Raw genomic sequence first — 57,671 nt, 5'->3', positions numbered from 1 at the left:
CGGCATCGTCGTCGTGTGCGCCGACCAGCATCGACACGATGTCATGGCGGGGATCGGTGCGCTTGCGCTGTATGAGGTCGCCGAAGTAGGCCTGCACCCTGGCGCTGGCCGCGTCCGCCGCGGCGAGCTGGGGATCGCTGGCGTGCGGGCCCAGGCCTTCCACAATGGCGCCGATGCCGGCGGCGAGCCCGAACATGTCGTCCTGGGGCAGGCCGAACAGTTCGGCGAAGGCCAGCATGGGCAAGGCCAGCGCGAATTCCCGATGCAGGTCCACCACCTCCCGTCGCTCCAGCGCGGGCGCCATGCCGTCCAGGCGCGCTGCGACGATGCGCGCGATGCTCGGCCGCAGGTTGTCGATCTGGCGCATGGTGAAATCGGGCGAGATCAGCCGGCGCAGACGCGTATGCGTCGGTGGGTCCTTCATCGCTATCGTGGACGCCATCAGATTGAGCGACAGGCTGGTCGCCGCACGCGGGAAATAGCGCGCCAGTTCGCCCGGCGCCGGTCCCCGAAACGCATCGCCCGTGGCCTTGAGCGCCCAGTAGATGTCGGCGTGGCGGCTCAACAGAAAGAGGCCCGACGCCGCGCGATGCACCGGATCGTGCTCGCGCAACCACCGCATGAACGGATACGGGTCGTGGATGCACGCTGGCGACGCCAGTTCGGCGAAGGCGTCCCGGCATGCTGCAGTGGTTTCTTGCACGTCCATCTTGGTTACCTGTTGGCTGGCTGATCTGACCGGCGCGCGCCAGGCGCGCCGGCAAATTGCGGAGAAGATCGCGATTACCGGCGGCGTCCGCGCATCACAGAGCACCGGGAACTCCTCGAACCCGCCAGTGATGATCACTGTCTAGGCATACCGCGCGGCGAGATGCAGAACTTTATCCTGCGCCTTCGAGTTCAGGATAAGGCGAGTGTGGTGGGCCTTTGAGTCGCAGCCGGCCATCAAGATTTCCTGCGCAAGGGTGGCGGTTTCGCCGAGGCCCCCTTCCCATAGAATGCTATCTGATGCGGATTTGACATTTTGCTTTTCTTTCTTCGTTCCATCGATCGCGGTGTCATCCACGAAATGAAGGTCGGTCGGCGGCTCCCGGCTCGCAACGAAGGAGTTTCAAAACTCGTGCCAATTTGGCCGACCCAGCAGAAGAAAAACATTGTGATTGCTTTTCAGCGGATTAGCCTGAGGCCAGACAAGAGCTCGGCGAAATAGGCCGGTGTCGCGGACCCAACAAAGGCGACAGAACAGTGTCGGATAGTACGGTCGTCAGACCGGCGACACTTCTTTATCAGTTGTCCTGTCCTGGAATGATGGCAGGCCACCTGACCGTATTGACCCATAGGGGAGGCCTCCTGGTTGGCTCAGGGGTTCACGTTCTTGCTACGTGCCTCGTTATCGGAGAGCATGAGGAACTGTGGGGCGGTTGTTGGCGGAGGCTCTCTGAACGGGCCTGAACCGCGCCACAGAAAGTGCCCGTTTGGTCGGCCGCAACGTTACTGCCCCACAGTTCCTCATGCTCCCCGAGATCACACCTTATCCCTGTCGAGACGCCGGCCAATCCGATCTTGAAGCTGACTGACATTGCGGCGACCATCGCCGTTGGAGGAATTATTCCTGCCGTATGGATCGGTTTTAGCTCACCAACAACTGGTGTCTGCTATGTCGGTCACCTTGGCTTTTGTGGCGTCACCCGTAAGTCCAACTGCTTGTACCGATCGCCGTCGCGCAAGCATCGGATGCGCCGCGCCGACGGCTGGTCGGACCAATCCAGAGCGGCATTATCGTCTGTATTCTTGTCTTCTCAGCTGCTGACCTCATGGTGACCGGCGGTCTTGGTTGGCAAGAATTCTCCATCCAGAACGCGGCTCTGATTGCCGAACTGGCATCGGTGCTTGCCAAATGGCACTTATCCACAGAGAGATTTTGTTGGTATCGATGTTGGTATCGGGCAGACTTGGTGCCTTTCTAACTAATTGATAAGTATGTATAATTTTCTATGCTTCGTTTCCGCCTCTGGGCACCATAAAATCCCCAATAAAATCAATGCCTTGCGAGGCGGCAAACTTGGCCACCCCAGCTCGTTCATGTCGCGCCATGTTGCAAACTGCTACCGTTGATTTCCAAGGGTTTCCTTCGACTATCGGCAGCTCCACGCGACATGAACGCGACATGGGAGGGGGAAGATGAACCTGCCGCGAGGGCTCCTCCGAATTTGCTGCATCAGTGATCTGGATCGGAGTCGTTGCCACACGGGGGTATACAGAGGTGCGGCCCCTCCTCGAGCATGGCGGTATCGGCTGCGCCGCCGGGTCGTGTCGATGGCCAGGGCGGTCGAAGAGCGAGGTGCTGATAGGGATTTTGTGTCGCCGGATGATGCGAGGGCCTCGGTGCAGGTCGGTGTCGCAACCAGCCGGATTTCCGCATTTTGCCTAAAGTTTCTCAGACATAAATTAGCTCTTCGTCATATTTGGTGGTTATATTGATTTTTCGAAGGTGCGATTCAAAAAGGAGGAATCATGACATCCCGAAAGACTCTTTTCGCCGCGTTTGCCGTGTTCGCGCTTCTGGCATCTCCGGCGCTGGCCGGGGCAGGCGGTAACGGCCATGGTGGCGGTAACGGCCATGGTGGCGGCAACGGCCATGGTGGCGGCAACGGTAACGGCGGCGGCAACGGTAACGGCGGCAACGGCAATGCTGGCGGCAATTCCGGCAATAGCGGTTCGCATGGCAAGTCGGCGTCAGCCAAGGGGCAGGTGGCCAAGGCCAAAACGGAGACTGCTGTTGACGACTCTGAGCAGACCGCCTCCGTGTCCAAGGAAAAGAATATCCATGCCAAGCTCGGCCGGTTGAACTCGCTGCAACGCAACGTCAACGCCTATATGAACTCCAAGAGCAAGAAGTTCGCTGCCGTACAGGCTTTTGTGGTGGCGTCCGCGAACGCCCAGATCGCACAGGCCGCAGCTGACAAGGCGGCCGCGGCGGCGGCCGACGCTCAGGCCCAATTGGATGCCCTGAACGCGCAGCTCGACACGTTGAACGCGCTTACGCCTGACCAGATTGCTGCCATGACGCCCGAGGAACAGGCGGCCCTGCCGGGACAGATCGCGGATCTGGAAGCGCAGGTCGCGGCTCAGGAAACCACGGTCTCGGATGCCGATGCAGCGGCTGCCGCGGCCCAGACGGCTGCCGACCAGGCCGCTGTCGGCACCGACGATGCATCGCTCGACGCGGCACTGGCCGACATGGCCAACAAGCCCGTCGACGCCGAGGTCACGGACTGGGCCAAGGGTGTGCTTGCCGACAAGATCGACCAGGTGGCCGCCAAGCTGGCTCCGGCGCCGTAAAGCCGATAGCGGCTGAAACGACCCAGTCGAACGATCAAGCCGCCGGGTTTCGCCTCGGCGGCTTTTCTTGGCCAGCGCGAGGGAAGAGGGGCGCTGTCCCGCCAGCGCCAAAAGGTTCCTGTGAGCGTCACCTGCCCTGGAGTCGGCCGTCACCACGCACTGAGGGCTTTGGTGGCGGCGATCTTCAGCGTGTCAGCCCTGCTCAATCGGCACCATCGTCGAACAGGCCCTTTCCGACTCGGAAAACCCGGCTTCAAGAACTTGACGTTGCGGACGCGAACAGCCCAACCGACCCGGCGCAGGAGTTGCTCGCGGACAAGCACCATTACCGAAGGAGCCTGCCCTACGGATGAAAGACATGTTTTCATCCGAGCCAGACCCTATTGCAGAAGAAATCGTTGCGCTGCTCAGGCGCGTTTCCCGATCCCAAATTGCGGATAGCCGCCGACGCGGATGTTGTCGTGTTTTGTACCCGGCTTCCCTCTGACGCGGAACTAGGGTTAGATTCGACAATGACAGCAGCATTGCCGCTACCGCGAACCCCGATGATGGGTCGTTACGTTACCAACGAGATGTTGATCCCGAAGACGCACGGCCCGCAGCTTTGGGAGGCATTAGGCGGCACCGAATTGAATGACTATGTGGGATTCATGAACTGGCCGATCATCTCGTCGGAGAGCGAGTTCGTCGGGCACTTGAACCAGATGACGAAGTCTGGCGGAAAACGGTCTCTGATCGACAGATTGCTCTCCCGCCCGGCCACATCGGATATCTATGCGATCGTGCGGGATGGCAGAGCGCTCGGCATCCGCGCTTACCGCTCGATCGATCTGAACCACCGAACGGTAGAATCCGGCCGCGTCATCAAATCCCGATCACTTGCCGGGACACTCGCTTCGCTGGAGTCAACCTACCTCGCCATGGTCCGCGCCTTCGACGAATGCGGCTTTCGCCGCTGGGAATCCGAAACGTCCGCGGAAAACATCGCCGCGAGGCGGTCGATGGAAAAATCCGGACTCACTCTGGAGGGCATCGCCAGGAGCGCGAGACAGGTCCACGGAAGAGACTGCGACCTCGCACGATATGCGATAACGGCCGACGACTGGCCAAAGGCGAAAGCCGCCATGGAGCGCAAGCTCTACCAGGGTCCAGCGATGGACAGTCCCGCATTGGCTGAACACTGAATGAAACCACTGCGGCGCACCGCATTGGGAAAGCGCGAACGGTCTTACGTGATCACACCACTGTCACACTTTGTCGTGCATGTTATGTTTTCCTGCGGCGGACCTGATTTCCGCTAGGCCGGCGCCGATCAGGCAACCTACCCCAACGCCCCCCCAAAAGTGGCGCCGGCCACCCTTCTCCGCCAAAGGCGTCAGCCTGCCTTGGGCGGCTTGCGTGCGATCGTCGTCAGGTCCGATAGGAAGCTGTGCGTCCTCTGCCGAGCACAGGCGAACCGTGATCGAGCAATCCTTGTCGCCGGCACTTGGCGCGCTCAAAGCCCCTGCGTTTAATGATGATGATGCACCGCGAACGCCGCCTGCACCGCTCGGTTGACCGTGACCGGCAGGATGGACATATGGTTTTCGCCGGCATGCAGTTCGAAACTGGCGCTCAGGCCGGGAATGGCGCCAAGGCGCTCTGCCATCAGGCGCGCGAATTCGTCGGTGCGCGTCAGCTTCTTGTGCTCCAGGCGTTGCGCCTCGTCCCGCAGCGCCGATCTGGAAGGGCGCAAGCTTTTCCGTCTCGTATTCGCCGGCCGACAGGATCACCTGCATTCGCAAGCCATCCGGTACGGCGGCTTCGAACGCGTGGAGAAAGTGGTCGATGGCGCGATCCTCCCAGTAGATGGCCGGGCTGGCCGCCACCCAGGTGCGGAAAGCGAGAGGGCGAGTGAACAGGGCATAGAGCGCGAACAGGCCGCCGAAGGAGTGGCCGTATAATGCCTGCCGGCCGATATCGATCCTGGCGCGGCCCGCCACCCACGGCTTCAGCTCGCCCTCGATGAAGGCGAGGAAATCTTCCGCCCCGCCGGTCCGAACCTCCGGGCCGCCATCATGGAATGGCGGGTAGGTCTTGCCCGGCGGCGGGCCGAGATCCCATGAGCGCCTGAGCGGGTCGTAGGCGCCCGCCAGGGGATAGCCGATGGCGACGATGACACCATCCTCGACATTGGTGCCGAGCGGATAACCCGCCTGCGCGCGCACGGCATCGACGGCGGTGCCGATCACGTCGTTGCCATCGGTCATATAGAGAACCGGCCAGCCGGCCTGCGGCGCTGGCTTTGCCGGCACGTGCAGAAATATCCGGTAGGGTTCGCCACCATGCGCCGGAGCAAGATCGTGGACCGTGGTGTCGGCGATCAAAGCGGGCGTCGAAATCAGTTCGGCCATGGGCATCTCTTGCACTGGAATGAGGGCGTCAGCGGCGGCGCAGCAACCACATCAGCACCGGGCCGCCGATCAGCGTGGCGACGAGCCCGGCCGGAATCTGAAGCGGGAAGATGACGGTGCGGCCGATCCAGTCGGCGGCGACCATGATCAGCGCCCCGGCCAGTACCGCGCCGGCGGCTTGCGGCAGCGCGCGGGCCAGCCCAAGGCGGCGGGCGAGATGCGGCGCCATCAGGCCGATGAAAGTCAGCGGCCCGACGATCAGCGTCGACGCGGCCGTCAGCGCAGCGACCATCAGCAGCACGAGAAGCCGGGTTTTGGGCACATCGATGCCAAGGGCCTGAACGGCGGAGGACCCGAGCGGCAGCATCTCCAGCCAGCGCATGAAAAAAAGAGCGAAAAGCAGCAGGCAAAAGGCGATGGCTCCGGTCAGAAGCGCGGCACCGGCATCGACGCCATAGGTCGAGCCGGTGAGCCAGTTGAGGAGCTTCACGGCGCGCGGGTCGCCGGTGGCGGTCAGCACCAGGATCAGCGCGTCGAACAGCGCCGTCAAAGCCACGCCGGCCAGCAGCAGGCGCTCTGGCGCATAGGCGGCGCGCCGCCCGTTGGCCAGCGTCACCAGCAGAGCGGCGAAGGCGCCGACGGTCGCCGCCGCGGTCTGGGTCGGGCGGCCCGCATCGGAGAGCGCGAACAGCGCCATCATCATGCCGAACGCCGCCCCGGCGCTGATGCCGAGCACCTCGGGGCTTGCCATCGGATTGCCGGTCAGCCGCTGCATCATCAGCCCGGCAAGCGCCAGCATCGCGCCGGCGGCAAACGCGGCGGACACGCGGGGCCACCGCCATGCCAGCAAGGGCTGCAGTTGATCGCCGAAGGCGATTGTCCAGCCATGCGGCCCCGGCCCATAGAGCAAGGCAAGCCCGAGCAGCAGAAGCAGGGACAGACCGATTGCCGCCAGCACGAGGCCGGGCCGGCCTATTCTGGGCAGGCGCGCCGCGGTGAGCGCCGGGACCTCCAGGCCAAGGGCAAGGCGGGGCAGCAGCCACAGCAGCAATGGCGCGCCGAGAAGTGCTGTGATCGCGCCGGTCGGCAGCAGGTCGCCCTGCGGCCCGGTCGCCAATTGCACCGCCTGGTCGGCGGCCCACAGAAGCGCTGCACCGATGAGCGGCGCCATGACCAGCCGCTGGCTCAGCCGGCGCGCGCCGCCGATGCGGGCAAGGGACGCGGCCGCCAGACCGACGAAGCCGATCACGCCGACAGCGGCAACGACGAAGGCGATGAGCGCGACGGAAGCAGCCAGCCCGGCGAAGCGATACACGCCAAGCGGAACGCCGAGGCTGCGCGCGCCTTCATCGTCGAGGCCAAGCAGGGTCAGCGGACGGACCATCAGGCCGATCGCCAAAGCCGCAGCGCCGATGCGCGGCAACAGCCAAAGCGTCGTTGTCCAGTCCTGCTGGCCGAGCGAACCGGCACCCCAGATGAACAGGCTGGCCAGCCATTCGTGCTGCAGCACGATGAGGGCCGCCCCGATCGCGCCGGCATAGAGGCTGACGACCAGCCCTGCCAGCACGACGGAAAGCGGCGACAGGCCCTTGTGCCAGGACAGGGCGAAGACGGCCGATATGGCGACGAGGGCACCGGCCAGCGCCACCCATTCGCGGCCGAAGGCGAGCAAGGAGGGTGCCAAGAGCGTCGCCAAGGCCAGCGCCAGATGGGCGCCGGCCGAGACACCGACGGTTTCCGGCGACGCCAGCGGGTTGCGCAGAACCTGCTGCAGGACGGTTCCGGCAAGCCCAAGCGCGGCACCACACAAAAGGCTGACCGCAAGCCTGGGCAGGAAGGCATAGTGGACGAGAACCTGCCGCATGTCCTCGATGTCGGGGGCAGTGAGCGATTGCAGCCAAAGTGCCGACGGCAGCTGCACAGTGAGATTGGAGATCGTTGCCGCCGCCGCTGCCGCCGATAGTACAGCACAGAGCAGGATCGCGCCCACCGGCTGATTGCCGAACATGCCGCGCGGCCATGTCCGCCCGGCCAGCTTGCCGTCCGCCGCCAAGGCCGCACCGTCCTCAGTCACGGGCGGCTTCCCCGGTCATCGCCTTGGCCAGGACGCGGGCGAAACGGGTGGCGGACGGAAGCGCGCCGAACATCAGGACGGCGGGAAGACGCATGATCGAACGGTTGCGCACGAAGGGCATGGCGTTCCAGACCGGGCTTTCGGTCAGCGTGCCGCCGGCACCCTCGGGCAAGGGTTCGAGATAGGCAAGGCGTGCGTCGCTCGATGTCGCCAGGCCATCGATGCCGACGGTCGAAAACCCCCAATAGTTGGTCTCGCCCGTCCAGGCGTTGCGCAGCCCGATGCGATCGAACACCTCCTGAAACAGGCTTTTTTTGCCATAGACGCGCACATTGCGCGGATCCATGAAGCTGACGACATAGATCGGCCGCGCCGAAAGTGGCGCCAGCTCCTGGCGAATCTCTGAAAAACACGCATCCGTCGCCGCGATCAGCGCTTCGCCTTCCCTTTCCTTACCGACAAGCCCAGCCAGTTGGCGGGTTGCCTCGACGGCGCGCTTATAGGGCTGTCCCGCTTCGGTATAGAGCCCGATCGTCGTCACCGGCGCGACGCGTTCGAGCAGCGGCTTGATGCCGTCGAGATACGGCATGGCCAGGATGATGTCCGGGGCAAGCTGCTGCAGCAGTTCGAGATTGGGTTCCAGCAAGGTGCCGACATCGGCGATCTCCGGCGGCAGCGGCGGTTCGACCACCCAGTTCTCCCAGACGTCGCGACCGGCAATGGCCACTGGGTTGACGCCGAGCATCAGCAAGGTCTCGGCCAGCCCGTCATCCAGGCAGACGATGCGCAGCGGCTTCGCCTCGGCCGTCGAGGACGCAATGCCGGTGAAGGGCAGCGCGAAAAGTCCGAGCGCCCCGCGCCGGGTCATTCGGATGGCCGTCTGGATGTGAGTCTTGGTCACGGTCCTAGATTTCTCTCCAGCTCATTGCACCCGTGTTTCCAGAATCTGGTTATCGCCGCCGATGCCCGGTTGACTATGAAACATGACTTAATAGTCAACATTGAAGATGACTAAAAGAGTCAACATTTGTTGCGCCGACTGAAATGGCACTGTGCGCAGGCATTGAGGGGTATCGAGATGAAGTCGAATGCATATCGTGCAGCGCGAAACGGGGCCATAGGCCAGGGCAGCGCAAGCTTCGGCGACAATGCGAACGCAGTCAGCGTGCCCGGCCATACGCTGGTCGACGCAGCGCTCCGCTACAAGAAGAATGGCTGGCAGGCCGCGCTCAATGTCTCCAACCTGTTCGACAAGACCTACTACTCGACCTGTTTTCCCGGTTCCGGCTGCATCTATGGCGAAGGCCGCGTCGTCAAGGGCAGCCTCAGTATGAAGTTCTAGGGGCAGCGGTTCGAATCCGCCTCCAGAGCGGCGGACTTTCAAGCCGAATCATACAGGCTGGCGATTCCAGTCGGTCGCCTGGAGCGAAAGGACGATCCGGATAAATCCAAAAAACGATGGTAAGCCGCCGCCAGAAAGTGTTGAAGACCGTGCCTATCGCATTGAACGCGGCGCGATCCGGTTGCGCTCGGCAAGGCTTGATGATTTGTTGCCGCTTCAAGGAGAATGAATGATGCGCGAGCCTGTCGGTCAAGACGAGTATGGGTCGGCCAACCCGTTCGACCCGGACGACCTGTCGACGTTGAACGTGATGGGTCCGGCTGTGGGCAGCAACGACTTCGAGAAATACGCGGTCGCCGTGATCATCGTGTTCGGCGCCCTCGTCATTGGCGGCCTGATGGCCGCATCCCTGACCTTTGGGCATCGTAACGGCTTCCTCTACGCGCTTGGCGGCGCCACCGCGGCGTGGATATCGGGAAATGCGCTCCTGCTCGACCGGCCGCGTATCTATGCCTTGTTCGTCGGCATCGCGGCCGTGATGCTGATTGCGTCCACGATCACCTTGGTCATCTGACGGGTCTGCCGATATTCAGGTGGTGTCGGCATCACCTGAATCTCAACAGACCCGGAGCGCACGAAATCTAATATCCGATAGCCTTGCCGGATGCGGCGCGGCTGTCGATGGCGCCGTTGTAGCGGGCGCCGCCGCCCTTCTCGATGTCGGCCAGGCTCTGGCCGCCGACCAGGATGCCGGCCGCCTGGCCCCAGGTCGCATCGGCGACATCGAGGTGGTAGCCCATGCCGGCAAGCAGTTTTTCGGTGTCCGGCGACAGGCCGAACGGTTCGATATAGACCGTGTCGGGCAGCCACTGGTGATGGATGCGCGGTGCGTCGATCGCCTCCTGGATGTTCATGCCGTGATCGACGACATTGACGATCGCTTCCAGTGTGATGGTGATGATGCGTGAGCCGCCGGGGCTGCCGATGACCATGAACGGCTTGCCGTCCTTGGCGACGATGGTCGGGCTCATCGACGACAACGGCGTCTTCCCCGGCTCGATCGCATTCGCCTCGCCCTGGACGAGGCCGTAGAGATTGGGCACGCCCGGTTTCTGGGTGAAATCGTCCATCTCGTTGTTGAGCAGGATGCCGGTGCCGTCGGCGACGACGGCGGCGCCGAACGAACCGTTCAGCGTATAGGTCACCGCGACGGCGTTGCCGTCATTGTCGACGATCGAATAATGCGTCGTCTCCTGGCTCTCGCCAAAACCCTTCGGCATCAATTCCTGCGACACGCCGGCCCGGAACGGATCGATCTTTTCGCGGATTTCCTTCGCATAATTCTTGTCGAGCAGCTTTTCGACCGGGTTGTCGACGAAGTCGGGATCGCCGAGCGCCGAGTTGCGGTCGACATAGGCATGGCGCATCGCCTCGACCATGATTCGAACGGTTTCGGCGGAACCCGCGCCGAGATAGGACAGCGGGTAGCCCTCCAGCACGTTGAGGATCTCGCAGATGATGACGCCACCGGAGCTCGGCGGCGGCGAGGAGGTGATCTCATAGCCACGGTAGTTGCAGGTCACCGGCTCGAGTTCGCGGACCGCATAGGTCTCGAAATCCGCCTTGGCTAGAATACCGCCCTTTTCCGCGCTCGCCTTGACGATGCCGTCGGCGATGGTCCCCTTGTAGAAGGCATCGCGACCTTGTTCCGAAATGGCCGAGAGCGCGGCGGCGAGATCGGCCTGAACAAGGCGCTCTCCGATGGCATAAGGCTTGCCGTCCGGCTTCAGGAAGATGGCCGCCGCGGCCGGGTCCTTGGCCAGCCGCTCGGTGCCGCCTTCGAGCGAGGCGACGTCGCCCTGCTCCAGCATGAAACCGTCCTTGGCATAGCGGATCGCCGGCGCCATCAAGTCCTGCCGCGTCAGCGTGCCGTATTTTTCCCGTGCGGTCTCGAAGCCGGCCACCGAGCCCGGCACGCCGACCGCGAGATAGCCGTCGAGGCTGGCGCCCTTCACCGGCTTGCCGTCCTTGTCGAGATACATGGTTTTCGTCGAGGCGAGCGGCGCGCGCTCGCGGAAATCGAGGAAGGTCGAGCGACCATCCTTGAAGCGGATGGTCATGAAGCCGCCACCGCCGATATTGCCGGCGTTCGGATAGACCACAGCCAGCGCATAGCCGACGGCGACCGCCGCATCGACGGCATTGCCGCCCTTCTTCAGCACCTCGGCGCCGACTTCCGACGCAAGATGCTGGGCGGTCACCACCATGCCGTGCTCGCCCTTCGCCGGCTGCGGCGAGGCGGCGAATACGGCCGCCAGCGGCACAAAGGTCAAGGTGAGGGAAAGACTGACGGCGATTAGGGTGCGGCGGTGCATGGGCGTTCTCCGAGGCGTTGGACGCGCCTAGGAAAGCCGCTTGGAGAGGTTGAGTCTACTGACATTAATGGGAAGATTCGGCGAGGCTTGCACCTTCTACCAAGACCTGGGTTCCTCGCCCACCGCGAAGCGGGGGAGAGGTGGCCGCCCACGCGTCTTACCTACGGCAAGCCCGAGGACAGGCTCCGCGGCCGGAGAGGGGGCATTCGTAGAGCGCGGTTCCCCTTCTCCGTCTCGGCTTCGCCGAGCCACCTCTCCCCCACTTCGTGGGGCGAGGAACCCAGAGCTCAATGAAGCCGCTACCCAACGCTGAAGGCAGGCGACTTTGTTCTTGCTTTGTGCCGTCAGTTATGCATTTGGGTATGGTGCTAATTCGCGCCAACGGCCCGCCTCAGGCGGGTTTTTCGTTTCAGGCCGACATCAAACGATCCCGCCGCCGCCGCTCGCAACCGCCGGCCGTTCCGCCGCGACCTTGGCCCGGTAGCCGGCGGCGCGGTAGGCGGCGACCGGATCTATGGCGCCGCCGGTGTTCAGCCGCGCCATGGCGAGGATCGGCTCGACATCGGTGCGATAGGCGGCTTTCAGCGCCTGCGTCGCCATCAAGGCGTCATTGGCGTCCTGGTAGCTTTCCAGCGCCCTGCGGTCGACCAGCAGCGCCTGCGCATAGGCGCGCTGCACCTCGACCGCCGACAGCATCAAGCTTTCGATCGGATCGGTGACGTTGTGGCTCTGGTCGAGCATGTGGGCCGGATCGAAACCTTCGGCACCGGCAAGCTCCGCATCGACCAGTTCGTTGAAGACCAGGAACAGCCGGTAAGGATCGATCGAGCCGGCATCGAGGTCGTCGTCGCCATATTTGGAATCGTTGAAATGGAAGCCGCCGAGCTTCTTGAACTGGATCAGCCGCGACACGATCATCTCGATGTTGACGTTGGGCGCATGATGGCCGAGGTCGACCAGGCAGAAGGCCTTGTCGCCGAGCTCGGTGGCGATCATGTAGTTGGTGCCCCAATCCTGCACGACGGTCGAATAGAAGGCCGGCTCGTACATCTTGTGCTCGGTGAACAGCTTCCAGTCGTCCGGCAGTCCGGCGTAGATCTCCTTCATCGCATCGAGATAGCGCTCGAACGCCTTGGCGAAATTGACCTGGCCGGGAAAATTCGAGCCGTCGCCGATCCACACCGTCAGCGCCTTGGAACCCAGCGTCCTGCCGATCTCGATGCATTCCAGATTGTGCTCGATCGCCTGCCGGCGCGTTGCGGCATCGGCATGTGACAGCGAGCCGAACTTGTAGGAAAGCGTCTGGTCCTTGGCGTCGGAGAAGGTGTTGGAGTTCATGGCGTCGAAGCCGAGGCCGAAGCGCGACGCCGCCTGTTTCAGCCGGCTTGGGTCGGCCTTGTCCCACGGTATATGCAGCGAGACGGTGGGTGTGGCCTGCGTCAGCTGCCGGATGACGGCGCAATCCTCGATCTTGTCAAAAATGTCGCGCGGCTCACCGGCGCCGGGAAAGCGGGCAAAGCGGGTGCCGCCGGTGCCGACGCCCCAGGACGGGATCGCTACGGCGAATTTTTCGACCTTGCCGCGAATAGTGTCGATGGCAATGCCGCGACGGTCGAGGCGCTCGCCGAGCGAGTCGTAATCGCGCGTGAGGTCGGCCTCGCGCGCGGCGTTGTCTTTCTGGACGACATCGGTGGAGATGATGGTTTCGGACACTGCGTTTCCTCCCAAGTGCGTTCGGTCGGCGCTGCCCCTCATCCGCCTGCCGGCACCTTTTCCCCGTATAGTGACGGAGAAGGGTTCCGGCGTTGGCGACCCCCTCTCCCCGTCCTTACGGGGAGAGGGTAAGGGTGAGGGGCAGCGCCGCCTTCAAGCTATTATCGCGTAAAACTCTGGGCGTTGCCCGCGTCGACATTGACGATGTTGCCGGTCGACTTGGCCGACATGTCGGAGGCGAAGAAATAGATCGCCTCGGCGATGTCTTCGGGGAACACCGAACGCTTCAGCATCGAGCGCGAACGGTAATGCTCTTCCAGATCGTCGGTCGACATATTGTAGGCGGCGGCGCGCTGTTCCTTCCACTCGCCGGCCCAGATCTTCGAGCCGCGCAGCACGGCGTCGGGATTGACGACATTGACCCTGATTTGCGCCTCGGCGCCCTCCAGCGCCAGGCAGCGCGCCAGATGGATCTCGGCGGCCTTGGCCGTGCAGTAGGCTGCGGCATTGGGCGATGCGGCAAGACCGTTCTTGGAGGCGACGAAGACGACGTTGCCGCCGATCTTTTGCGCCCGGAACAACCGGAATGCTTCCCGCGAAACCAGGAAATAGCCGGTCGACAGGATGTCCATGTTCTTGTTCCACAGCGCCAGCGTGGTTTCCTCGATCGGCGCCGAGGTTGCCAGGCCGGCATTGGACACCAGGATGTCGATGCCGCCGAACTCGACCGCCGTCTCGGCGAAGCCTGATATCACCTGGTCCTCGGCGGTGACATTGATGACCACCGGCCGCACGAAATCCTTGCCATAGGCTTTGGCAAGCTCGTCATTGGCGCTGGCAAGGGCCGTCTCGTCGATGTCGGCCAGCACGACGCAGGCGCCTTCGCGCAGCAGCCGGTTGGCCGTCGCCCGGCCGATGCCGCCGGCGCCGCCAGTGACCAGCGCGATCTGGCCGGCCAATGCTTTCGGTTTCGGCAACCGCTGCAGCTTTGCCTCCTCGAGCAGCCAGTACTCGATATCGAAGGCTTCCTGCTCGGGCAGGCCGACATAGGTCGACACCGTCGAGGCGCCGCGCATGACATTGATGGCGTTGACGTAGAATTCGCCCGATATGCGCGCCGTCGCCCTGTCGCCGGCGAAGGTGAACATGCCGACGCCGGGCATCAGATAGACCACGGCGTTCGGATCGCGCACATCAGGCGAATCCGCGTGCTTGCAACGGTCGTAATACGCCTGATAGCCAACGCGATAGTCCGCAATGTCGTCGGCGAGACGGGCAATGACGGCATCGACATCGGGATTCTCGGGATCGAACTCGATGACCAGCGGCCGGATCTTGGTGCGCAGGAAATGGTCGGGGCAGGAGGTGCCGAGCGCTGCCAGCGGGCGCAAATCCTTCGAATTGACGAATTCGAGCACGGCGGGCGAATCGTCGAAATGACCGAGCTTGTGGCTCTTCTCCGAAATCAGGCCGCGGATCCTTGGCATCAGTTTCGCCGCCACCGCTCGACGCGCCGGCGCGTCGAGCGACTTGACCGCCTCGCCGCCGAAAATCGGCAAACCTTCGGACCGGCGCTCGAACCACTCGATCGCCTGGTTGATCACCGAAATCGTCGTCTCGTAGCATTCCTTCGGCGTGTCGCCCCAGCTGAACAGGCCATGGCTTGCCAGCACGACACCCTTGGCCTCAGGGTTTTCAACGCAGAATTTTTCGAGCCACAGGCCGAGCTCGAAGCCCGGACGCTTCCATGGCAGCCAGCCGATCGTGTCACCAAAAATCTCCTTGGTCAGCGCCTTGGAATCCTTGGCAGCGGCAATGGCGATGATGGCGTCGGGATGCATGTGGTCGACATAGGGCTTCGGCACGAAGGCGTGCAGCGGCGTGTCGATCGAGGCCGCGCGTGGGTTGAGATTAAATGTGCAATGGGGCAGATAGCCGACCATCTCGTCCTCGTGATCGAGGCCGCGATAGAGACCCTTCAGCGCGCGCAGCTTGTCCATGTAGAGCGTGGCGAAACCGTCTGTTTTAATCGAGGCGCTGTCACCGCCCGAGCCTTTCACCCACAGCACCTCCACGCTCTCGCCGGTGAGCGGATCCTTTTGCCAGATCTTGGAAGAGGTGTTGCCGCCGCCATAGTTGGTGACGCGCTTGTCGGAGCCAAGAACATTCGAACGATAGACGAGACGTTCCGGCTCGCTCATCCCCTGGGCTTTTGCCTCATCCCAAAGATTGGCGAGGCGCGTGCCGGAGCGCTTGTCGAGCATGGGTAATCCTCCCGTGAGATGAGACGCGCAAAACAATGCGGTCAATTTTGGTCGACTGTCCACGGAAGCGAGGGCATTGTCAATCATAAACGATCAATACTGATCATATTGCGCTGCACAATGAAATTATGTGATCGGAAATGATTGACACTGCGCGTTTTGGGTGCCTAGATGTGCAGGCAGGGAGGAACCATGCACGAGAAAGAGCGCCACAGGATCATTTTGTCCGCCGTCCAGGAAAAGCCTGTGGTGACGGTGCAGGAAATGGTCGACCTGACAGACTCGTCAGAGGCGACGATCCGGCGCGACATCGCCGCCTTGCATGTGCAAAAGCGCTTGCGCCGCGTGCGGGGCGGCGCCGAGGCGATCACCCCACCCCAGTTCATCGGCCTTGCCGGCCGGCCCTTTTCCGTCAACGAGACGATCAACGCTTCGCAGAAGCGGGCGATCGCGCGGGAAGCCGTGGAACTCTGCACGGATGGCGAGCCAATCATCGTCAATGGCGGCACCACCACCTTCCAGATGGTGCATTTCTTGACCGGCCGCCGCATGCCGATCTTCACCAATTCCTTCCCGATCGCCGAGCACCTGCTCAAGCATTCCAAGAACACGGTCATGCTGTCGGGCGGCACCATCTACCGCGAGCAGAACATCATCCTGTCGCCCTTCGACAACGACGTGACACGCAATTTCTATGCGCGCCGCATGTTCATGGGCGCGCAGGGGCTCGGGCCGTTGGGCCTGATGGAAGGCGATCCGCTGCTGATCCAGGCGGAGCAGAAACTGATCGACCAGGCCGACGAGCTGGTGGTGCTGGTCGACTCGTCGAAGTTCCGCAAACGCTCGAGCCTGATCCTGTGCGGTCTGTCGCGCATCGCCACGGTCATCACCGACGATGGCATCGAGGATCGCGAGGCCAAGATGCTCGAGACCGCTGGTGTGACGCTGATCGTCGCCCGCACAACGCTAGGCAATAAGGAAGAATCTTCGCTGCAGGCCTGAGACGAACTCACGCCGCAGCGGCGATGGAATGCAACGCTCAAGGGAGGATATTCGAATGAGCATTTTGAAGAAATTGATGGTGACGGCAGCGTTGTCGGCCGCCATGTTCGTGAATGCCGCCTATGCCGAGAACGTCAAGATCGCGCTGGTGGTCAAGTCGCTCGGCAACGGCTTCTTCGACGCCGCCAACAAGGGCGCCGAAGAGGCGGCCAAGGAACTCGGCGATGTCGACATCATCTACACCGGCCCGACCAAGGCCACCGCCGAAGCGCAGATCGAAGTGATCAATTCGCTGATCGCCCAGAAGGTCAACGCCATCGCCATTTCGGCCAATGACGCCGATGCTCTGGTTCCGGCGCTGAAGAAGGCGATGGATCGCGGCATCACCGTCATCTCGTGGGATTCGGGCGTCGCGCCGGAAGGCCGCCAGCTTCACCTCAATCCGTCCGACACCAATCTGATCGGCGAGACCATCATCAAGCTTGCCGCCGACTATCTGCCGGAAGGCGGCGACGTCGCCATCCTGTCGGCTTCGTCCACCGCGACCAACCAGAATGCCTGGATCGACGCGGCCAAGAAGGTTCTGCCGGAGAAATTCCCGAAGATCAAACTCGTCGCCACCGTTTATGGCGATGACGATTCGGCCAAGAGCACCGACGAGGCCAAGGGCCTGCTGAAATCCTATCCGAACCTCAAGGCGATCATCGCACCGACCACGGTGGGCGTCGTTGCCGCCGCCCAGGTGGTGACCGACGAGAACCTGATCGGCAAGGTCAACGTCACCGGCCTGGCGCTGCCGTCCGAGTTCAAGAAGTTCATCGACAACGGCGCCAGCCAGGCCGTTGCGCTGTGGAACCCGATCGACCTCGGCTACTCGGCCGTCTACCTCGCCCATGACCTGGCGGTGAAGAAGGAAGAAGCCAAGCCCGGCGCGACGCTGTCGATCGGCCGCGTCGGCAAGATCACGCTCGACGACACCAACTCGGCTGCGATGGCTCCGCCCTTCCAGTTCGACAAGACCAACATCGAAGAGTTCTCCAAGATCTATTGATCCTGGAGCTTCAACCTTGCGCGGCGGGACCTGAGGTCCCGCCGCGGCCTCAAACGGACCTTGCTTCAGGGCTTGATACGACTATGGACACGACAGCCCAACTCAACCCGACGACTGAGCAGCCTTTGGCTCCGGCTCCGCGCCTGACGCTGTCCGGCATCTCGAAGAGTTTTCCCGGCGTGCGCGCGCTGCATGATGTCAGCCTGTCGCTCTACCCCGGCCAGGTGACCGCGCTGGTCGGCGAGAACGGCGCCGGCAAGTCGACGCTGGTCAAGATCATGACCGGTATCTACCAGCCCGACGCGGGCACCATCAGCATAGATGGCCAGCCCGTCACACTGCCCAGCGCACATGCCGCTTTCGGGCACGGCATCACCGCCATCCATCAGGAAACCGTGCTGTTCGACGACCTGACAGTGGCCGAGAACATCTTTCTCGGCCATGCGCCGCGGTCGCGCTTCGGCACCATCGACTGGCGCACCATGCGCAAACAAGCCCGTGAGGTGCTGGACACGATGCGTGCCGGCCATATCGACGCCGACGCGCGGCTGAAGGATCTCGGCATCGCCAACAAGCACCTCGTTGCCGTCGCCCGCGCCATGTCGATCGATGCGCAGATCGTCATCATGGACGAGCCGACCGCGGCGCTTTCGCTGAAGGAGATCGAGGAGCTTTTCCTGCTGGTCGAATTCCTGAAAAGCGAAGGCAAGGCGATCCTCTTCATCAGCCACAAGTTCGACGAGATCTACCGCATCGCCGACCGTTACACGGTGTTCCGCGATGGCGAGATGGTCGGCGAGGGACTGATCAAGGATGCCGGCCAGAGCCAGATCGTGCGCATGATGGTCGGCCGCGCCGTCGATCACATCTTTCCGCAGCGCAAGGCCGAGATCGGCGCGCCGGTGCTTACTGTCTCCGGCCTGTCGCACCCGACCGAGTTCGACGATATCGGCTTCGAGTTGCACAGAGGCGAAATCCTCGGCTTCTACGGGCTTGTCGGCGCCGGGCGCAGCGAAGTGATGCAGGCGATATCAGGCATCACCCGCACCAGCAGCGGCACGATCACGCTGGAAGGCAAGGCGATCATGCCGAAATCGGCGGCGGATTCGATCGACGCCGGCATCGTCTACGTGCCCGAAGAACGCGGCAAGCAAGGCGTGGTGATCGGCCTGCCGATCTTCCAGAACATCTCGCTGCCTTCGCTCAAGCGCACGTCCAAGTCAGGCATGCTGCGGCTGGCGGAGGAGTTCGCGCTGGCCCGTTCCTATACCGAGCGGCTCGATTTGCGCGCCTCCTCGCTCAGCCAGGACGTCGGCACGCTATCCGGCGGCAACCAGCAGAAGATCGTCATCGCCAAATGGCTGGCGACCGCGCCAAAGGTGATCATCCTCGACGAGCCGACCAAGGGCATCGACATCGGCTCGAAAGCCGCCGTGCATGGCTTCATGGCCGAGCTCGTCGCGCAAGGCCTGTCGGTGATCATGGTGTCGTCCGAACTGCCCGAGATCCTCGGCATGTCCGACCGCGTCGTTGTCATGCGCGAAGGCCGCATCGCCTCGGTCTACGACAACAAGGGGCTTGACGCCGAAACGCTGGTCAGGACGGCAGCGGGGATCGCGGCATGAAGGCTCTTCTCAAGTATCGCGAAGTCTGGCTGCTCGCGGCAATCGTCGTGCTGATCGGGCTGATCTCGATGCGCTTTCCGGGCTTTGCCGCCCCGGGCAATCTGCGCCAGCTGTTCAACGACACCTCGATCCTGATGATCCTGGCGCTGGGGCAGATGGTGGTGATCCTGACCCGCTCGATCGACCTGTCGATGGCATCCAACCTCTGCTTCACCGGCATGGTGGTGGCGATGCTGAACGCAGCACATCCGGCAATCCCGATCCCGTTGCTGATCGTCATCGCGCTTCTGGTCGGACTGGTGCTCGGCGCGATCAACGGCCTGCTGGTGTGGCGGCTGAACATCCCGTCGATCGTGGTGACACTCGGCACGCTCACCATCTATCGCGGCGCCACCTTCGTCATATCCGGCGGCGCCTGGGTCAATGCCGACCAGATGAGCCCTGATTTCATCGGCCTGCAGCGCGCGGCGTTCCTCGGCATCCCGGTGCTGTCGTGGATTGCCATACTGGTCATCGCGCTGTTCTTCCTGTTGATGACGCGCACCGCACTCGGCCGCTCGATCTACGCCATCGGCGTCAACCCGACGGCATCGGTCTATGCCGGCATCGATGTCGGCCGGACCAAGTTCATCGTCTTTTGCATTTCGGGGATGGCTGCCGGTCTCTGCGGCTATCTCTGGATCTCGCGCTACGTCATCGCCTCGGTCGAGGTCGCCAATGGCTACGAGCTCAACATCATCGCCGCCTGCGTCATCGGCGGCATCTCGATCGCCGGTGGCATCGGCTCGGTCGGCGGCGCAGTGCTCGGCGCGCTCTTCCTCGGCATCATCTCCAACGCATTGCCGGTCATCAACATCTCGCCGTTCTGGCAGATGGCGATTTCGGGCAGCGCCATCATCCTGGCGGTGGTGCTCAATGCGCGCGGCGAACGCCGGCAGGGCCGCATCATCCTCAAAAAGGCGGAAGCGGCATGACCGACACCCCTGCCCCACGCCACATTCCCGACCGGCTCGACAAGCCATTCAACTCGGCGATCTTCTCATGGGAGGCGCTGCTGGTTGCCGTGGCGGTCGCCATCTTTGCCGTCAACAGTTTCGCCTCGCCCTATTTCCTCGACGCGTGGTCGCTGTCGGACCTGACCTTCAACTTCACCGAAAAGGCGCTGATCGCGCTCGCCATGGCGCTGCTGATCATTTCCGGCGAGATCGACCTGTCGGTCGCCGCAATCATTGCGCTGGCTTCGACGGTGATGGGCATGGCGGTGCAGGCCGGCGCCGGCACGCCGGTGCTGGTGGCGATCGGCATCCTGGTCGGGCTGGGCTGCGGCGCCTTCAACGGGCTGCTCGTCACCAGGCTGGGATTGCCGTCGATCGTCGTCACCATCGGCACGATGAGCCTGTTTCGCGGCATCGCCTTCATCATCCTCGGCGACCAGGCCTACAAGGGCTATCCCCCGAGCTTCGCCTTCTTCGGCCAGGGCTATGTCTGGTGGGTGGTGTCGTTCGAACTGGCGCTCTTCCTCGTCGCGGCCGCCATCTACTGGTTCCTTCTGCACCGGACGAGCTTCGGCCGCCGCGTCTTCGCCATCGGCAACAATCCGGTCGCCGCGCAATTTTCCGGCGTGCGCGTCGGCCGCATCAAATTCATCCTGTTCTGCCTGACCGGACTAATGGCGGGCATCGCCTCGGTGCTGATCACCTCGCGGCTCGGCTCGACCCGGCCGTCGATCGCTCAAGGCTACGAGCTCGAAGTCATCACCATGGTGGTGCTCGGCGGCGTCAGCATTCTCGGCGGTGCCGGCAGCATTCTGGGCGTCGTGCTGGCGGCCTTCATCATGGGGCTGGTAACCTTCGGCCTCGGCCTGCTCAACGTGCCCGGCATCGTCATGTCGATCTTCATCGGCCTGCTGCTGATCATCGTCATCGCGCTGCCGATCCTGTGGCGGCGCGTGCGGCGGGAGCGCTTCACCTGATGCCCGAGAAATACGCGTTCAAGATGAAGCTCAATCCCGGCATGAAGGCCGAATACAAAAGGCGCCACGACGCCATCTGGCCGTCGCTGGTGGCGCTGCTCAAACAGGCCGGCGTTTCCGACTATTCGATCCATCTCGACGAGGAGACCAACACCTTGTTCGGCGTGCTGTGGCGGCGCGACGGCCATGGCATGGACGAATTGCCGAAGCACCCGGTGATGCAGTGCTGGTGGGCCGAGATGGCCGACGTCATGGAAACGAAGCCTAACAATGAGCCGGTGGCGGTGCCGCTGGAAACAATGTTCCATATGGAATGACCCGCCACGTCGCCGTCATCGATATCGGCAAGACCAACGCCAAGGTCGCGCTGGTCGATCTCGCCGATATGCGCGAAGTCACGCTGCGCCGCGTTGCGAACGCGCCCGTTGCCGACGGCTGCTACCCACACCATGATGTCGAGCTTCTATGGACCTTCATCCTCGACAGCCTCGCCGGGATCAACCAGAGGCAGCGCATCGATGCGATATCGATCACCACGCATGGCGCGACAGGCGTGCTGGTGGACGCCGCCGGCGAACTGGCGCTGCCGGTGCTCGACTATGAATTCGACGGGCCTGACGCCTTTGCCCAGGACTATGACGCGATCCGTCCGGCCTTCACCGAGACGGGCACGCCGCGCCTGCCGGTTGGCCTCAACCTCGGCGCACAGCTCTTCTGGCAGCAGAAGCGGTTCCCGACGGATTTCGCCAAGGCCGCCGCGATCCTTATGTACCCGCAATACTGGGCGCTGCGCCTGACCGGCGTCGCCGCCAACGAAGTGACCTCGCTCGGCTGCCACACTGATCTGTGGAACCCGTGGAAGGCGAATTTCTCGTCACTGGTCGACAGGATGCAATGGCGCCGGCTGATGGCGCCGGTGCGGCCGGCGAAGGACCGCCTCGGCCCAATCCTGCCAGCCCTTGCCATGCGAACCGGGCTCGATCCGCAGACGCCAGTATTGTGCGGCCTGCACGATTCCAACGCCTCGCTGCTGCCGCATCTCCTGTCCGACGCGCCGCCTTTCGCCGTCGTCTCGACCGGCACCTGGGTGGTGTCGATGGCGGTCGGCGGCAACAAGGTCCCACTCGACCCGGCGCGCGACACGCTGGTCAATGTCAACGCGCTCGGCTATCCGGTGCCGTCGGCGCGCTTCATGGGCGGCCGCGAGTTTTCGCTGCTGACGGAAGGCCAATCGGAAGACTGGGCAGCACAGGATGTCGAGGCGGTGTTCGCCAGGACAGCCCTGCTGCTGCCTTCGACCCAACAGGGTTCGGGGCCGTTTCCGCATCATGCGGCCGCATGGCTCAACGCCGACGGGATCAGCAATGGCCAGCGCTTTGCCGCCATCTCTTTCTACCTGGCGCTGATGACGGCAACCTGCCTCGATCTGATCGGTGCCGACGGCCCTGCCATCGTCGAGGGCCCGTTCGCCCGCAACCCGCTTTTCACGCAGATGCTCGCAGCGGCCACGACGCGTGCCGTCATTGCGTCCGAGGCCGCGACCGGCACCAGCATCGGCGCTGCCTTGCTGGCGTCGGACCAAAGAATGGTCCTGGGCAAAGGCGAAAGGATCGAGCCACCGGCTGATCCAGCCTGGGCGGATTGTGCGCGCTCATGGCGCGCGGCGGTCGAGGCGCAGAGCTGACATTTCTTGAGCATGATCTTTTCCGAAAACCGGTGTCCACTTTTCGGGATCATGCTTAGAGAATCCGCTTGCCGAAAGCCGACATGACGAAATTCACCGTTTCGGCCGCCAACCGCGGTTCGAGATCGGACGTCAACCCGGAGACGTCCATCGACAACAGCCGACCCGATAGTGCGATCGCCTCCATCGCCTGATGCGTTTCGCGCACGGTGAGACCGCCGGACCCGGCCGCCCAGCCGGCGAATTCGGTGACATCAGGGGAATAGCTGACATGGAAGCCTTGCGTGCCGGAGGTGGCGATGCGGATCGCCTCGTGCATGAGGTCGCGCATGCCCATGGCGTCGATATCGGCCATGGTGAAGGCGGAGACGCGCGAATCCTTCAGCACCCGGGCCTCGGCTGGATCGGCATGGCGCAACCCGACGATGACGACGTTTTCCGGCGACAGCTGCGGCAGCAAGGCACCGGGCTTGTGGTCGAGGCCAAGCGCACGCGCCAGCACCGAACGCTCCGGCAGGTCGATGCTGTCTTCGCCTTCCGGCATGAGTGCTGCGATGGAATCGATCCAGATCAGGCCGAAGGAGTGCGTCGCCCGCGCGGTCGCTGTCAGGGCCTTGTGGGCGATGCGCCGGTCGCTCCCGGCGGCGAGCCGGATCAAGCCGGACGGTGGCCGTTCGATATCGGCCAGTTCGACGACATCGAAATTCATCGCCTCCAGCCGCGCGCCGGTCGCTTCCCTGGCGAGGATGCCGGCGGCCGCCGGTTCGGCCGATATCGACACCATCTTGCGACCGGAAAAGTCCTCGACGTCGTGCATCGGGGCCTTTTCGACATATTCCGAGGTCATCGCCAGCAGCATGGCGCCATAGCTCATGCGGAAGGCGACGCGGTCGCCGACGGCGGGCGGCGGATCGGCGTCATGCACGTCGAGCAGCAAGTGGTCGCTGGAAGCGCCGAGCACGCGAACGCCCTTGGCGATCGGAGTGAGCCCTTCGACCAGCACGTCCTCGCGGCCGATATTGGCGATGGCGCGCAGCCTGTCGCCCTGGTCTGGAAACACCGGCTGGTTGCCGAAAGCGTCGTAGCCGGATTGGCCGATCGGTCGCGACGGCTTGAGCTTGACCTCGATGAGTTCGCTGGTCAGCCGGCAGGCGTCGGGTTCGAGTTCGGCCCACGGCGTCTCACGGAAAGTTTCGACGCCACCCTGCAGGATCGCCTCGCCGACGCGCAGATTGTTGATGCCGGCAGGCAGCCTGCCTTCGAGCAGCAGCGTCAGCGACGACGAGGCTCCGCCCGAGATCCAGTCGAGGCTTTTGCCGGAGAGCCGCTCGGTCTTGTAGGCATGGGCGAGGAGTTGCCCGAGATTCTCTTCCGTCGGCATGATGGCGCCGAAGCAGCCGAGATTGGTGCCTATGCCGGCGATGCGCACGCCCTTGAGTGCCAGGATCTGCTCGACCGTGGGCACGAGATCGTTCGGCCAGATGCCTTCCCTGAGATCGCCGAGATCGATCATCAGCATGATGTCGTGGACGCGGCCCATGCGTTCGGCGATGCGCGATAGCTCGCGGATGGTGGCGAGTTCGGACTGCAGGCTGATGTCGACGGTGCGTACCACCTCCTCGATGCGCGCCATCGGCGGGCTGCGCAGCAGCATGATCGGCGCGGTGATGCCGCTGTCGCGCAGCCGGCGGATGTTTTCGAAGCGCGATTCGGCGATGCCGGCGACGCCGCCGCGCAGCATGGCGCGCGCCACTTGCGGCATGCCGCAGGTGCCCTTGGTGACGCCGAAGACCTTGATGCCTGACAGGGCGCAGCGCTCGACGATCGTGCGCGCATTGCGCTCGATACGGCCAAGGTCGATGGCGACTTGCGGTCCCGACATTTTAGCCCCTGTAGACCAGTCCTTGCGGATCGATGTCCGGCTTGCGGCCGGCGACCAGATCGGCCAGGAATTTTCCCGAACCGCAGGCCATGGTCCAGCCGACATGACCATGGCCGGTGTCGAGATAGAGGTTTTTGTACCGCGCCCGGCCGATGACCGGCACCGAGTTCGGCATCATCGGCCTTAAGCCGGCCCAAAGCTCGGCCTTCTTCTCGTCGAAGGCACCCGGGAAAAGTTCCTTGCCGGTCCTAAACATGGCGGCGAAATCGCTCGGCTTGTGGGTGCGGTCGAAGCCGGTGAACTCGGCGGTCGAGGCGAGCCGCAGCCGGTTGCCGAGCCTGGAATAGGCGATCAGCTGATCCTCGTCGGCGCCGCCCATGGTCGGGCCCTTGCTTTCGTCCTCCAGCGGCACGGTCGCGGTGTAGCCCTTGACCGGATAGACCGGCAGGTCGATGCCATAGCGGCGACCGAGCAGGCCGCTTTCCGGCCCTATCGAGATGACCACGGCATCACCGGCTATCGGGCCGGCCGAGGTCATCACCGCGCGCACCCGGTCGCCTTCGATGTCGAGGCCTTCAACTGATGTGTCGTAGAGAAAGCGGACACCGAGCTTCTCGGCCGCATGGGCAGCGAGGTTCCGGGTGAATTGGCTGGAGTCGCCGGTCTGGTCGATCGGCGAATAGACGCCGCCGGCTATTTTGTCCTTCGCCCCGGCAAGGCCGGGCTCGAGCTCGACCAGCCGATCGCGGCCGACGATCTCGATCGGCAGACCGTGCTCAGCGAGATAGCGGTAATTGTCGGTGCCGGTATCAAGACTCTGCTGCGAGCGGAAGAAATAGAGAATGCCTTTCTTGCGCTCGTCATAGTGAATGCCGGTGTCGGCGGAGATGGCGTTGATGCAGTCGCGCGAGTAGAGCGCCAGGCGCAGCTTGATGTCGGTGTTGGCGCGCAGGCGCGCATGCGTGCACTGGCGCAGGAAGCGCAGGCTCCAGGCGAAGAAATAAGGATCGAAGCGCAGCCGCACCTTGATGCCGAGATCGTGGTTATAGAGCGCGCGCAGGAATGTCCGCAATGCGGCAGGCGAGGCCCAGGCGGTGGCGTCGCCGGGCGACACCAGGCCGGCATTCGACCGGCTGGTGCCGCGCGCCGCTGCCGGATGGCGCTCGATCACCGTGACCTCGTGGCCATCGCCGGCCAGATAATAGGCGGCCGCCGTGCCGACGACACCGGCTCCGAGCACCAATATTCTCATGCCGCCCCCCAAAGGTCACACGCGGCCAAATGCGTCCACGCTTGCCGCGCAGCTCCTTCAATAGCGCTTCTGCGTGGGGGTTTCGAGCCTAAGAGACTCAGCCCCGCGCCGAATTCTTGCCGGTCAGGATGCGCTCCCAGGCCAGCGCATCGGCGACGATCAGGTCGAGGTCGTCGCGCTGCGGGATCCAGCCGAGCTCGCGGCGCGCCAGCTCCGAATTGGCAACCACCGCCGCGGCGTCGCCCGGACGGCGTTCGCCCATCCGCACCTCGAAATCATCGCCGAAGACGCGACGCACGCTGTCGATCACCTCGAGCACCGAATAGCCGTGGCTGTAGCCGCAATTGGCGACGAGGCTTGTTCCGCCGGCGCGCAGCCGCTCCAGCGCCAGCCGATGCGCCGCCGCCAGGTCGCTGACATGGATGTAGTCGCGCATGCAGGTGCCGTCGGGTGTCGGATAGTCGGTGCCGAACACCTGCATGAAGGGGCGCTTGCCGAGCGCCGTCTCGCTGGCGACCTTGATTAGATGCGTAGCGCCTGGCGTCGACTGGCCGGTACGGCCCTTCGGGTCGGCGCCGGCGACGTTGAAGTAGCGCAACGCCGTGTAACGCAAGCCATAGGCGATTGCGGCGTCGCGCAGCATCCATTCGCTCATCAGCTTGGACAGGCCGTAGGGCGATTCCGGTGCAAGGCGGGCATCCTCGCGCACCGGCTCCAGCCCGGCGCCGCCGTAGACGGCGGCGGTCGAGGAAAAGATGAAATTAGGCACGCCTTCGCGCACCGCTGTCTCGATCAGCGTGCGCGTCTTGCAGGTGTTGTTCTCGTAGTAGCCGAGCGGGTCGGCGACCGATTCGGGAACGACGATGGAGCCGGCGAAATGGATGATCGCGTCGACATGATTGTCCCGGATGATCGAACCGACCAGCTCCTTGTCGGCGATATCGCCGACGACCAGCTTCGCCTCCGGCGCCACCGCCCATTCGAAACCGGTCGAAAGCCGGTCGAGAACGACGACACTGTCGCCGGCATCCAGGAGCTCCCAGACCATGTGACTGCCGATATAGCCGGCACCGCCTGTCACCAAAACCGTCATCCGCGTCCTCGCTGCTCAAGATTTATCGGAAACTGTCTCAACACCCGCCTTACTGGAAAGCCTGCCGCTAGGCCATTAGTACATGCCCATTGGTATCTGCGGTAACCAGTCTCATCGGCGCATGGCATCGTCCTGAAACAAAATTGATCCACATCAAGGGAATAGGCCATGATCCGTGGTCGTTAGGAACAGGCTTGGGGCGTGGCATTTTGACCAAAAAGCCCAGGTGGACGTCGAATAGGGCAGTGATTATGATCCCACGCAAAAATTGGGAAGCCGAAATGAACTATCAGCGGTTCTTCGAGGACGCGATCGACCAGATCCATGCAGAGCGTCGCTACCGCATCTTCGCCGACCTCGAGCGCATCGTAGGGAAATTCCCGCGCGCCATCTGGCGCGCCAACGGCCGCGCCCAGGAAATCACCGTCTGGTGCTCCAACGACTATCTCGGCATGGGCCAGCATCCCGACGTCATCACGGCGATGCAGAACGCCGCCGGCAAGATGGGATCCGGCGCCGGTGGCACCCGCAACATTTCCGGCACCAGCAATCCGCTGGTCGAGCTCGAACTGGAGCTGGCCGACCTCCACGACAAGGAAGCGGCACTGGTCTTCACCTCCGGCTTCGTCTCCAACGAAGCCTCGATCTCGACCATTGCGCGGCTCCTGCCCAACTGCCTGATCATCTCGGACGAACTCAATCACGCCTCGATGATCGAAGGCGTGCGGCGTTCGGGCGCCGAGAAGAAGATCTTCCGCCACAACGACGTTGCGCACCTCGAAAGCCTGCTGCAGGCGGCGGGCCGCGAGCGCGCCAAGCTAATCGTCTTCGAGAGCGTATATTCGATGGATGGCGACATCGCGCCGATCAAGCAGATCGTCGAGCTTGCCGAGCGCCACAACGCCATGACCTATATCGACGAGGTCCATGCCGTCGGCATGTACGGACCGCGCGGCGGCGGCATCACCGAACGCGAAGGGCTGGCCGACCGTATCGACATCATCGAAGGCACGCTGGCCAAGGCGTTCGGCACGCTCGGCGGCTATATCACCGGCACAAGTGCCGTGATCGACGCCGTGCGCTCCTATGCGCCGGGCTTCATCTTCACCACGGCGCTGCCGCCGGCCATTGCCGCCGCGGCGACCACGTCGATCCGCCATTTGAAGCGCTCGCAGGCCGAGCGCGACGCACAGCAGCGCCAGGCGGCGCGGACCAAGCAGGTTCTTGCCGCCGCCGGCCTGCCGGTGATGGACTCCGCCACCCACATCGTTCCGCTGCTCGTCGGCGATCCCGAGCTCTGCAAGATGGCCAGCGACCGCCTGCTCGGCGTCCACGGCATCTACATCCAGCCGATCAACTACCCGACCGTGCCGCGCGGTACCGAACGGCTGCGCATCACGCCGACGCCGTTCCATTCGGATCAACTGATCGCGGAACTTCAGGACGCGCTGGTCGAGACCTGGGATGCGTTGGGCATCCCTTATGGCTCGGCCGGCCGGCCTTCGGTGGCCGAGAGCGACCGCGTCATTTCGTTGCTGGTGCCGAAGTCCGGCGGCTGAAGCCGTTTGAAACTCTGCTCCGACGGCGATCTGACCCGCCGGAGCGAACTCGCTTCAAGCAGTTCTGATCCACTTCGCCAGCCGGTGCGCCGCTTCCTCGAGCTGGTCGAGGCGGCGGTGGAAACACAACCTGAGGAAGGCTTCGCCGCCGGGACCGAATGCGGTTCCGGGTGCCAGACCGACATTGGCGCGGTCGACAATGTCGAAGGCGGCAGCACGTGAATCGGTGATGCCGTCGACCGCGAAGAACAGATAGAACGCGCCCTGCGGTACGGTGAAACGCGCCCTGCCGGTCTCGGCGAGGATCGCACAGACCAGGTCGCGCGCTGCCCTTGCCCGCTCCACCTGCTCGACGATGAAGGCGTCACCTTCATCGAGGGCGACGACCGCGCCGCGCTGCATGAACTGGGCGACGCCCGAGGTCGAATACTGGACCAGGTTCTCGAACACCTGCTGCAGATCAGGATGGGTCTTGATCCAGCCAATGCGCCAGCCGGTCATCGCCCAGTTCTTGGAAAAACTGTTGACGAACAGGATGCGATCCTCGTCGGCCATGACGTCGATGAACGACGGCGCGCGGCCGTGGCCGTAGTGGAACAGCGAATAGATCTCGTCGGCGATGATCCACAGGCCCCTTTCGCGGGCAAGGTCGAGGATCGCCTGCAGCGTCTCCCTGTCGGCGGTCCAGCCGGTCGGGTTGGACGGCGTGTTGACGAACAGCGCCTTTGTCCTTGGCGTGATCGCCGCCTCGATCTTGCCGACGTCGCAGGACCAGCCATTGCCTGACTGGTCGAGCGTGACAGCGACCGGGATGGCGCCCGCCAAGCCGGCGGCAGCGGCGAAATTCGGCCAGGCTGGCGATAGATAGACGACCTCGTCGCCCTTGCCGGCGACCGCGTCGAGCGCCAGCTTTATGGCCTGCATGCCCGAACCGGTGACGATGAACTCCTCCTCGACGAAGGACTTGCCGAAATGCCTGACGTAATAGCGGGCAAGCGCCTGCCGCAGTTCGGGAATACCCCTCTGCCAGGTATAGAAGGTTTCGCCGCCGGCCAACGCCCGGGCAGCGGCATCGGTGATGAAGGCAGGCGTCGGCAGGTCGCCCTCGCCCGCCCAAAGCGGGATCATGCCGTCGCGCCCGCGGCCGCGGTTCATCACGGCGACAATGCCGCTTTCAGGCGCTGCCCGGGCCTCGGCGCGCAGATTCTCGATCAGGGTCATGGATAAATCCGTTTCGTCTTCTGGACTGCTAGCGTGTTTTACGACAGGCGAAAACAGAAAACCCCGGCCGGAAACGACCGGGGTTTTGGTCCAGGGAACCTGCCTTCGGACTATTTCCTGGCGAGGAGATCGCGAATTTCGGTGAGCAGCGCAACATCGGCCGGCGGCGGAGCCGCAGGCGCAGGGGGCTTTTCGGCTTCCAGCCGCTTGCGCAGATCGTTCACCGCCTTGACCATCAGGAAGATGATGAACGCGAGGATGATGAAATTCAGCGCCACGGTGATGAAATTGCCATAGGCAAACACCGCGCCTTGCTTGCGCGCGTCAACGAGGTTGGTTGCGTTTACCGCGGACGACAGACCTATGAAATAGTTTGAGAAATCGACGCCTCCAAGTGCGCCGATGAAAGGCATGATGATGTCGTTGACGAGCGAATCGACGATCCTGCCGAAGGCAGCGCCGATGATGACGCCAACCGCCAGGTCCATCACATTGCCCTTGGAAATGAACTCCTGGAATTCTTTCAGCATTCGACCCTCCTTGTCATGACGTGCTGTTTCCAGCCGTCCGCCGCCGCCCCACAGGCAAGATAGCAAAAACCTGCGGTTGCAACAGGAGCAAAAGCCGGTTTCCACCGGCCATGATGGCCCGAAGCCGCAGCCATCATGCGCCGAAAGCCGCGATGGACTTGCTCGCCAAGCTGTGATTGCGTCTCAGCAGGCCGGATGCAAAACCGGCAAGGGAGGATTTTCAGGCCGTGCAGGGCTGGTTCATCGTCATCATCGCGATCGCCTATGTGACGTTGCTGTTCGCCATCGCCAGCCTCGGCGACCGGCGCTCGACGACATCCGGGCCCGACCTGGCCCGACCCTTCATCTATGCGCTCAGCCTGGCGATCTACTGCACCTCCTGGACCTTCTTCGGTTCGGTGGGGCTGTCCTCCGAGCGCGGCCTCGAATTCCTCGGCATCTATACCGGACCGGTGCTGGTGTTCGTGTTCGGCTTTCCGCTGCTTCGGCGCATCGTCAGGCTGGCAAAGACCGAGAAGATCACCTCGATCGCGGATTTCCTCGGCGCCCGCTACGGCAAGAGCTTTACCGTTGCGGCGATCGCCACGCTGATCGCGACGATCGGCGCAGTGCCCTATATGGCGCTGCAATTGAAGGCGATTTCCGGCTCGGTCAGCCTGATGGTCGAGCATTATACCGGCTCGCCGCCGTCTTTCGATCCCTTTGTCAGCGACATCTCGCTGGTCGTCGCCATGCTGCTTGCGCTGTTTGCGGTGCTGTTCGGCACGCGCCACGCCGACGCCACCGAACATCAGGACGGGCTGGTGCTGGCGGTGGCGGTCGAAACCGTGGTCAAGCTCGCCGCCTTCCTGGCGATCGGCCTGCTGGTGACCTTCCTGATCTTCGGCGGCCCAAGCGATATGGTCGACAAGCTCGCGGAGAATTCGCAAGTAAGGCAGGCGATGGGTTACAGCACGTCGCTTGCAACCTGGCTGGTGCTGACATGTTTGAGCGGTTTCGCCATCATCATGCTGCCGCGCCAGTTCTACGTCACCATCGTCGAGAACCGCAGCGAGGCCGAGCTGCGCACCGCGACATGGGTGTTTCCGCTCTATCTGGTGGCGATCAACCTTTTCGTGCTGCCGATCGCGCTCGCCGGCCTGGCGCTGGTCGGCACCAGAACCAGCAGCGATCTCTACGTCTTGTCACTGCCGCTGCTCAGCGGCCACGATGTGTTGGCCATGGCTGCGTTCATCGGCGGTCTGTCAGCGGCGACCGCGATGGTGATCGTCGAAAGCGTCGCGCTGTCGATCATGATCTCCAACGACCTCGTCATTCCGCTGTTCGTGCGCCGCCTCCTCAAGACCACGACGTCCGAGAACGAGGACTGGTCGACGCTCATCCTCAACGTGCGGCGGGCGGCGATCTTCATCATGCTGTTCATCGCCTTCCTCTACTATCGCGAGAGCACCGACAGCGCGCGGCTCTCCTCCATCGGCCTTATGTCCTTCGCCGCGATTGCGCAGTTTGCGCCTGCCTTTATCGGCGGACTGATCTGGCGCGGCGCCAACGGCAGGGGCGCCGTACTCGGCATGGTTGCCGGCATCGTCGTCTGGAGCTACACGCTGCTGCTCCCCTCGCTTGCCGTGCCGGATACCGGTATCGTCGTCCACGGCCTGTTCGGTTTCGAAGCATTGCGCCCACAAGCGCTGTTCGGCGCCGTCGCCGAGCCGCTGAACCACGGCGTCTTGTGGAGCCTGTCGATCAACACGCTGTTCTTCGTGTTCGGCTCGCTGTCACGCGCGTCGGTGCCGCTGGAGCGCATCCAGGCGTCGATTTTCGTGCCACGCGAGGCGAGCCCTATGCCGAGCCTGCGCCGCTTCCGGACCACCGTCACCGTCAACGATCTCAAGGACACCATCGCACGATACCTCGGCGTCGAGCGCACCGAACGGTCCTTCCAGTCGTTCGAAGAGAGCAGTGGCACTTCGCTGCACGGCAACGAGCAGGCCAGCATGGACGTCATCCGCTTCTCCGAGCAGCTTCTGGCGAGTGCCGTCGGCTCCTCCTCGGCCCGGCTGATCCTGTCGCTGCTGCTGCGCCGTAACGACCGCGAATCCAAGGACGCCTTCCGCCTGCTCGACGACGCCACCGAGGCGCTGCAGCACAACCGCGACCTGCTGCAGATCGCGCTCGACCAGATGGAGCAAGGCATCACCGTCTTCGACAGGGATTTCCGGCTGATCTGCTGGAACCGCCAGTATCGGGCGCTGTTCGACCTGCCCGACGAGATGGGCCAGGTCGGCGTCTCGCTCGACCGCATTCTGCGCCACCTTGCCGAGCGCGGCGACATTCCGGCAGATCAGCGGGTCACAATGCTCAACCGCCTCACCAGTTTCGTCAGCCCGTGGCAGATGGAACTGAAGACCAGCGGCCGCATCCTGGAACTGCGCTCCAACCCGATGCCGGACGGCGGCATCGTCGCCACCTATGCCGACATTTCGGGTCGCGTCGAGCAGGACCTGGCGCTCAAGCGCGCCAATGAATCGCTGGAACAACGCGTCAAGCACCGCACCGTCGAACTGACCCGTGTCAACGAGGAGCTGGCGCAGGCGCAGATGCTGGCGGAGGAGGCCAATCTCGGCAAGACGCGCTTTCTCGCTGCCGCCGGTCATGACATCCTGCAACCGCTGAACGCTGCCCGCCTTTATTGCTCATCGCTGATCGAAAAGGCCGGCAAGGGCGCTGCCGGCCGGGCCGCGATCAACATCGAATCCTCGCTGGAATCGGTCGAGACCATTCTCGGAGCGGTGCTCGACATTTCCCGTCTCGATGCCGGTGCGATGAAACCGGACGATACGGCCTTCAGCCTGGACGGACTGCTGCGCCAGATCGGCAACGACTTCCAGCCTCTTGCCGCCGAGAAGAAACTCGGACTGACGATCATGCCATCGTCGCTCAGCGTGACGACCGACCGCAATCTGTTGCGCCGCCTGATCCAGAACCTCGTCTCCAATGCCATCAAATATACACGCCATGGCCGCATACTGGTCGGCGTGCGGCGGCGCGGCGAATTGGCCGAGATACAGGTGATCGATACCGGCATCGGCATTGCCGGCGACAAGCTGAACACGGTCTTTCACGAATTCACCCGGCTCGACGAGGGCGTGCGCGAGGCAGAGGGCCTCGGTCTCGGCCTTTCCATCGTCGACCGCATCGCTCGCGTCTTGCGCCTCGAGCTCCGGATCTTTTCAAACCCCGGCAAAGGCACGCGTTTCTCCGTCGTCCTGCCGGTCGCGACGGTGCAGGAGCCGCGGCGCGAGGTCGAGGCGAAGGCCCCGGTCCGCACTGCTGCTTCGCTTGCCGGCCTCCGTGTGCTCTGCATCGACAACGACGCCCGCATCCTCGGCGGCATGCGGCTGCTGCTCGAGGGCTGGGGCTGCAGCGTCGACACTTTTTCCGGCTCGGATGATCTCGAGGGCTCCAGCATGCATCGCCCCGACATCGTGCTTGCCGACTATCATCTCGACGGCGAAACCGGTCTCGAAATGATCGCTAAACTGCGCGCGATCCATGGCCAGGACCTGCCGGCCGTGCTGGTCACCGCCGACCGCTCGAGCGAGGTGCGCACTGCTGCCGGCAAGCTGGACGTGCCGGTGATCAACAAGCCGCTCAAACCAGCGGTGCTGCGCTCGATGATGGCCAGGGTCAGGCCGCTGGCGTCGGCGGCCGAGTAGCGATCATATCGTTCTGTTGACCCGGACGCCGAGCTCAGCCCGCCGCCGGCAGCGGGTCGCTGCCGATCTTGGACAGCAGGATCACCGCCTGGGTGCGGCTGTCGACGCCAAGCTTCTGCAGGATGGCCGAGACATGCGCCTTGATCGTCGCTTCGGAGACGCCGAGTTCGTAGGCGATCTGCTTGTTGAGCAGCCCTTCGGCCAGCATGCCGAGCACCCGGGTCTGCTGCGGCGTCAGCGCCTGCAGCCGCTTGATCAGATCGGAGATCTCGGGATCGCGCTCGACGCCGAGATCGATGCCGGTGGGCGCGGCGATATCGCCGGCAAGCACCGACTGCACCGCGCTGCGGATCTGCTCCATGCTGGCCGATTTGGAGATGAAACCCGAAGCACCGAGATCGAGCGCGCGGCGGATGGTCACCGGGTCGTCATGCGCCGACACCACCACCAGCGGCACCGTCGGATGGATGCCGCGCAGCGAGATCAGGCCGGAAAGCCCGCTCACGCCCGGCATGGACAGGTCGAGCAGCACCAGATCGACATCCTCATTGGCCACGACCAACGCCTTGGCGCTTTCGAAATCGCCGGCCTCGTGAATGCCGGCGACATCGCCGATGCCGGCAAGCGCCTCTCTCAGCGCGCCACGAAAAAGCGGATGGTCGTCGGCGATGACGAAAGTGTAGCCTGACGGCACATGTCCCTCCCCGAATCCCATTGATTGTCTGCTTCTTGCGGGATCAGTCGAACGATTATGCGGCGATATCAGCCATTTTCAAGCACAAAGCTCATGCGCCGGGTTTTCCCCGGCGAACGTGCTCAGGTCTTTTGCGAATTGGGCCTGGCGCCATCCTCGCCGCTGTCCTCTTCCATATCCTTGACGATGCCCATGAAGCCGCGCAGGAAGCGTTCCATGTAGCTCATCGTCTTGTTGAAATCCTCCTCGCTGGGCAAGGTCGATTCGAGGCGGGCGGACAGCGAGTTTTCGAGCTTGACGACGCGCTCGTCGAGCGCCTTCACCGAACTCTGCAGCCGGTCGACCTCGTCCTGGAAGGCGGCGCGTTCGTCGGCCGCCATCTTGCAGACGAGCTGGCCGGAGCGCTCCTCGCAGATCGACATCGCACCGGTCTGCGTGTCCATGCGGACATAGCCGTTGGGCGACTTTTCCAGCCGGTAGCGGTCGGTTTCCTGGGAAAAGGCTGATACCGCAACGAGCGAGACGAGTGTTGCGGGGATCAAGACGTGTTGCGGACGCATAGTGTCCTCCATCGGCCAGTAAGCGCAATCTATCGCATATTTGCGCCGGAAATGGGGAAGAACCCTGGCGCACCCTTCCCCGTATGGTTGGTTCGGACTATAGCGCAACCATGTCTCAGATTATCTACAAGATAGTGCCTGAAGCGCTGTGGCGCGAGGCCGAAGGAAATGGCCGCTTCACCGGCGCGCCGATCGATATCGCCGACGGCTTCATCCATTTTTCCACCGCCGGCCAGGCCAGGGAAACGGCGGCAAAACACTTTGCCGGCCGGGCCGGGCTGCTGCTGGTCGCCATCGATGGGGCAAAGCTGGGTGATGCGCTGAAATACGAGGTCTCGCGCGGCGGCGCGCTGTTCCCGCATCTTTACGGCCCGCTCGACCTCAAGGCCGTAGTCTGGGTGCAACCATTGCCGCTCGGCACCGATGGATTGCACCAATTCCCGGCGCTGGAGGCCGAATGAGCGTGCTCGACCGGCTCGGCCAGAGGTTCCTGTTCGCATTTGATCCTGAAGCAGCCCACGGCCTGTCGATCGCAGCGCTGAAATGCGGGCTGCCGGTCGCCCGGCGCCCCGTTCGCGACGACAGGCTGAAAGTCAGCGTCCGCGGCATCGATTTCCCCAATCCGCTCGGCATGGCTGCCGGCTACGACAAGAACGCCGAAGTTCCCGATGCATTGCTCGGCCTCGGCTTCGGCTTTGCCGAGGTCGGCACGATCACGCCGCTGCCGCAGGCCGGCAACCCGAAGCCGCGCATTTTCCGGCTGACATCGGACGAAGCGGTGATCAACCGGCTGGGCTTCAACAATGAGGGTCACGAGGCCGCCGAAAGACGGCTCGCCGCCCGCAAGGGCCGCGCCGGCATCGTCGGCGTCAATATCGGCGCCAACAAGGACAGCACCGACCGCGTCAGTGACTATGGGCGCGGTGTTATCAGGTTTGCGCCATACGCCGCCTATCTGACGGTCAACATCTCCTCGCCGAACACGCCGGGCCTGCGCAACATGCAGGCGCGCCAGCAACTTGGCGAACTCCTTTCGCGCGTCATGGCCGCACGTGCGGCAGCCTCGGCGCAGCCGCCGATCTTCCTCAAGATCGCGCCAGACCTGCTCGAAGCAGAGCTGGAGGACATCGCCGCCGAGGTTACAGAGAAGGCAATAGACGGCGTCATCGTCTCCAACACCACCGTTGCGCGGCCGGGGCTGCGTAGCGCCGGTCTTGCCGGCGAGGCCGGTGGGCTTTCGGGAAAACCTTTGTTCGAGCGCTCGACCATCGTGCTGGCAAAGATGCGAAAACTGCTTGGCCCGGACCGCGCCATCATCGGCGTCGGCGGCGTCGATTCCGCGGAGACGGCACTGGAGAAGATCCGCGCCGGCGCCGATCTCGTCCAGCTCTACACCGGCATGATCTACGCCGGGCCGGCTCTGCCGGGGGGCATTCTCGCCGGGATGGTGCGTTTCGCAGACATGCAACGGATCAAGTCGCTGCGCGAGTTGCGCGATACCAGCCTCGACCAGTGGGCGTCCAAGCTGCTCTAACCGAAAGTCGCTCTAAAAAGCCGTCCGCATCCGCAAGCGCAAAATGGCAAGCAGGCTGAAGCCGCGCACCAGCAGGAAGACGTGCAGCGCCGCCCACAGGCCGTGATTGCCGAAGGCCGGCGCCAGGATGAGCAGCGCGGCGCTGAAGACGAGAAACGACAGGAGCATCATGTTGCGCATGTCGCTCGACCAGGTCGCTCCGATGAAGACCCCATCCATCTGAAACGCCAGCACGCCGCTGAGCGCGGTGAACGCCGCCCAGGGCAGATAGATATCGGCAACGGCGCGAACGTCTTTTGAGGTCGTGATCAGGGCGACCAGATCAGTACCGCCCAGCAAAAGGACAAGCGTCGCCGTGGCCGCCAGCCCGAAGCCCCAGAACAGGGTCAGCCGCACCGCCTGGCGGAATTGCACGGCGGTACGTGCGCCGACAGCCCGTCCGGCAAGCTGTTCGGCCGCCGTGGCGAAACCGTCGAGGAAATAGCCGGCGATGAGAAAGAAATTCATCAGCACGGCGTTGGCGGCCAGCGTCACCGTGCCGAATTGTGCGCCCTGACGGGTGAACAGCGCGAAGGCGGCGAGCAGCGAAAACGACCGGATCATGATGTCGCGGTTGAGCGACAGCATGCGCAGGAATGCCGACAGGTCGAGGAGGCGATGGCGCGGCAGCCGGGGTGCTGCGCGGAAACGCCTGATGACGATCACCAGGCCAAGCAGCATGGCGACGAATTCGCCGATGACGGTGGCCCAGGCGACACCGGAAACGCCCCAGCCGAGCTTCAGCCCAAGCAGGATGCAGAGCGAGATGTTGATGCCGTTCAGCACCAATTGCAGCATCAGTCCCAGCCCGCCCTCGCCGCGCCCCAGCACGTAGCCGAGGATGGCGTAGTTGATCAGCGAGAACGGTGCGGCGAGCAGCCTGATGCGGATATAGACGGCCATCGCTTCGCTGACGCGCGGCTCGGCACTGATGAACCATTGTCCGGCAATGGCGACCAGTGGCGCAAGGGCTGCAAAAACGATACCGGCGACGACGGCGATCAGCACGGCGCGCCAGAGCACTGCTTGTTCCTCCAGTTCGTCACCGCGCCCCACAGCCTGGGCGACGAGGCCGGTGGTGCCGGAGCGCAGGAAATTGAAGCAGGTGAAGACGACGTCGAAGACCAGGGCGCCTGCCGCCAGGCCACCGAGAAGGGCAGCGTCGCCGAACTGCCCGACGACCGCGGTGTCGACGATGCCGAGCAGCGGCGTCGTCAGATAGGCAAGCGTCATCGGCACCGCGATGGCGAGCACCGAGCGGTTGGTGACGATGAAGGATCGGCCGTTGGCCGTTGCTGACACCTGATCCAGAATCCGCTTCCCCATGCGGCTTGATCGAACAGCCGATGTGCCTCAGTTTCCGGACGCCGCGCAACCACTCATCGCGCCGCGGCCAACCGAATTCCAGAGCTGGCGCAGGCCTGTCGGACACCACCTCATGCCCCTGCAGATTGTTCATCATCCCGACTACGACGCCGGCTTCGCCGTCAACCATCGCTTCCCGATGAGCAAATACAAGCTGCTGATGGAAGCGCTGGGCGCACGCGGACTGGCTGGGCCCGCTGCGCTCAACGTGCCCGAACCGGCGCCGGCATCATGGCTGAAGCTTGCCCATGCTGCCGGCTATGTCGACCAGGTGCTGGCCTGCGAAGTGCCTGCAAAAATCGAGCGCGAGATCGGCTTTCCAGTGAGCCCGCGCGTCTCGCTCAGGGCGCAGCTCGCAACGGGCGGCACCGTGTTGGCGGCGCGGCTGGCGTTGCTGAACGGCATCGCCTGCAACACCGCCGGCGGCAGCCATCATGCGCGGCGCGCGCAAGGTGCCGGCTTCTGCACCTTCAACGATGTTGCCGTGGCCGCGCTGGTGCTGCTTGCCGAAGCTGCCGCCCGCAACATTCTGATTGTCGATCTCGACGTGCATCAGGGCGACGGCACGGCGGACATTCTCGGCGACGAGCCGCGCATGTTCACCTTTTCCATGCATGGCGACCGCAACTATCCGGCGCGCAAGATCGCTTCCGACCTCGACATCGCCCTGCCCGACGGCACCGGCGATGCTGCCTATCTCGAACGGCTGGGCGGCATCCTTCCGGAACTCACCGCCAGGGCGCGCTGGGACATCGTTTTCTACAATGCCGGGGTCGACGTCCATGTGGAGGACCGGCTCGGCAGGCTGTCGCTGTCGAACGAGGGGGTGCGGACCCGCGACGACATGGTGATCCGTCATTTCCGCGCCCTCGGCATCCCGGTCTGCGGCGTTATCGGCGGTGGCTATTCGACTGACGTGGCGGCGCTCACCGCGCGCCATGCCATCCTGTTCGAAGTGGCTTCAGGCTTCGCCTGATCGTCCTGTCGTTTGGGCATGATCATTTCCGAAAACCGGTTTCCACTTTTCGGGATCATGCCTTGCCGCTTGGGCATGATCCTGACGCGGACCTTCGGTTCGGCGTCATGCTTTATTTCCGGTAGTTGGCGATCCTGAGCAAGATGAAAACCGGAACGACGATCGCCGCGCCCAACAGGATATAACCGAGGAAACGGTCGATGGCGCGGAAGCCCAGATTCCAGAGGTCGACGAAGAACTCCCGGATGCCGTAGAGCACATCCATCGGCGACCAGCCGAAGGCGTTCATGACGAGACCTACGAGGAATGACACCACCAGCAGCTTCAGGATCACCCGGAGCGGCGTATCGCCGAGAAAGCGCGTCAGTGAGGACAAGGCCTGTCTCCAGATTCGGTTGCCCGATTCTTCGGGTACAGGTTCAGAAATACGCACTTGCCGCGCTAGCATCAAGGCGGCCGCCCGAATCCAGTTGCCCCGGATGGCTGTTTGCCGGATTGTCTGCTCGCCAGCCTTGACACTTATGTTGCAGCGCAGCAAAATTGGGACGGCAGAGGGTAACCAGTTGATATCGATCTGCCAGATACACTCGTATTGCCCGGTTGTGGACGAACTGCGCCGACTTGCCGTAATCTGCAAAAATAGGACTTATTGAATGAAGTATAGGCGCGATATCGATGGCCTTCGGGCCGTTGCGGTGCTGCCGGTTGTACTCTTCCATTTCGGAATCTCGGCAATTCCCGGCGGCTTTACCGGCGTCGATATCTTCTTCGTCATATCCGGCTACCTGATCACCGGAAGCCTTCTGGACGACCTTGAACGCGGCCAGTTCTCGATCGTCAGCTTCTACTGGCGCCGTGCCCGACGCATTCTGCCGGCTTTGATCTTTGTCACGCTTCTCGCATCCATTGCGGCATTGTTCATTCTTCTGCCGTCGGATCTGCATGAATTCAGTCTCAGCGTCATAGCGGCCTCGACGTTCTGGTCGAACATCTACTTTTGGAAAACCTCAAACTACTTCTCCATCGATGCCGAGCTCCGACCGCTTTTGCACACCTGGTCGCTTTCGGTCGAGGAACAGTATTACATCTTTGCCCCAATCCTGATGTTCCTGATCTATCGCTACTTTGCGAAGCGCTGGCTGACGATACTGCTGCCGATCATTCTCGGCAGCTTCGTGCTGGCAATCATGGCGACATGGCTGGCGCCAAATGCGGGTTTCTACCTGCTGCCGACACGGATCTGGGAACTTATGCTGGGCGCCGTGCTCATGCTGAAACGCCCCCCTCCCTTGAGCAACCGGTTTCTTATGGAACTGGTCGGGTTGGCCGGATTTGGCCTTCTCGCCATCGGATTCTTCACGATTTCGGAGAGCGATCCATTCCCGGGCTACAACGCTTTGTATCCGTGCCTCGGGACGGCTCTCCTTATCTATGTTGGCCAAAACACCCCCTCGGTGACCGTTACCCGCATACTCGAAGTCCGGCCGCTGGTCTGGATCGGTCTCATCTCATATTCGCTGTATCTCGTTCACTGGCCGATCAATGCGTTCGCGCACTATCTGTCGCTACAAAAACTTGACCCATCAGTGACCGTCGCGATGACGGTTGCAAGCTTCGCACTGGCTGCATTCTCCTGGAAGTACATCGAGCAGCCGTTTCGGCAGAAAAGGACCTTCACCGCCCCGGCGCCCATCTTCGCATTTTCAGCGGGCGCGATCGCTCTCCTTTGCGTTGGCGGGACGGCCGGGGCGCTCGGCAACGGCTTCCCGCAACGGTTCCCGGACTATGCCCAGCAGCGGATTCCTGTCGGGGACTGGCGTAATGGCATCTGTTTCAACGAGGGCTCCAGCCGGATCGAAAGCTGGAATATCAAGGACTGCACGCTCACTAGCGGCTTTCCTACGACCGTCTTGCTGTGGGGCGACTCGTTCGCCGCCCACTATGTTTCGGGCCTGGAGGCCAACGTAAATCACCTTCAAGCCAACATCGTGGAATATACCTACGCAGGCTGCCCGCCGATTCTCTCTTACTTCTCCTATGCGCGCCCGGATTGTAAGCGATTCAATCAGCAGGCTCTGAAGGTCATCCGGGACGCCGGCATGAAGACGGTTGTGCTCAGCGGTCGGTGGACCGACTACGAGGCCAGAAGTTTCGACGGCCTCCAGCAAACGATCGATACGCTTCGCGGCATGGGCGTGCGCGTGTTCGTCATCGGCCAGTCTCCGCAGTTCATAACCGACGTTCGGAAAATCGCGTTCTTCGCAAAGCGCGAAAATCTCGACGATACATCCTGGCCAATGGCCATGGATCCCGACATCAACGAACGTGTGCGCTCATTCACCAAAGGCGCCACCTTCATCGATCCGCTGAAATTCCTCTGCAACGCAGGACGCTGCTCCTATACCGACGCGGGCCAGTTTCTCTATTTCGACTATGGCCATTTCTCTTCGATCGGGGCCACGCTGGCGATTTCGAAATACTGGCCGGCTTTTGCCGCTGACAACGCCCTTGCCACGACGGAGTAACGGTCGGGCGCCTGGCAAGGCACGAGTGCGCGCTTAACGATTGCCCGAACGCAGGCTTGCGTGGTAACGAGGCTGCTGCGCGGGTATGATGTAATGGTAGCTTGTCAGCTTCCCAAGCTGAACGCGCGGGTTCGATTCCCGCTACCCGCTCCAGCCTTCAGCCCACCTCCCTCAAAATGAAGTCGTGCAGCATCTTGGCCGCCGGCGACAGCACGCGGTTTTTCACGGTGATCAGGCTGTAGGGCCTGACCTCGATGTCGAACTCGGTCTGGACGACGTCGATTGCGCCGGCCAGCCCCTCGGGGTTCTGGATGAATTTCGCCACCTGGACCGACACCGGCGCGATGGCGTCCGACTGCGCGACCATGACCAGGGTCAGGAGCAGGGAGCTGGTGTTGAGGATGCGGTCCGGCAGCGCGATGTTGCGGTTCAGGAAATTGCTTTCCATCGCCTGGCGCAGCGGCGAGCCGCCCGACTGAAAAACCCAGTCGTAGGCGGCGGTCTCCTCCAGCCGCACCGCCTTGCCTTTGGTGAGAGGGTGGCCACGGCGCACGATCAGGCAGGCTTTCTCGACGCCGATGACGCGGGCCTCGAACAGCCGTGGATTGAGGTCGTCGGGGATGCGCGCAATGATGAAATCGTGACGCGTGGCGATCAGCTCGCGCGCCAGCACATTGGAGGTCTCGACCTGCATGGTGATCTCGATGCGCGGATAGATGCGCCGGATTTCGCGGATCGCCGGTACGGCAAGCTCGATCGCCGGCGCCGTCACCGCGCCCAGGAACACCGAGCCGCCCTTGCCCGCCTTGAGCTCGGATATCTCGCGGTCGACCTCACGCATCTCAAGCAGGATCGAACGCGCGCGCCTCGCCAGCGCTTTGCCATAAGGCGTCAGCGTGATACCGCGCGGCAGCCTTTCGCACAGCTTCACGTCGAGCACCGCCTCCATCTCGGCGATCATGCGCGAGGCGGCGGGCTGTGAAATGTTCATGACCTGGGCCGCCGCACTCACCCGGCCATGGTCGTCGAGGGCGGCGATCATGCGCATGTGACGCAGGCTGAGGCCGCTGCGCAGCAGGGCCTCGCCGTTACCGGACGTTTCTTCGTAACCGACTGAAAGTCCAGCAGGATTTCGTAGCGCCGTCATGGGTCTTCGTTTGCTCCCCGCGCATGGTCGGCCGCAATCCGGCCAAGTTCCATCCGCCCTAGTACATATCAGTTTCGATATAGCAACCATCAAAGATCGCATTTGACAGTTATGGCAAAGGACCACACCCTTTGCGCGTCCTGAAGCTTGACCGTCGCCAGCGAAAAAATCGCATCGATCGGAACCAGAGTCTCAGGGCCGATTGGGAGGATACCGGAGATCGATATGACGGCAGCGGTGCGTTTTGACGCTCCTGCACGATCGCGCGGCCCACGAAACCCAGGGTGCGCGTCCATCAACCAGGGAGAATAATGTGAAGATCATCAAGACACTGGCCGCCGTCGCGGCTCTTGGCATCGCGGCCATGACGGTCCCGGCGCAGGCAGGCGAAGGCCTCGTCGGCGTGCTGATGCCCACCAAGACCTCGCAGCGCTGGATCAACGACGGCGACGCCGTCAAGTCCCAGCTCGAGGCTCTGGGCTACACCGTCGACCTGCAATATGCGCAGGACGACATCCCGAACCAGCTCAGCCAGCTCGAAAACGAAATCACCAAGGGCCCGAAGGCGCTGGTCATCGCCTCGATCGACGGCACCACGATGTCGGACGCGCTGCAGAAGGCGGCTGATGCCGGCGTCGTCGTCGTCGCCTATGACCGCCTGATCAAGAAGACCGGGAACGTCGACTACTACACCACCTTCGACAATTTCGGCGTCGGCGTCATCCAGGCCAAGTCGCTGCTCAAGGGCCTCGGCTATCCGGAGAACAAGGGTCCGTTCAACATCGAGCTGTTCGGCGGTTCGCCGGACGACAACAACGCCTTCTTCTTCTACGACGGCGCCATGTCGGTTCTCCAGCCGCTGATCGACGACAAGACCCTCGTCGTGAAGTCCGGCCAGATGGGCATGGACAAGGTCGGCACGCTGCGCTGGCTAGCGGCAACGGCGCAGGCCCGCATGGACAATCTGCTCTCCGCCAACTATTCGGATGGCAGCCGCGTCGATGGCGTGCTCTCGCCGTATGACGGCCTCTCGCGCGGTATCATCGCCTCGTTGCGCGCCGTCGGTTACGGCACGGCCGATCAGCCATGGCCTATCGTCACCGGCCAGGACGCCGAGACCGCTTCGGTCAAGGCGATCATCGCCGGCGAGCAGTACTCGACCGTGTTCAAAGACACCCGCGAACTCGCCAAGGCGACGGTCGAACTCGTCGACAAGGTGCTCTCGGGCGGCAAGCCGGAAGGCCTCGACACTACGACCTACAACAACGACGTCAAGGTCGTTCCCTCGATCCTGCTGACGCCGCATGATGTCGACAAGTCGAACTACCAGGCCCTGGTGGTCGACTCCGGCTATATCAAGGCCGACGAGTTGAAGTAACCGCAGTTGCAAAGCCCGGGGTCCTGCGCAACGCAGGACCCCTTTTCGTTAGCGAGCGAGCCCGGTATTGTTTCCGGACCTCGGAGGAGTGGTGTTCCCGATGGCCTCGACGATTTTGGAGATGCGTGACATCACCAAGACGTTTCCCGGCGTCAAGGCGCTGTCGAATGTCAACCTCAGCGTCGAGGAAGGCGAGATCCACGCCGTGGTCGGCGAGAACGGCGCCGGCAAATCGACGCTGATGAAGGTGCTGTCGGGCGTGTACCCATCCGGCACCTATGACGGCGAAATCATCTATCGCGGGGAAGAGTGCCATTTCAAAGGCATCCACGACAGCGAGCGCCACGGCATCGTCATCATCCACCAGGAACTCGCGCTGGTGCCGATGCTGTCGATCGCCGAAAACATCTTTCTCGGCAACGAGCACGCCAGATACGGCATCATCGACTGGAATGCCAACGAGACGCGCACCAGCGCTCTGCTCAAGAAGGTGGGTCTCAAGGAGGATCCGAAGACGCTGATCACCAATATCGGCGTCGGCAAGCAGCAACTGGTCGAGATCGCCAAGGCGCTCAGCAAGCAAGTGCAGCTGCTGATCCTCGACGAACCGACGGCGAGCCTGTCCGAAAAGGACAGCCAGGCGCTGCTTGACCTGCTGCTCGAATTCAAGCGGCAGGGCATCACCTCGATCCTGATCTCGCACAAGCTCAACGAGGTCAACCGGGTCGCCGACAAGGTCACAATCATCCGCGACGGGCGGACCATCGAGACGCTGATCAAGAAAGACATCCGCGAAGACCGCATCATCACCTCGATGGTCGGCCGCTCGCTCGATAACCGCTTCCCGCCGCGTGAGCCCAAGATCGGCGAGACCGTGCTCGAAGTGAAGAACTGGTCGGTCTACCACCCGATCCATGCCGAGCGGCAGGTGATCAAGGGTATCGATATCGACGTCCGCAAAGGCGAGGTGGTCGGCATTGCGGGGCTGATGGGGGCCGGCCGCACCGAATTCGCGATGAGCCTGTTCGGCCGGTCGTATGGCCGCCACATCACCGGCGAGGTGCGCCTCAAAGGCAAGCCGATCGATATCTCTTCGGTGAGCAAGGCGGTGGAGCACGGCATTGCCTACGTCACCGAGGACCGCAAGACTTACGGACTCAATCTGATTGATCATATCAAGCACAATATCACCTTGGCCAACCTTCCCGGTGTGTCGCGTCATAGCGTGATCGACGACATGCGCGAACTCGCTGTCGCCAACGACTACAAGGCCAAGACCAACATCCGCTCGTCCAGCGTTTATCAGATGACGGGCAATCTGTCGGGCGGCAATCAACAGAAGGTAGTGCTGTCGAAATGGCTGTTCGCCAATCCGGAGGTGCTTATCCTCGACGAGCCGACGCGCGGCATCGATGTCGGCGCCAAGTACGAAATCTACACCATCATTGCGCGTCTCGCCGCGGAGGGTAAGGCGATCATCGTCATCTCATCGGAAATGCCTGAATTGCTTGGCATCACCGATCGCATCTACGTCATGAACGAAGGGCGCATCGTCGGCGAAATGGCGGCGAGCGACGCCAGCCAGGAAAAGATCATGCGCGCCATCGTTCGCGGAGAAGGAAAAAAAGCATCATGAGTACCGAGAGCGCTCCCGGGCCGCAGAGCGGTGTCGCCCAGGACCTACAACAGACACCTCGCGTTGCCGTCTCGGCGCTGGTCACCAATCTGCGCGAATACGGCCTGATCCTGGCGCTGATCGCCATCATGGTGTTCTTCCAGTTCACGACATCCGGAACGCTGTTCAAGCCGGTGAACCTGAGCAATCTGGTGCAGCAGAACAGCTTCATCATCGTTATGGCGCTGGGCATGCTGCTGGTGATCGTCTCCGGCCATATCGATCTCAGCGTCGGCTCCGTCGCCGGCTTCATCGGCGCGCTGGCGGCGATGATGATGGTCATCTGGCCGCTCGGCCCCTTGAGCAATCCGCTGGTGGTGTCGATCATCTGCCTGATCGTGGGTGGCGCGATCGGCGCCGCTCAAGGCTACTGGATTGCCTATCACCGAATACCGAGCTTCATCGTCACGCTGGCGGGCATGCTGATCTTCCGTGGCATCTGCCAGGCACTGCTGGGTGGCGGATCTTCCGTGGGGCCACTTCCAGTCGGCTTCAAGGCGCTCAGCTCCGGCTTCATCCCGGACGTGATCGGCCCGTTGACGCTGATACCGCCGACCGTGAACGCGGCTGGCAAGACCATAGTCGGCAGCGGCCTGACGCTGCACATTACGACGCTCTTGATCGGCCTCGTCGCCGTGCTCGCCTACGCCTATTTCGGGCTGAGGGCACGGCGCACCCGCGAACGGCATGGCTACGAAGCCGAACCCTTCTCGCTGTTCGTCGTCAAGACCTTGGTGATCAGCGTACTGGCGCTGTTCCTGGTGTACCAGTTCGCCACCTACAGAGGCCTGCCAATCGTCCTCATGGTGATGGGCGTGCTGATCGCCCTGTTCGTCTTCGCTACCAAACGCATGACGATCGGCCGACGTATCTACGCGATGGGCGGCAATGCCAAGGCGGCACAGCTGTCGGGCATCAAGACCGAGCGACTGACGCTGATGGTATTCATCAATATGGGCGTGCTGTCGGCGCTTGGCGGACTGATCATCGCGGCGCGTCTGGGCCAGGCGGTGCCGGCGGCGGGCCTCGGCAGCGAGCTCGACGTCATTGCCGCCGTGTTCATCGGTGGCGCTTCGGCGATGGGCGGCGTCGGACAAGTCATCGGCGCGGTGGTCGGCGGTTTCATCATGGGCGTCATGAACAACGGCATGTCGATCATGGGTGTCAATGTTGACTGGCAGCAGGTTGTGAAAGGCCTGGTGCTGCTCGGCGCCGTGGTCTTCGACGTCTACAACAAGAACAAGGGTTGAGCCGAGCGAGGAAACGAATGCATGTCGCCCAACATGCATAAAAGCAATGGGCAAAGCGCGCCTCTCTTCAAACGCGGCACGCTTTAGGAAGACAAACGGGTCACATCGCGGCGCGGCAGAACGGCGCAAAGAAGTCCCTGAAGGACCAGGCTCGCGAGCGCAATCCGAACGAAGAATTTCACCCGTGGCGCGGATACCGTCCGCGCTGCGCGAGGCAGGGCTTGCCGACCGGTAGCCAGGCCAAGGCAATTGAGAGAGGGTACATCATGCTGATTTCCCAGATCCTCGACGACGCGGAGACCATCCGCGTCGTCGCCCGCAACGGCGGCAAGACCCGGATCATCAACGGCGCCCGAAGCGTCTATTCGCTGGCGATGGAGGCCGCGCGCACCGGTACCGGGCTCGCCGCCCTCATCGAGCGCAAGGGGTTCGGTGAAGCGGTCGATCTCGATGCCGCCTACAAGAAGGGGCGGCTCTTGTCGCCGATCAACCATCCGGACCCGGCGCATCTCCACCTCACCGGCACCGGGCTGACGCATCTCGGCTCCGCCGCGACCCGCGATTCCATGCACAAGAAGCTCGACACCGACGGCGAAGAGCAGCTCACCGATTCCATGAGGATGTTCCGCATGGGGCTGGAGGGCGGCAAGCCGGCCAAGGGCCAGACGGGCGTGCAGCCGGAATGGTTCTACAAGGGCAACGGCACCATGGCGGTGGCGCCCGGTGCGGCGCTGCTGTCGCCCGCCTTCGCCCAGGATGCCGGCGAGGAGCCGGAAATCGCCGGCATCTATGTCATCGGCGACGACGGCGCCCCGTTCCGCGTCGGCTTCACGCTGTCAAACGAGTTTTCCGACCACGTCACCGAGCGCGTGAACTATCTTTTCCTCGCGCATTCCAAGCTGCGCAACGCCTCATTCGGACCGGAGATCCTGATCGGCGACCTGCCGTCCGACGTCAGGGGTTCCTCGCGCATCATCCGCGACGGCACGCTGCTGTGGGAAAAGCCGTTCCTGTCGGGCGAAGCGAACATGTCGCACACCATCGCCAATCTCGAACATCACCACTTCAAATATTCGGCCTTCCGCCAGCCGGGCGACGTGCATGTGCATATGTTCGGCACGGCGACGCTGTCGTTCGCCGACGGCATCAGGACGGAGGCCGGCGACGTTTTCGAGATCGAGGCCAAGGATTTCGGCCTGCCGCTGCGCAACCCGCTCGAAATCGAGCAGCCGGTGAAGGTGGTGGTGAAGGCGCTTTGAGCGGTTATGACAGCTCGATCTCCCCCCTTGTGGGGAGATCGGCAGCTTAGACCTCAATAGATATCGAAGTCGAAATACTTGGCCTGGATCTTCTTGTAGGTGCCGTCGGCGACGATCGCATCGATGGCGGCGTTGAGCTTTTCGCGGAGCGCATTGTCTTCCTGGCGCACGGCGATGCCGGCTTCTGTCTCGGTGCCCTTGACGTCACCGACCATCTTGCAGCAGCCGTCGCTCGACTTCTTCATCCAATCCATCAGCACGAACTTGTCCGAAAGGACGGCATCGAGGCGGCCGTTCATCAGATCAGCGACCGCCTCTTCCTGGGTCGGATAGAGTTTCGCCTCCGCGCCGGCCTTGCCGTAGACGTCCTGGGCAAAGTCGGCCTGGGTGGTCGAAGCCTGGGCGCCAACTATCTTGCCGGCGAGTGCGGCGGGTTCGGTCGAGGCAATATCGGTGTCCTTCAGGGCCACCAGCGAAAGCGGCGTCGTATAGTATTTGTTGGTGAAGGAGACCTGCTTCTTGCGCTCCTCGGTGATGCTCATGGAGGCGACGATGGCGTCGAACTTTCTGGCCTGAAGCGCCGGAATCATGCCGTCCCAGTCCTGCGTGACAAGTTCGCATTCGACCTTCATCTGAGCGCAAAGCGCCTCGGCGATGTCGATATCGAAGCCGACAAGCTTGCCATCCGCGGTCATGGTGTTGAATGGCGGATAGGCGCCTTCGGTGCCGATCTTCAATTTTTCCTGTGCTTGCGCCGACAAGGACCCGGCCGATATCACCAGCATGGCAGCTGTTGCTGCTGATGCGATCCATCTTGAAATCTGCATTTTTGTTCCCTTTTCCAGTCACCTTGACGGCTGAGCACAGCCAAGCACGACCCGCAAGGTCAGGCAAGCACGGTCTGATTGTGATGAGCGATCAGCGCGCGGCGCGGAAATGCTTGGACAGTTTCAGGCCCTGTGCCTGATAGTTCGAGCCGAGATCGGTGCCGTAGAGTGCCTGCGGCCGCTTCAGCATATGCTCGTAGACCAGCCGCCCGACGATCTGGCCGTGGTCGAGGATGAACGGCACTTCGTGGCTGCGCACTTCGAGCACCGCCCTGCTGCCGGTACCGCCGGTCGCCGAATGGCCAAAGCCCGGATCGAAGAAACCGGCATAATGGACACGGAATTCGCCGACCAATGGATCGAAGGGCGTCATCTCGGCGGCGTAGAGCGGCGGCACGTGCACCGCCTCCTGGCTGACGAGGATATAGAATTCGTCGGGATCGAGCACCAATTCACCGGCGCCGCTCTTGTAGAGCGGCTCCCAGAAATCGACGACATCCTGTGCGGCGCGCTTGTCGACATCGACCAGACCGGTGTGATGCTTGCCGCGGTAGCCGACCAGGCCGTCCTTGTCGCCATCGAGATCGATCGACAGCGCGATTCCGCCGCCGGAAATGTTGGGCGGCTCGGTGGCGACGAGCGTCTCGGCGCGGTGCAATTCGTGCAGCTCGCTCTCGGACAAAAGCGCATTGCCGGTGCGGAACCTGATCTGCGACAGCCGCGAGCCGGCGCGGACGACGATCGGAAAGGTGCGCGGACTGACTTCCAGATAGAGCGGGCCGTTGTAGCCGGCAGCGATCTTGTCGAACTCGTGGCCGCGGTCGGTCATCACGCGGGTGAAGATGTCGAGCCGTCCGGTCGAGCTCTTCGGATTGGCCGAGGCCGAAATGTTTGCCGGAAGCGCCAGGCTCTCGAGCAGCGGCACGATATAGACGCAACCCGTCTCCAGCACCGCACCGTCGGCGAGATTGATTTCGTGCAGCTTCAGCCGGTCGAGCTTTTCAGCAACCCTGTGGTTCGGGCCGGGCAGGAAGGAGGCGCGCACCCGCCAAGCCCTGTCGCCAAGCCTGAGGTCGAGGCTGGCCGGCTGGATCTGGTCGGCATCGAGCGCGCGCGGCGACTTCAGCGCGCCCGACTGGAACAGCGCGGAAATATCCTGATCGGGGAGAATGCCTGTCTGCCGCAAAGTCTGGCTCCGCTCGAAGGCCGGGCGAGGTCCTGCTTGTCGCAGGGTTCTGCCGCAAAGCTTGGTACAAACCTCTTAATCATGCCGGCAATTGACGCAAGCGCGGAGCAGGTCTAAAGGGTCATTATCCCGTGGTGATTTGGCCGGTCGGCTTGCAGCCACGTTAAACAAGTCGCTAAAGGACCGTCGGGCCGAAGGGCCGTATGGACCGGTTGCGACTTTCGCGACCGGTTTTTTTGTGTTTGGGCCACTTTTGGTGTTTGGAACAAGGCGATGACGACCATGAAGCGCAACTGGAAGCCTCAGACTGCACTCGTGCATGCGGGAACGCTGCGTTCCGGCTTCGGCGAGACCTCCGAGGCGATGTATCTCACGCAAGGCTATGTCTACGACACGGCGCAAGCGGCGGAAGCGCGCTTCAAGGGCGAGGAACCAGGCTTCATCTATTCACGCTACGCCAATCCAACGGTCGACATGTTCGAAAAGCGGATGTGCGCGCTGGAAGGCGCCGAAGATGCCCGCGCCACGGCATCCGGCATGGCTGCGGTGACGGCGGCGTTGCTGTGCAGCGCCAAGGCCGGCGACCATATCGTGGCGGCGCGCGCGCTGTTCGGCTCCTGCCGCTGGGTGGTCGAGACGCTGGCGCCGAGATACGGCATCGAGGCGACGCTGGTTGACGGCACCGACATCGCCAATTGGGAAAGGGCAGTCCGGCCAAACACCAAGCTGTTCTTCCTGGAAAGCCCGACCAATCCGACGCTGGAAGTCGTCGATATCGCCGCCGTCGCCTCGCTCGCCAATTCGATCGGTGCGCGGCTGATCGTCGACAATGTCTTCGCCACGCCTTTGCAGCAGAAGCCGTTGCAACTCGGCGCCCACATCGTCGTCTATTCGGCGACCAAGCACATCGACGGCCAGGGGCGCTGTCTCGGCGGCATCATCCTGTCGGACAAGAAGTGGATCGACGAGAACCTGCACGACTATTTCCGCCATACCGGTCCCAGCCTGTCGCCGTTCAACGCCTGGACGCTGCTGAAGGGCTTGGAAACGCTGCCTTTGCGCGTGCGCCAGCAGACGGAAAGTGCCGGCCGGATCGCGGACTTCCTCGCCGAGCGCCCGGAGATTGCCCGTGTCATCTATCCCGGCCGCGCCGATCACCCGCAGGCGGCCGTCGTCAAGAAGCAGATGTCGGGCGGCTCGACGCTGATCTGCCTCGACGTCAAGGGCGGCAAGCAGGCGGCTTTCGCCTTCCAGAACGCGCTGGATATCGTGCTGATCTCCAACAATCTCGGCGACGCCAAGAGCCTGATCACCCATCCGGCGACGACGACGCACAAGAATCTGAGCGATGAGGCGCGCGCCGAACTCGGCATCGGGCCGGGCACGCTCAGGCTGTCTGTCGGTCTGGAGGACACCGACGACCTGCTCGCGGATATCGAGCAGGCATTGAACGCCGCCAAATAGGGATAGGGCGGCTTCAGGCGCCAGACGGCGTCTCTTCCAGCTCCGCGACGGTTTTGGTCTGGATGGTCATTGCGTTGCCGCGCCAGTCGACGGCACCGCCGAGCCAGCCTCGCGCCCAAATGGCGGGAAGCATCACATCCCGCGCGATCATCGCCGGGATCATGCGCAGCGACAGGTGCCAGCCCTTGGCCGAGGCCAGGGCGCATTCCGGGAGATAGGCAGCCACAAGCACGGCAAGGGCGGTTGCCGGCAGGCTAAAGCCGGCGCCGGCCGCCGCAACCAGCGCAAGCACCAGCGGCGGCGTCGCGCCGACCAGGATTTCGGGCGCGAAGAACAGCGGGAACGTGACGCGGCGCAAGCGTGCCCAGCGGGCCTGGCGCGACCAGATTTCGCCAAATGTGCGCAAACCGAGCGGCTGCTCGAAGGGCGAGGCGACGAGATTGACGCGCAGCCCGAGCCCGTTGACTACCTTGGTCGCGGCGGCATCCTCGGCAATCTCGGCGGCAAGCGCGCGGATACCGTCATTGGCGTCGAGCATGGGCTTGTTCCACAACATGCTCTTGCCCTGGGCGAAACCGAGGCCGAGTGCCTCCCCGGTGTATTGCCAGCGCGCCTGTAGCGTGTTGAGGAAAGCGCATTCGACCTCCGCCCAGAACCCGTCCGGCCGCGAGCCGATCGGTGCCGAGCAGACAAGGCCGGTGTCCGGCCGCCATGCGGCCATCAGATGCTGAACATAGTCCCTCGGCATCAGGACGTTGGAATCGGCAAGAACGACCCATTTGTGACGCGCCGCTTGCCAACCCTTGACGCAATTGTTGAGTTTCGGATTGCCGCTGATGCGGTCATCGCCGACGAGCAGCCGGGCCGGCACGGCCGGAAAACGGGCGATGGCCATGGTGATCGGTTCGACCACCGGATCGTCGGCATGGGCGACGCAGAAGATGAGTTCATAACGCGGCCAGTCGAGCGAAAAAGCGCGCGCAAGCGTTTCTTCGGTAAACGGCTCGACGCCGCGCGACGGTACGACGATCGACACGGGCGGCGCCTTGCCGGTAGGCGGCGCAACCTTGCTTGGCCGCTTCAGCTTCAGCGAGGCGAGCAGGATGCTGGCGAGATTTGAAAGAAGCAGAGCTGTCGAAAACAGGGCGGCTGTGACTGTCAGTTCCATCGATATCTGGTCACTCCGGAAAGACCGGCCGCAGGATGGCCGTCTTCAGCAGTTCGGGAGAACGCTGAGTCGCCCGGCTCTGCACACCATCATTGTCATGTGTCACTTAAATGACATTGTTCTTCGGCACCTGCCCTTGAGGTCGGCAACGACAGGAAGCGTCCCGTTGACCAAGCCACGGAGAGCGCCGAAGGTCCCGTTCGCATTGTTTTGGAGTAGCCCATGTATCGCGCCGTTACGCGCAACATCGAAGTGCAGGTCAGGCCGTTCTATCTGGAGGATCGCTCGGAACCGTCGGAGAACCGTTACGTCTGGGGCTACCAGGTGACGATCGACAACCAGTCGGACGAATTCGTGCAGCTTATGTCACGCTACTGGCACATCACCGACGGCACCGGCCGGGTCGAGGAAGTGCGCGGCGCCGGTGTTGTCGGCGATCAGCCCGAACTCAACCCCGGCGACAGCTATCAATATACGTCTGGCTGCCCGCTCTCGACGCCGTCCGGCATCATGGTCGGCCACTACACGATGCGAAACAAGCGGGGCGAGACGTTCGACATCGCCATCCCCGCCTTTTCGCTGGACCTGCCAGGCACGCGGCGCACTGTGAACTGACGCTCGCTATTGAGCCGCTGCAAACTCCGCCGGGTCGAAGTCATATTGCTTCGAGCAGAATTCGCAGGCGACGTGAATGCCTCCATCCTCGGTGCTGTCGCTGATCTCCTCGGCGGAAAAGCCTTCGAGGATGCCGCGGATCTTCTCCTTGGAGCATGAGCACTGGTCGGCGACCGGAACGCCGCCGAAGACGCGAACACCATGCTCATGGAACAGCCGGTAAAGCAGCCGCTCGGTGCCAATCGTGGGGTCGATCAGTTCGGTCGGCTCGATGGTGCCAAGCAACGCCAGCAGTTCCTGCCAGGAATTGTCGGCCGGATCGTGGATCTCCTCGCGTGGATCGCCGTCGCCGCCTGGAAGATCGGGCACACGCATGCGTTCCGGCGATTGCGGCAGAAATTGCGCCAGGATGCCGCCGGCGCGCCACTGCTCGCGAGCGCCGCCGGCGCCGGGTGTCAACAGTTTGGCCACCGAAAGCCTAAGATCGGTCGGGATCTGTTCCGACTGGCGGAAATAGGTGCGCGCGGCCTCCTCCAGCGTCTCGCCATCGAGTTGGACGATGCCCTGATAGCGCTGCGTGTGGGCGCCCTGGTCGATGGTCAGCGCCAGGACGCCACTGCCGAGCAGCGTCTGCTGCGACGTCTCGCCGGCAGCAGTCAAGGCCTCAAGCCGGTCGGCATCGAAGCGCGCATAGGCGCGCAGCGCATGCGGCGTGGAAAAATCCGCGACCAGCATGTCGACCGGCCCGTCGGTGCGGGTCTGCAGGATGAACTTACCCTCGAACTTGAGCGAGGTGCCAAGCAACACCGTCAGCACGCAGGCTCCCGCGAGGAGGCGGGCGACCGGTTCGGGATAGTCGTGGCGGCTGAGGATCGCATCGAGCATCGGCCCGAGCTGGACAGTACGGCCGCGCACGTCGAGCGGGCCGACCTCGAAGGGCACCACGTGATCGTCGCCGGCGTAGCCGAATTCGCCGAGTTTGGGTTGATGTTCAGCCAACTGATGAGTTTCCAACATGACAAAGCTCCGGGGCGCGGCCATGCCGCCCTCCGGGGCGCATGCGTCGAAACGCGCTCGATTTGCGTGATGCGCCTGAGATAGGCATCACGTATTGCCGGATCAAGGTTGCCCGGATCAAGCGCCCAGACACCAGGCCAGAACCGCCTTCTGGGCGTGGAGCCGGTTCTCGGCTTCGTCGAACACCACCGAATGCGGCCCGTCGATGACCTCGTCAGTCACCTCCTCGCCGCGATGCGCCGGCAGGCAGTGCATGAACAATGCGTCCGGCTTTGCCTTCGCCATCAGCGCCGCATTGACCTGGTAGGGCAAGAAGACGTTGTGGCCGCGGGCGCGGTGCTCCTGGCCCATCGACACCCAGCAGTCGGTGACGACGCAATCGGCCTCGTGAACGGCCTCCTCGGGCGAGCGGGTGAAGTTCAACTTGCCGCCATGCGTCTTCGACCAGTCGACATGCTTCTGTGCCGGCTCGCTCCCTTCCGGCACCGCCACATTCAGATTGAACCGAAATCGTGCCGAGGCTTCCAGCAGGGAATGCAGCACATTGTTGCCGTCACCGGTCCAGGCGATGGTCTTGCCGGCAACCGGACCGCGATGCTCCTCGAAGGTCATGATGTCGGCCATCAGCTGGCAGGGATGGGTGTCGTCGGTCAGCCCATTGATGACCGGAACGGTGGCGTTCTCGGTTAGCTCCAGCAACCGGTCATGCGATGTGGTACGGATCATGATCGCATCGACATAGCGCGACAGCACCTTGGCCGTGTCGGCGATGGTTTCGGAGCGACCGAGCTGCATCTCGGTGCCGGTCAGCATGATGGTCTCGCCGCCGAGCTGGCGCATGCCGACGTCGAAGGACACACGCGTGCGCGTCGACGGCTTGTCGAAGATCATCGCCAGCACCTTGCCTTCGAGCGGTTTTGTCCGCTCGCCAGCCTTGAGCCTTGCCTTTCGCACGACCGCATCGTCCAGCATGAAGCGCAGATCGCCCTCGGAAACGGCGGAAAGATCGGTGAAATGGCGAAGGCTCATCAGGGCTGGTTCCAGGATTACTTCGCGGCAGCCGCGGCGATGGCATCGGCCAAGCCCCGGGCGCCGGCGCGGATGCGGTCGAGCGCCTCACGGATCTCGGCGTCGGTGACGGTGAGCGGAGGCAGCAGGCGAATGACGTTGTCGCCAGCCGGAACAGCCAGCAGATGCTGGTCGCGCAACGCCGCGTTCACTTTGGTGTTGGGCATGACGCATTTCAGGCCGAGCATCAGGCCGGTGCCCCTGATGTCTTCGATGACATCGGGAAATTCGTCGGCGATACCCGCCAGCCCCTGCTTCAGCAACAACGCCTTGCGCTGGACATCCTCCAGGAAGCCGTCTTCCAGCACCACGTCGAGCACGGCGTTGCCGACCGCCATCGCCAGCGGATTGCCGCCGAAAGTGGTGCCATGCACGCCGGCAGTCATGCCAGCGGCCGCCTCGCCGGTGGCGAGGCACGCACCCATCGGGAAGCCGCCGCCGATACCCTTGGCGATCGCCATGATGTCGGGCGTGACGCCAGCCCATTCATGCGCAAACAGCTTGCCGGTGCGGCCGATGCCGCACTGGACCTCGTCGTAGATCAGGAGCAGGCCATGCTGCTCGCAGAGTTGCCTCAACCGCTTCAGCGACTGCGTCGGCACCGGGCGGATACCGCCCTCACCCTGCACCGGCTCGATCAGGATCGCGGCGGTTTCGGGCGTTATCGCCTTTTCGGCGGCGTCGATGTCGTCGAAACCGACCTGGTCGAAGCCTTCGACCTTGGGTCCGAAGCCTTCCAGGTATTTAGGCTGGCCGCCAGCGGCTATGGTCGCCAGCGTGCGGCCATGAAAGGCGCCTTCGAAGGTGATGATGCGAAAGCGCTCGGGATGGCCCTTGACGAAGTGGTAGCGCCGCGCGGTCTTGATGGCGCATTCCAGCGCCTCGGCGCCGGAATTGGTGAAGAACACCTTGTCGGCGAAGGTGGCGTCGGCCAGCCGCTCGCCCAGCCGGCTCTGCTCTGGAATCTCGTAGAGGTTGGAAACATGCCAGAGCTTGGCGGCCTGTTCAGTGAGCGCCGCTACCAGGTGCGGATGGCTGTGGCCCAGCGAATTCACGGCGATGCCGCCAGCGAAATCGAGATATCGCTCGCCCTTGTCGGTGAAGAGCCAAGTGCCTTCCCCATGGTCGAAGACCAGAGGTGCGCGGGCAAAAGTCTCGTAAAGCGCCGAACCGCTCATTATATGCGTCTCCGGAACCGGAAAATCAAAAAGCCGCCAAAGCGGCGGCCTTTGCGGCTTATCGTGTTTTTCGGCCATGAAGTCAACGAAAACGTCGCGCAAGGACGCGCGGCAAGCCCTCCAGCGAGGCGCCGGCTCATAAGCGACCGGGCAAGTTGGGGAAAACCTAAAAAACCGATTCGTGTTGGCCCTCGGACTCTTGTCACCGAGTCAGCGCATAAGGTATTTGTAGTCGAGAAATAACTAGATTTCGTGCGGCGGACCTAATCACCCGATATATGTGGTGTCTGCCCGGCGAAAGCCGGATCGTGGAAGGATTCCGATCGCCGCATGTTTCAGCAGGAGCGCGGTCTCATGAATTGGACTGACGAGCGGGTCGAACTTCTTAGAAAATTGTGGTCGGAGGGGCTGAGCGCCAGCCAGATCGCCGCACAGCTTGGGGGTGTCAGCCGCAATGCGGTCATCGGCAAGGTGCATCGGCTGAAACTGTCGGGCCGCGGACGCTCGACCGCCGCGCCGGCACGCCAGAAGAAGAGCGTACAGGGATCGAGCGTTCAAAAATCGGTGTCGCGGGCGGCAAGCACTGCGCGGCATATCACCACGTCGATCGGTGCGACCGCGCTGCAGGCGCAATTCAACGTCGAACCAGTGGCGCG

At 63.1% G+C, this 57,671-nt stretch carries 46 protein-coding genes, 1 tRNA gene, 2 pseudogenes and 1 riboswitch (2 of these 50 only partly in view); of the genes and pseudogenes, 25 read left to right on the top strand and 24 right to left on the bottom strand.

Features of this window, described 5'->3' with window-relative positions; all coding sequences use genetic code 11:
- Positions 1-709: the 5' portion of a cytochrome P450 gene (locus tag IQ26_RS07705; RefSeq protein ID WP_145715546.1), read on the bottom strand. The gene continues 584 nt to the left of window position 1, outside the view; the window shows 709 of its 1,293 coding nt (coding positions 1-709); the start codon lies at positions 707-709; its stop codon lies beyond the left edge, outside the window.
- A gap of 150 nt (positions 710-859) precedes the next feature.
- A pseudogene (nifH, locus tag IQ26_RS07700) lies at positions 860-1,023 on the bottom strand (nitrogenase reductase); the annotation flags it as partial.
- Positions 1,024-2,550: 1,527 nt separating this feature from the next.
- Here nifH and IQ26_RS07690 point away from each other — a divergent pair.
- Positions 2,551-3,342: a hypothetical protein gene (locus IQ26_RS07690; RefSeq protein ID WP_156090925.1), complete on the top strand. Its 792-nt coding sequence runs from the start codon at positions 2,551-2,553 to the stop codon at positions 3,340-3,342.
- A gap of 431 nt (positions 3,343-3,773) precedes the next feature.
- Entirely contained in the window at positions 3,774-4,526 is a 753-nt protein-coding gene (locus IQ26_RS07685) for a GNAT family N-acetyltransferase (RefSeq protein ID WP_145715495.1), read from the top strand.
- A gap of 326 nt (positions 4,527-4,852) precedes the next feature.
- On the opposite strand, the pseudogene IQ26_RS07680 reads toward IQ26_RS07685, so the two are convergent.
- The 3 genes and pseudogenes from IQ26_RS07680 to IQ26_RS07670 form a co-directional block, all read right to left on the bottom strand.
- Positions 4,853-5,735 (bottom strand): annotated as a pseudogene (locus IQ26_RS07680) (alpha/beta hydrolase).
- Positions 5,736-5,763: 28 nt separating this feature from the next.
- The gene (gene fhuB / locus IQ26_RS07675; protein ID WP_167522671.1) at positions 5,764-7,743 is read right to left on the bottom strand and encodes a Fe(3+)-hydroxamate ABC transporter permease FhuB; all 1,980 of its coding nucleotides are present in this window, start codon (positions 7,741-7,743) and stop codon (positions 5,764-5,766) included.
- Positions 7,744-7,801: 58 nt separating this feature from the next.
- Positions 7,802-8,710, bottom strand: coding sequence for an ABC transporter substrate-binding protein (locus IQ26_RS07670; protein WP_240547029.1), 909 nt, complete (start codon positions 8,708-8,710; stop codon positions 7,802-7,804).
- A 177-nt stretch (positions 8,711-8,887) separates the two neighbouring features.
- Between IQ26_RS07670 and IQ26_RS07665 the strand changes: the two genes are divergently transcribed.
- Positions 8,888-9,151: a TonB-dependent receptor gene (locus tag IQ26_RS07665; protein WP_145715491.1), complete on the top strand. Its 264-nt coding sequence runs from the start codon at positions 8,888-8,890 to the stop codon at positions 9,149-9,151.
- A gap of 229 nt (positions 9,152-9,380) precedes the next feature.
- The gene (locus IQ26_RS07660; RefSeq protein ID WP_162457886.1) at positions 9,381-9,725 is read left to right on the top strand and encodes a hypothetical protein; all 345 of its coding nucleotides are present in this window, start codon (positions 9,381-9,383) and stop codon (positions 9,723-9,725) included.
- A 67-nt stretch (positions 9,726-9,792) separates the two neighbouring features.
- Here the strand turns inward: IQ26_RS07660 and ggt are convergent, their stop codons facing one another.
- The 3 genes from ggt to IQ26_RS07645 all read right to left on the bottom strand — a co-directional run bounded on the left by ggt (position 9,793) and on the right by IQ26_RS07645 (position 15,503).
- On the bottom strand, positions 9,793-11,526 hold the full coding sequence (gene ggt, locus IQ26_RS07655; RefSeq protein WP_145715489.1) for a gamma-glutamyltransferase: 1,734 nt from the start codon (positions 11,524-11,526) through the stop codon (positions 9,793-9,795).
- A gap of 420 nt (positions 11,527-11,946) precedes the next feature.
- Positions 11,947-13,281 (bottom strand): L-rhamnose catabolism isomerase, encoded by a 1,335-nt coding sequence (gene rhaI, locus IQ26_RS07650; protein ID WP_145715487.1) that lies wholly within the window; start codon positions 13,279-13,281, stop codon positions 11,947-11,949.
- A 119-nt stretch (positions 13,282-13,400) separates the two neighbouring features.
- On the bottom strand, positions 13,401-15,503 hold the full coding sequence (locus IQ26_RS07645; RefSeq protein WP_145715485.1) for a bifunctional rhamnulose-1-phosphate aldolase/short-chain dehydrogenase: 2,103 nt from the start codon (positions 15,501-15,503) through the stop codon (positions 13,401-13,403).
- Positions 15,504-15,695: 192 nt separating this feature from the next.
- On the opposite strand from IQ26_RS07645, the gene IQ26_RS07640 reads away from it, so the two are divergent.
- The 7 genes from IQ26_RS07640 to IQ26_RS07610 all read left to right on the top strand — a co-directional run bounded on the left by IQ26_RS07640 (position 15,696) and on the right by IQ26_RS07610 (position 22,837).
- A complete protein-coding gene (locus tag IQ26_RS07640) occupies positions 15,696-16,505 on the top strand; it encodes a DeoR/GlpR family DNA-binding transcription regulator (RefSeq protein WP_145715483.1) in 810 nt (269 codons plus the stop codon).
- A 55-nt stretch (positions 16,506-16,560) separates the two neighbouring features.
- Entirely contained in the window at positions 16,561-17,556 is a 996-nt protein-coding gene (gene rhaS / locus IQ26_RS07635) for a rhamnose ABC transporter substrate-binding protein (protein WP_145715481.1), read from the top strand.
- 83 nt (positions 17,557-17,639) lie between these two features.
- Positions 17,640-19,181: a sugar ABC transporter ATP-binding protein gene (locus IQ26_RS07630; protein WP_145715479.1), complete on the top strand. Its 1,542-nt coding sequence runs from the start codon at positions 17,640-17,642 to the stop codon at positions 19,179-19,181.
- The gene (locus IQ26_RS07625) at positions 19,178-20,155 is read left to right on the top strand and encodes an ABC transporter permease (RefSeq protein WP_145715477.1); all 978 of its coding nucleotides are present in this window, start codon (positions 19,178-19,180) and stop codon (positions 20,153-20,155) included. Before IQ26_RS07630 ends, IQ26_RS07625 begins: the two co-directional genes overlap by 4 nt.
- Entirely contained in the window at positions 20,152-21,153 is a 1,002-nt protein-coding gene (locus tag IQ26_RS07620; protein WP_145715475.1) for an ABC transporter permease, read from the top strand. Before IQ26_RS07625 ends, IQ26_RS07620 begins: the two co-directional genes overlap by 4 nt.
- Positions 21,153-21,470, top strand: a complete 318-nt coding sequence (gene rhaM / locus IQ26_RS07615) for an L-rhamnose mutarotase (RefSeq protein WP_145715473.1) — start codon at positions 21,153-21,155, stop codon at positions 21,468-21,470. The genes IQ26_RS07620 and rhaM overlap by 1 nt, the downstream gene beginning before the upstream one ends.
- On the top strand, positions 21,467-22,837 hold the full coding sequence (locus IQ26_RS07610) for an FGGY-family carbohydrate kinase (RefSeq protein ID WP_145715470.1): 1,371 nt from the start codon (positions 21,467-21,469) through the stop codon (positions 22,835-22,837). Before rhaM ends, IQ26_RS07610 begins: the two co-directional genes overlap by 4 nt.
- A gap of 55 nt (positions 22,838-22,892) precedes the next feature.
- On the opposite strand, the gene IQ26_RS07605 is transcribed toward IQ26_RS07610, so the two are convergent.
- From IQ26_RS07605 to galE, 3 genes are all read right to left on the bottom strand, one after another.
- Positions 22,893-24,719 carry an alanine racemase gene (locus IQ26_RS07605; RefSeq protein ID WP_145715468.1) on the bottom strand — a complete coding sequence of 609 codons (1,827 nt, stop codon included), beginning with the start codon at positions 24,717-24,719 and terminating at the stop codon, positions 22,893-22,895.
- 1 nt (position 24,720) lies between these two features.
- Positions 24,721-25,971 (bottom strand): D-amino acid dehydrogenase, encoded by a 1,251-nt coding sequence (locus IQ26_RS07600; RefSeq protein ID WP_145715464.1) that lies wholly within the window; start codon positions 25,969-25,971, stop codon positions 24,721-24,723.
- A 97-nt stretch (positions 25,972-26,068) separates the two neighbouring features.
- On the bottom strand, positions 26,069-27,064 hold the full coding sequence (galE, locus tag IQ26_RS07595) for a UDP-glucose 4-epimerase GalE (protein ID WP_145715463.1): 996 nt from the start codon (positions 27,062-27,064) through the stop codon (positions 26,069-26,071).
- A 281-nt stretch (positions 27,065-27,345) separates the two neighbouring features.
- On the opposite strand from galE, the gene hemA reads away from it, so the two are divergent.
- Positions 27,346-28,623 carry a 5-aminolevulinate synthase gene (gene hemA / locus IQ26_RS07590; RefSeq protein WP_145715461.1) on the top strand — a complete coding sequence of 426 codons (1,278 nt, stop codon included), beginning with the start codon at positions 27,346-27,348 and terminating at the stop codon, positions 28,621-28,623.
- Positions 28,624-28,677: 54 nt separating this feature from the next.
- On the opposite strand, the gene IQ26_RS07585 is transcribed toward hemA, so the two are convergent.
- Together IQ26_RS07585 and mscL are read right to left on the bottom strand one after the other, a co-directional pair.
- Positions 28,678-29,844: a pyridoxal phosphate-dependent aminotransferase gene (locus IQ26_RS07585; protein ID WP_145715458.1), complete on the bottom strand. Its 1,167-nt coding sequence runs from the start codon at positions 29,842-29,844 to the stop codon at positions 28,678-28,680.
- A gap of 110 nt (positions 29,845-29,954) precedes the next feature.
- Positions 29,955-30,374, bottom strand: coding sequence for a large conductance mechanosensitive channel protein MscL (gene mscL / locus IQ26_RS07580; RefSeq protein ID WP_145715456.1), 420 nt, complete (start codon positions 30,372-30,374; stop codon positions 29,955-29,957).
- Positions 30,375-30,601: 227 nt separating this feature from the next.
- Between mscL and IQ26_RS07575 the strand changes: the two genes are divergently transcribed.
- Positions 30,602-34,090, top strand: a complete 3,489-nt coding sequence (locus IQ26_RS07575) for a PAS domain-containing hybrid sensor histidine kinase/response regulator (protein ID WP_145715454.1) — start codon at positions 30,602-30,604, stop codon at positions 34,088-34,090.
- Positions 34,091-34,124: 34 nt separating this feature from the next.
- Here IQ26_RS07575 and IQ26_RS07570 read toward each other — a convergent pair whose 3' ends face one another.
- The gene (locus IQ26_RS07570; protein ID WP_145715541.1) at positions 34,125-34,784 is read right to left on the bottom strand and encodes a response regulator transcription factor; all 660 of its coding nucleotides are present in this window, start codon (positions 34,782-34,784) and stop codon (positions 34,125-34,127) included.
- A 122-nt stretch (positions 34,785-34,906) separates the two neighbouring features.
- The gene (locus tag IQ26_RS07565) at positions 34,907-35,344 is read right to left on the bottom strand and encodes a hypothetical protein (RefSeq protein ID WP_145715452.1); all 438 of its coding nucleotides are present in this window, start codon (positions 35,342-35,344) and stop codon (positions 34,907-34,909) included.
- A 110-nt stretch (positions 35,345-35,454) separates the two neighbouring features.
- Between IQ26_RS07565 and IQ26_RS07560 the strand changes: the two genes are divergently transcribed.
- Both IQ26_RS07560 and IQ26_RS07555 read left to right on the top strand, forming a co-directional pair.
- Positions 35,455-35,805, top strand: coding sequence for a DUF952 domain-containing protein (locus tag IQ26_RS07560; protein WP_162457884.1), 351 nt, complete (start codon positions 35,455-35,457; stop codon positions 35,803-35,805).
- Positions 35,802-36,878, top strand: coding sequence for a quinone-dependent dihydroorotate dehydrogenase (locus IQ26_RS07555; RefSeq protein WP_145715448.1), 1,077 nt, complete (start codon positions 35,802-35,804; stop codon positions 36,876-36,878). The genes IQ26_RS07560 and IQ26_RS07555 overlap by 4 nt, the downstream gene beginning before the upstream one ends.
- Positions 36,879-36,890: 12 nt before the next feature.
- On the opposite strand, the gene IQ26_RS07550 is transcribed toward IQ26_RS07555, so the two are convergent.
- Entirely contained in the window at positions 36,891-38,243 is a 1,353-nt protein-coding gene (locus IQ26_RS07550; RefSeq protein ID WP_407660268.1) for an MATE family efflux transporter, read from the bottom strand.
- A gap of 112 nt (positions 38,244-38,355) precedes the next feature.
- On the opposite strand from IQ26_RS07550, the gene IQ26_RS07545 reads away from it, so the two are divergent.
- The gene (locus IQ26_RS07545) at positions 38,356-39,258 is read left to right on the top strand and encodes a histone deacetylase family protein (RefSeq protein WP_145715446.1); all 903 of its coding nucleotides are present in this window, start codon (positions 38,356-38,358) and stop codon (positions 39,256-39,258) included.
- A 112-nt stretch (positions 39,259-39,370) separates the two neighbouring features.
- Here the strand turns inward: IQ26_RS07545 and IQ26_RS07540 are convergent, their stop codons facing one another.
- Positions 39,371-39,634, bottom strand: a complete 264-nt coding sequence (locus tag IQ26_RS07540) for a DUF6460 domain-containing protein (RefSeq protein ID WP_145715443.1) — start codon at positions 39,632-39,634, stop codon at positions 39,371-39,373.
- Between the two features lie 277 nt (positions 39,635-39,911).
- Here IQ26_RS07540 and IQ26_RS07535 point away from each other — a divergent pair, with 277 nt between their 5' ends.
- Complete coding sequence (locus IQ26_RS07535) at positions 39,912-41,783, top strand: acyltransferase family protein (protein WP_145715441.1); 1,872 nt, start codon at positions 39,912-39,914, stop codon at positions 41,781-41,783.
- Positions 41,784-41,862: 79 nt separating this feature from the next.
- Positions 41,863-41,936 (top strand) — tRNA-Gly (locus tag IQ26_RS07530).
- A gap of 4 nt (positions 41,937-41,940) precedes the next feature.
- On the opposite strand, the gene IQ26_RS07525 is transcribed toward IQ26_RS07530, so the two are convergent.
- Positions 41,941-42,930, bottom strand: a complete 990-nt coding sequence (locus IQ26_RS07525) for a LysR family transcriptional regulator (RefSeq protein ID WP_145715439.1) — start codon at positions 42,928-42,930, stop codon at positions 41,941-41,943.
- A gap of 313 nt (positions 42,931-43,243) precedes the next feature.
- On the opposite strand from IQ26_RS07525, the gene chvE reads away from it, so the two are divergent.
- From chvE to araD1, 4 genes are all read left to right on the top strand, one after another.
- On the top strand, positions 43,244-44,308 hold the full coding sequence (gene chvE / locus IQ26_RS07520) for a multiple monosaccharide ABC transporter substrate-binding protein (protein ID WP_145715437.1): 1,065 nt from the start codon (positions 43,244-43,246) through the stop codon (positions 44,306-44,308).
- 100 nt (positions 44,309-44,408) lie between these two features.
- Positions 44,409-45,944 (top strand): multiple monosaccharide ABC transporter ATP-binding protein, encoded by a 1,536-nt coding sequence (gene mmsA, locus IQ26_RS07515; RefSeq protein ID WP_145715435.1) that lies wholly within the window; start codon positions 44,409-44,411, stop codon positions 45,942-45,944.
- Positions 45,941-47,233, top strand: a complete 1,293-nt coding sequence (gene mmsB / locus IQ26_RS07510; protein WP_145715433.1) for a multiple monosaccharide ABC transporter permease — start codon at positions 45,941-45,943, stop codon at positions 47,231-47,233. The genes mmsA and mmsB overlap by 4 nt, the downstream gene beginning before the upstream one ends.
- Before the next feature lie 266 nt (positions 47,234-47,499).
- On the top strand, positions 47,500-48,492 hold the full coding sequence (gene araD1, locus IQ26_RS07505) for an AraD1 family protein (RefSeq protein WP_145715431.1): 993 nt from the start codon (positions 47,500-47,502) through the stop codon (positions 48,490-48,492).
- Between the two features lie 53 nt (positions 48,493-48,545).
- Here the strand turns inward: araD1 and IQ26_RS07500 are convergent, their stop codons facing one another.
- Together IQ26_RS07500 and IQ26_RS07495 are read right to left on the bottom strand one after the other, a co-directional pair.
- Positions 48,546-49,319, bottom strand: coding sequence for an ABC transporter substrate-binding protein (locus IQ26_RS07500; RefSeq protein ID WP_145715430.1), 774 nt, complete (start codon positions 49,317-49,319; stop codon positions 48,546-48,548).
- A gap of 91 nt (positions 49,320-49,410) precedes the next feature.
- Positions 49,411-50,505, bottom strand: a complete 1,095-nt coding sequence (locus IQ26_RS07495) for a 2'-deoxycytidine 5'-triphosphate deaminase (RefSeq protein WP_145715429.1) — start codon at positions 50,503-50,505, stop codon at positions 49,411-49,413.
- A gap of 121 nt (positions 50,506-50,626) precedes the next feature.
- A riboswitch (SAM riboswitch) is annotated at positions 50,627-50,704 on the top strand.
- A 74-nt stretch (positions 50,705-50,778) separates the two neighbouring features.
- On the opposite strand from IQ26_RS07495, the gene IQ26_RS07490 reads away from it, so the two are divergent.
- Positions 50,779-51,969, top strand: coding sequence for an O-succinylhomoserine sulfhydrylase (locus IQ26_RS07490; RefSeq protein ID WP_145715428.1), 1,191 nt, complete (start codon positions 50,779-50,781; stop codon positions 51,967-51,969).
- 13 nt (positions 51,970-51,982) lie between these two features.
- Here IQ26_RS07490 and IQ26_RS07485 read toward each other — a convergent pair whose 3' ends face one another.
- Positions 51,983-53,137: a ceramide glucosyltransferase gene (locus IQ26_RS07485; protein ID WP_145715427.1), complete on the bottom strand. Its 1,155-nt coding sequence runs from the start codon at positions 53,135-53,137 to the stop codon at positions 51,983-51,985.
- A gap of 222 nt (positions 53,138-53,359) precedes the next feature.
- On the opposite strand from IQ26_RS07485, the gene apaG reads away from it, so the two are divergent.
- On the top strand, positions 53,360-53,752 hold the full coding sequence (gene apaG, locus IQ26_RS07480) for a Co2+/Mg2+ efflux protein ApaG (protein ID WP_145715426.1): 393 nt from the start codon (positions 53,360-53,362) through the stop codon (positions 53,750-53,752).
- A 6-nt stretch (positions 53,753-53,758) separates the two neighbouring features.
- On the opposite strand, the gene IQ26_RS07475 is transcribed toward apaG, so the two are convergent.
- The 3 genes from IQ26_RS07475 to IQ26_RS07465 form a co-directional block, all read right to left on the bottom strand.
- Positions 53,759-54,793 (bottom strand): Hsp33 family molecular chaperone, encoded by a 1,035-nt coding sequence (locus IQ26_RS07475; RefSeq protein WP_145715425.1) that lies wholly within the window; start codon positions 54,791-54,793, stop codon positions 53,759-53,761.
- 93 nt (positions 54,794-54,886) lie between these two features.
- The gene (gene argF, locus IQ26_RS07470; RefSeq protein ID WP_145715424.1) at positions 54,887-55,798 is read right to left on the bottom strand and encodes an ornithine carbamoyltransferase; all 912 of its coding nucleotides are present in this window, start codon (positions 55,796-55,798) and stop codon (positions 54,887-54,889) included.
- Positions 55,799-55,815: 17 nt separating this feature from the next.
- Entirely contained in the window at positions 55,816-57,015 is a 1,200-nt protein-coding gene (locus tag IQ26_RS07465) for an aspartate aminotransferase family protein (protein ID WP_145715423.1), read from the bottom strand.
- Positions 57,016-57,369: 354 nt separating this feature from the next.
- Here IQ26_RS07465 and IQ26_RS07460 point away from each other — a divergent pair, with 354 nt between their 5' ends.
- Positions 57,370-57,671, top strand: the 5' portion of a protein-coding gene (locus IQ26_RS07460; protein ID WP_145715422.1) for a GcrA family cell cycle regulator. It continues 217 nt past the right edge of the window; the window shows 302 of its 519 coding nt (coding positions 1-302); its start codon is at positions 57,370-57,372; its stop codon lies off the right edge, out of view.

This window comes from Mesorhizobium tianshanense (assembly GCF_007830515.1).
GTDB lineage: Bacteria > Pseudomonadota > Alphaproteobacteria > Rhizobiales > Rhizobiaceae > Mesorhizobium > Mesorhizobium tianshanense.
Note: the sequence above shows the minus strand (reverse complement) of the source record. Positions and strands in the feature narration are given on the sequence as shown.

Excerpts from the sequence above, each read along its gene's own strand:
- mmsA (WP_145715435.1), top strand. The coding sequence starts at position 44,409 with ATGGCCTCGACGATTTTGGAGATGCGTGACATCACCAAGACGTTTCCC.
- argF (WP_145715424.1), bottom strand. The coding sequence starts at position 55,798 with ATGAGCCTTCGCCATTTCACCGATCTTTCCGCCGTTTCCGAGGGCGAT.
- IQ26_RS07475 (WP_145715425.1), bottom strand. The coding sequence starts at position 54,793 with ATGGCCGCGCCCCGGAGCTTTGTCATGTTGGAAACTCATCAGTTGGCT.
- araD1 (WP_145715431.1), top strand. The coding sequence starts at position 47,500 with ATGCTGATTTCCCAGATCCTCGACGACGCGGAGACCATCCGCGTCGTC.
- apaG (WP_145715426.1), top strand. The coding sequence starts at position 53,360 with ATGTATCGCGCCGTTACGCGCAACATCGAAGTGCAGGTCAGGCCGTTC.
- IQ26_RS07665 (WP_145715491.1), top strand. The coding sequence starts at position 8,888 with ATGAAGTCGAATGCATATCGTGCAGCGCGAAACGGGGCCATAGGCCAG.
- IQ26_RS07535 (WP_145715441.1), top strand. The coding sequence starts at position 39,912 with ATGAAGTATAGGCGCGATATCGATGGCCTTCGGGCCGTTGCGGTGCTG.
- rhaM (WP_145715473.1), top strand. The coding sequence starts at position 21,153 with ATGCCCGAGAAATACGCGTTCAAGATGAAGCTCAATCCCGGCATGAAG.
- IQ26_RS07645 (WP_145715485.1), bottom strand. The coding sequence starts at position 15,503 with ATGCTCGACAAGCGCTCCGGCACGCGCCTCGCCAATCTTTGGGATGAG.
- rhaI (WP_145715487.1), bottom strand. The coding sequence starts at position 13,281 with ATGAGGGGCAGCGCCGACCGAACGCACTTGGGAGGAAACGCAGTGTCC.
- IQ26_RS07620 (WP_145715475.1), top strand. The coding sequence starts at position 20,152 with ATGACCGACACCCCTGCCCCACGCCACATTCCCGACCGGCTCGACAAG.
- IQ26_RS07555 (WP_145715448.1), top strand. The coding sequence starts at position 35,802 with ATGAGCGTGCTCGACCGGCTCGGCCAGAGGTTCCTGTTCGCATTTGAT.
- IQ26_RS07500 (WP_145715430.1), bottom strand. The coding sequence starts at position 49,319 with ATGCAGATTTCAAGATGGATCGCATCAGCAGCAACAGCTGCCATGCTG.
- IQ26_RS07465 (WP_145715423.1), bottom strand. The coding sequence starts at position 57,015 with ATGAGCGGTTCGGCGCTTTACGAGACTTTTGCCCGCGCACCTCTGGTC.
- fhuB (WP_167522671.1), bottom strand. The coding sequence starts at position 7,743 with ATGTTCGGCAATCAGCCGGTGGGCGCGATCCTGCTCTGTGCTGTACTA.
- IQ26_RS07490 (WP_145715428.1), top strand. The coding sequence starts at position 50,779 with ATGACGACCATGAAGCGCAACTGGAAGCCTCAGACTGCACTCGTGCAT.
- IQ26_RS07600 (WP_145715464.1), bottom strand. The coding sequence starts at position 25,971 with ATGAGAATATTGGTGCTCGGAGCCGGTGTCGTCGGCACGGCGGCCGCC.
- IQ26_RS07610 (WP_145715470.1), top strand. The coding sequence starts at position 21,467 with ATGACCCGCCACGTCGCCGTCATCGATATCGGCAAGACCAACGCCAAG.
- IQ26_RS07565 (WP_145715452.1), bottom strand. The coding sequence starts at position 35,344 with ATGCGTCCGCAACACGTCTTGATCCCCGCAACACTCGTCTCGCTCGTT.
- IQ26_RS07630 (WP_145715479.1), top strand. The coding sequence starts at position 17,640 with ATGGACACGACAGCCCAACTCAACCCGACGACTGAGCAGCCTTTGGCT.
- IQ26_RS07560 (WP_162457884.1), top strand. The coding sequence starts at position 35,455 with ATGTCTCAGATTATCTACAAGATAGTGCCTGAAGCGCTGTGGCGCGAG.
- IQ26_RS07625 (WP_145715477.1), top strand. The coding sequence starts at position 19,178 with ATGAAGGCTCTTCTCAAGTATCGCGAAGTCTGGCTGCTCGCGGCAATC.
- galE (WP_145715463.1), bottom strand. The coding sequence starts at position 27,064 with ATGACGGTTTTGGTGACAGGCGGTGCCGGCTATATCGGCAGTCACATG.
- IQ26_RS07550 (WP_407660268.1), bottom strand. The coding sequence starts at position 38,243 with ATGGGGAAGCGGATTCTGGATCAGGTGTCAGCAACGGCCAACGGCCGA.
- IQ26_RS07525 (WP_145715439.1), bottom strand. The coding sequence starts at position 42,930 with ATGACGGCGCTACGAAATCCTGCTGGACTTTCAGTCGGTTACGAAGAA.
- mscL (WP_145715456.1), bottom strand. The coding sequence starts at position 30,374 with ATGCTGAAAGAATTCCAGGAGTTCATTTCCAAGGGCAATGTGATGGAC.
- rhaS (WP_145715481.1), top strand. The coding sequence starts at position 16,561 with ATGAGCATTTTGAAGAAATTGATGGTGACGGCAGCGTTGTCGGCCGCC.
- ggt (WP_145715489.1), bottom strand. The coding sequence starts at position 11,526 with ATGCACCGCCGCACCCTAATCGCCGTCAGTCTTTCCCTCACCTTGACC.
- mmsB (WP_145715433.1), top strand. The coding sequence starts at position 45,941 with ATGAGTACCGAGAGCGCTCCCGGGCCGCAGAGCGGTGTCGCCCAGGAC.
- IQ26_RS07660 (WP_162457886.1), top strand. The coding sequence starts at position 9,381 with ATGATGCGCGAGCCTGTCGGTCAAGACGAGTATGGGTCGGCCAACCCG.
- hemA (WP_145715461.1), top strand. The coding sequence starts at position 27,346 with ATGAACTATCAGCGGTTCTTCGAGGACGCGATCGACCAGATCCATGCA.
- IQ26_RS07605 (WP_145715468.1), bottom strand. The coding sequence starts at position 24,719 with ATGTCGGGACCGCAAGTCGCCATCGACCTTGGCCGTATCGAGCGCAAT.
- IQ26_RS07485 (WP_145715427.1), bottom strand. The coding sequence starts at position 53,137 with ATGGAACTGACAGTCACAGCCGCCCTGTTTTCGACAGCTCTGCTTCTT.
- IQ26_RS07640 (WP_145715483.1), top strand. The coding sequence starts at position 15,696 with ATGCACGAGAAAGAGCGCCACAGGATCATTTTGTCCGCCGTCCAGGAA.
- IQ26_RS07585 (WP_145715458.1), bottom strand. The coding sequence starts at position 29,844 with ATGACCCTGATCGAGAATCTGCGCGCCGAGGCCCGGGCAGCGCCTGAA.
- IQ26_RS07545 (WP_145715446.1), top strand. The coding sequence starts at position 38,356 with ATGCCCCTGCAGATTGTTCATCATCCCGACTACGACGCCGGCTTCGCC.